This is a genomic window from Tenacibaculum tangerinum (assembly GCF_029853675.1).
Taxonomy (GTDB): domain Bacteria; phylum Bacteroidota; class Bacteroidia; order Flavobacteriales; family Flavobacteriaceae; genus Polaribacter; species Polaribacter tangerinum_A.
Genome location: NZ_CP122539.1, coordinates 893358 through 951028, shown reverse-complemented (window position 1 = coordinate 951028; position 57671 = coordinate 893358). Strand labels below are relative to the sequence as shown.

Sequence of the window (57671 nt, the reverse complement as noted above, 5' to 3'; positions counted from 1 at the left end):
CTATGATTTCGTTGTGGAATCATCCGCAGGATTATTCCGCCGAAATCCAGCCGTTTGATTTATACTTTTACTTTGGTGTGGCACAAAACCACAATGAATTATAGCCATTGTTAGGCACTGGCTTTTATTCCACAATGTCATATCCAACTTCCTTAATCCCAAGAAAATCTTGTTTCGACTTTCTCTCATTCAACAATCCATTTTCTTTAAGTTCAATCAATAACTTTTTCAGCTTTTTAATTCTCGGTTTTTGATTCAATAACCAAGTTTGGTCAGAAACAGGTGCTCCATTTAATTTCATTAGGTTTATTGGCGTAATGACTATTTTTTTGTCCGAATTTTTAAGTTCAAATATCAGTTTTTCCAATAATTCGGTTGTCAATTGTTTTGGGTCTATTCTACTGACATTCGAAAATATTTTCCAATCATGAACGATTTTCGGTTTTTCATTGTCCAATTCGGCTCTTTTGTCAAATTTCAAAAGTCCGTCCAACAAATCTTCATCTTCTATGTAAAATACTTCAGGACAAGGTTCTTTAGGTTTTGCTCCAGCGACAATTAATTGTCCCAATCTAAAGTCAGGATTAGATTTCCAAATCCGTTCGAGTTCATTCAGTATTTTCGGAATTCTATTTTTATCTCTCACTTTTCTTATGGTGCTTTTTTCAGCTTGTGCCTAACGTCTCGTGTAACAAGCGTAGCATCCCGCAGGGTGCTATGATTTGTTACACATTGTTAGGCACTTTTTATTTGTTTATATATATCGTGTAAATGGCTTTCATTTTTTAGATTGTCTCCTTTTTTCTCAATCAAATCAAGATTCCAATCTAGAAATTCATCCCAAGAGTCAGCCAAAACAATCATATCTTCCTCATCTCTTCCGAAGATAATAACTTGCTCCTTTGTCCCATTTTTATCAGGGTCTAAATCAATTCCAATGTAATTCCCGCCATAATCCGATATCAACGGAATCCATTTGATGTGGAAATACTTCTTTTTTATTGCTCCTTCTGGAGTTGATGTTAATGGTAAAGTATTATCAAAATCGTAGAATGTTCTATCAATTTTATGTTCCCCATCACCGTATGCTATAATTTCAAGATTATCCCAATTATAATCCTGAATTTCAAGTTCGTGAAGTTCTTTTGTGAATTGTGAAATTCGCTTTCGTGTTTCGGTGCTCAGTTTTACTATCTCACGTTCTTTATCAGAAGTGTTCTTGTCTGAATAAAAATATGGACCTCCCATTGAACCAGGTCCAGTTTCAAATTCCACCTTGTGCCATTTGGGTTTGATAAATCCTAGTTTTTTCTTTAAAGGAAGTTCATTAACTACAAGTTGTATAATCCGCTTAATTAAGTTATTTGACTTATTGGGGTCAGTTATTTTTGGTTTTTCAGGTTTTACTTGTGTTTTAGCAAAATCAAGACTGTTTTTCATTTCGCTAAGACTAACAAATGAATGTCCAAAAAAAGAGCCGTATCCATTTCCAGATTCTCCATCATATTTTTTGAAGAAGTCTCTAATATCTTTCGGAATAGCTTCTCCTATTAACTTCTCAATTTCATGAACTTGAAGAAAGTTCTCCTGTGTAGCAAGATATTTGGTTTCCTCTTCATTCACTTCAGAGTACCAGCTAAGTATTTTGTTTAGTTTTTCTTCTTTTGTCATTTTTGAAAATTGTGCCTAACGGTCTCGGCTATGAGTAGTTGCGTGGTTTAGCACTTAACTTTGCAAGTACGCACCAAACTGAAAATCCGCGAGGATTTTTAGAAGTATACCTGAACATGCAATTACTTATAGCCATTGTTGTGCCTCGTTATTTTTTAATTTCTCTTAATAATTTCGGAATTTCATCATAAGTTGTATACCATATAATTGAAACACCAAGTTCTCTCATAATCTCTTCGTTCAAATTATGATGTCTATCTAAAAATTTCTTTGCCCCATCTATATTATCTATTACAGTGCCTTCTTTTGATTCTATGAAATTATCAATAGTCAACCTTTTCATAAAAGCGAAATGTCTCGTTTTGTCACTATTTCTTGAAGCAATATCCAAAAGTCTTCTCAAATTAGGGTCTGTCATTGATAAACCTACCATTAAGCAATGATTTTCTCTCAAATTTGAAAGTTGTACAAGGTTAGACCAATGATATGAGTCAGAATAAATTAAGTGATATCCTTCTTCTGAAAATACTAATGTGCTTTTTTCTAATCCTTCATAAGCATCAGTGTTTTCTGGTAAAAATCCGTGAACGTGATAAACAGGTAGTTCATCAGGATCTATGAAGTCATTATCTGAATAAATGCTGTGATGTTGAATAGATTGTGATTCAAGTTGTCTTTCTATTAGGTCATCGAAATTGTATGTTATAACAGATTTTACTTTTGCACCTGTTCTTAAAGGCATACACATTTCGACAATAGCTTTTATTAATTCTGAATCAATAGCTTTTCCTGTGTCACGTAACTTATATAGATTTTCAGTTATTGTTTTTGTAAACTGTTCGGACTCTGTGTTCCTATTATCTAATCCTTTTCTTAAATACCGAGCCGCCATTAATGCAGAAGGTTCATCAATTTGATTTAATCTATTAACAATTTGCTCGATATCGGTATCTAATATTTTTGATTCATTATCAAATTCGTTCGTTAAATATGTTACGAATAAAGAATTTAAAAGTGTATTCCAATCAGGCATTCCTGCACTACTTGAAACGCCTGCACCAAGGAAGAAAGAAAATTGTCCTTTTTTATACAATCTATTTAATAATTCAATTTTTTCTTGTCTTTCTTTTTCCCAATCCTTTGAGGATTGAACAACTGCAGATTCAATTCTTAAAGAGAAAAGGTTGTTGGCAATAGTATTGGCTTCTTTTCGGTTTTTCGCTACTATACTATTAACTTCCTCAGGTCCCCAAACTATAATTTTGAAAGGTAATTTTTCGTCTTCAATCCGATGAAGTATATAGCTTTTAAATCTATTTGATATAGGATTAGGCGAAATTATTAGTAGATTATCAAACGGTTCAGGTTCTTTAATTTTAGCTTGAATATGTATAACCTGGTCTATTAGACGTTTAATAGGAAACCTTTCGAGATTAAACTTAATCTCTATTTGAGTAGCTCCTTCAATATCCTCAATACCTTCAGGTGCATAAGCATCGAAACCAATTCTCCGAGGTTGAGAGATAAATGGTTTTTTTACTTTTTCAAGATGAATTTTAAGTAAATTAAGAATAAAGGTTTCGAACATATAGTAGCCTCTATGTCCGTCTTGAATATTTATTTTTTTGAATATATCGTCTATTAGCATTTTTCAGTTTTAATGAGGCACAACTTGTTTATATAAATACCTTTAGCACTCTTATACAACCTATTTGGAGGTATAAAGATACTTTTTGTTAATTTTTAGTGCTGTTATTTTTTAATAAATATACTGTTCTTTCTAAACTATTACAAGGGTTTTTAATTTCTGAGTTTTAATAGTTTTTAACTCGTTATAGTTAAACGTTCATGCTTTTATTTCAACAAAAGCATGCGACATTATAAAGTTCTTAAAATAAGTTACTATTAATTATACTGTTCCTACAAACTTAATACAATCGGTGCATACATTCTTACGGAATCCCATAAGCACAGCTATAGAAGTAATAAAAGTAGTTTTTTTGTCATAAACGATTTGTATACCGCTATTTAGGTCGCTGCTATTTGGGCATGTTTAGTGGTTGTCACTTTCGCATCAACTACTTCTTAAGTAGGAGAAGCCCACGGTTTTACGACCGTATATCCTTCCAAATATAAAAAATAAAGATAAAAAGCGACACATTTTTTATCGGGACGACGACCCGAGCCTAATCATGATGACACTCCAATGCTAAGGGGAGTGATACTCCATGCCTAATTGGAGTGACACTCCAACGGTAAGGGGAGCGACACTCCGACGGTAAGGGGAGTGGTATTCACTACCTAAAGGGAGTAATAGCAAACCATAATAAAGATAAAAGTACGTATCTGTATAGAAAAATGTTTGTTAAGTATTGTAGCAACAGCGAAATTACGATGCAACCTTAGGAAGGTTTTTTAACCTAGACCCGTTGGAGGAAAGCCCAATACAGTTAGATAAGTCACCGTTTGCATATAACTTGGATTGCGGGGCGTTAAAAAAAAGATATGGTATACCTTTTTAGCGAACGAGCCAGCTGGCGCAAGGGAGGCGTAACCGACCCCGATGGAATGCCTACTTCTTTAAGAAGTCAATATTTTAGAAACGAACTCTTTGGTAAGTGGTTTGCCGTTGGCAATTTTTTTAATATCATTGAAAGTAAACACAAAATCGCAACCACTTTTATATTCAGAACAACCATAGGCAGCTTTTCCTTTTAAAATAGTTCCTTTACTACACTTAGGACAGGTTAGGGACTCGGAGTGAGATTTCTCGTTATCGTTTGAAATGATATTTGAGTTCGTTTTTTTTGGTTCAAACTTTAAATTAAAGTTATCATCAAAACGAACCAAACCCGCTACTTTTTTACCTGCCATGTTAAAGCCTTTTAAGTTGGTAGTACATCCTTTATCAAGTAAACGAATAAGTTGATTTTCAGATATTTTTTTATCCATAAACTCAAAAGATAGGGTAAAATCACAACCATTTTTATATGCAGAACATCCGTAAGCAGCAGTTCCTTTTAATAATTGTCCTCCGTTGCATTTTGGACATTCTTTGCCAACCACTGTTTTCTTTTTTGAAGTGTTTTTTTTAACCTCTTGCTTCTTTTGTTGGGCTTCGTAAGAAATGCGTTTGGTTTTAGAACTCGAACGTACTTCATAGACCAAATCATCGACCATTTTTTTCATTTGATTGATAAATGTAGCCGCATGGTATTCACCACGTTCAATTTCTTTTAAACGTTTTTCCCACAACCCTGTTAATTGAGCCGATTTTAACAATTCATTATCAATTAAATCGATCAAATCAATGCCTGTTTGCGTTGGGATAATCAATTTTTTTTGACGTTCGATATATTTTCTTCTAAATAAAGTTTCAATAATACTGGCACGTGTAGAAGGACGCCCAATGCCGTTTTCTTTCATTAATTCACGCATTTCGTCATCATCTACTTGTTTTCCAGCGGTTTCCATAGCACGTAACAAACTCGCTTCGGTATAATTTCGAGGAGGCTTGGTTTCCTTTTCTAAAAACGAGGGTTCGTGCGGACCTTTTTCTCCTTTTTTAAAAGTAGGAAGCACATCTTTTTCTTCTGTCTTTTTAGCCTCATTGCCAAACTCAAAAACCACACGCCAACCTTTGGTAAGTATTTCTTTTCCTGAAGTTCTAAAAGGTACTTTATCCGCTTCTCCTTTCACTTCCGTTTTTGAGATATCACTATCGGGGTAAAATACTGCGATAAATCGTTTTACAATAATATCATATACTTGTTGCTGGTTGTATTGTAGTTTGATTTCAACTCCTGTAGGAATAATAGCATGGTGATCGGTTACTTTTTTATCGTTAAAAACTTTACTCGATTTGCGTATTTTTTTTCCTAATAGGGGCTGTGTTAACGAAGCGTACTTTTGTAATCCTTTTAAAATATTTGGGACTTTAGGGTATATATCGTTTGGTAAAAAAGTAGTATCCACTCTTGGGTAGGTAACCACTTTCATTTCATATAGTTTCTGCACAATTTTTAAGGTTTCATCTGCAGAAAAACTAAATTTATTGTTACAGTATACTTGTAATCCTGTTAAATCGAACAATTTAGGAGCGTATTCTTTTCCTTTTTTCTTAGAAACCGAAGTTATTTCAAAGTCACTTTCTTTTACTTTATCGGCAAAAGCTTGTCCGTCTTCTTTTTTTAAAAAACGTCCTTCTTCACAACTAAATAAGGTCTCACGATATTGGGTTTGTAACTCCCAATACGTTTCGGGTTTAAAGGTTTGAATTTCTTTATAACGGTCGACCAACATGGCAAGGGTAGGGGTTTGTACTCTACCAATAGATAACACTTGTTTGTAACCACCGAACTTTACGGTATACAAACGAGTGGCGTTTAACCCTAACAACCAATCGCCAATGGCACGAGAATACCCTGCGTAATATAAATTATTGTAATCGTCGTTGTTTTTTAGGTTTTCAAAACCTTCTTTAATCGCCTCTTCAGTTAAGGAAGAAATCCATAATCGCTGAATTTTACCTTTGTAATTAGCTTGATTAATTACCCATCGTTGAATGAGTTCTCCTTCTTGTCCAGCATCCCCGCAGTTGATAACTACCTCCGCTTTTTCAAATAAAGACTTTACAATTTTGAACTGTTTCTGAATACCGCTATCACCCGTAACTTTGGTGCCAAAACGTTCAGGAAGCATGGGTAAATTGTTTAAATCCCAACTTTTCCAGTGCGGTTTGTAATCTTTGGGCTCTAAAAGCGTGCATAAATGACCAAAAGTATAGGTAACCGCATAGCCATTCCCCTCGAAATATCCATCTCGTTTGGTCTTGGCTCCTAAGATATTAGCAATCTCAAGGGCTACACTCGGTTTCTCGGCTATACAAACTTTCATGAAAGTAATTTATAAAGTCGAAATTACTAAATTATTTGTGAATGTAACACCCTGTTTTTAGAAGATGTTTTAACGAGTTAATAGCTGTATGGTTGTAGCTTAGATTCTTAATTTTCGGTTTTAGTAGTATCGGTCTATTAGGTGTCGAGGCAACTTTATAGAGTTTATCATTGCATAAAATTGAGAGTTACTTTTTTATAAAGGGTGTTGTTGTACGTTTATTTTTTATAAAATTCAACAGTTTCCCCCTTATGTAGATAAGGCTCTTAAACCAGCAGTTAACTGCTGGTTTAAGAGGTGTACCTAGGATGGCACACTAAATTGTTATTCCTTACCGATTATGTTGATGCTATATGATAACGCTGTAATTTGAGTTATATATATGCTCAACTAGTGCTACTATGCATTACACTTCTGTTAACTGTTCCGATTTGCATTCTTTTACAATTATTTCTTGTGTATTGGCAGGCACGGTTTGATAAGATGAAAATTTTGAGCTAAACGTAGCTTTTCCTTGTGTAAGAGATCGTAAGTCAGTTGAATAACCATACATTTCCGCAGCGGGTATCGTACATTTTAAAATCTGATAATGATCTAAACTAGTTACTCCTTGTATAAGTGCTCTTCTCGATTGTAAATCGGTCATGACACTACCTACCATTTCTTCAGGTACTTTTACCTCTAATTCTAATATAGGTTCTAATAATTTCGGATTAGCATTTAAAAATGCTTCTTTAAATGCATTTGCACCAGCAATTTTAAACGAAATATCATTAGAGTCTACAGAGTGCATCTTACCGTCGTATACCATAACACGTACATCTCTAATAAAAGACCCCGTAAGCGGTCCGTTTTCCATTACTTCTAAAACACCTTTTAGAATGGCAGTTAAATAACGTTGGTCGATAACACCTCCAACAATACAATTATACATTACCAGTTTACCACCCCAGTTAAGGTCTATTTCTTCTTTACCTCGTATGTTAAACCCTTCGGGTTCAGGCATACCTTCGTACCAAGGCTCAATTTTTAAATGCACTTCTCCGAACTGACCCGCACCGCCCGATTGTTTCTTATGCTTATAAAAACCTCTACTGGGCTTTACAATGGTTTCACGGTATAAAATTTTAGGTTTTTTATAACTAGCCTGCACTCCATAAATATTTTCCAAGGCCCAATTAATAGTCGCTAAGTGCAATTCTCCTTGGCAGCCAATGAGCATTTCTTTAGATTCGTTTGAATACGATATCTCTACTGTAGGATCTTGACTGTGTATTTTTTTGAGTGCCTCTGTTAGTTTTTCTTCATCATTTTGGTTTGTAGGATTAACAGTTTTTGTAATTCTTGGGGCAGGATATTGAATTTCTTTAATAGTAATACTTTCTTGACCACCATACAAGGTATCATTGGTTTCAGTATGTTTTAACTTTAAGGTAGCGCCGATATCACCTACAGTGAGTTTTTGAACCGATTTACGTTCTTTACCATCCATAATAAAGAGCTGGTTAATGGTTTCCACTTCACCATTTTGTGCATTGGTTAACTTATCATTCGTATTTATTTCACCAGACATTACTTTAAAGAACGTTACCTGACCCAAATTGGGCTGATGTAAAGTTTTAAAGATAAATAAACTTGTTGGGGCATCGGGAGTGCGGTCAATTTCCTTACCTTCTTTGCTATATTCAGGTTTTAGCTCTGAAGCCGCTGGAGCTACATTGTCTATAAATCCCATTAATCTACCAGTACCCATATCGAGTAAGGCAGAAACACAGAATACCGGAAATAGCTGATGCTGCAACATTCCTATTTTAATTCCTTGTCGCATTTCATCTTCATTCAAGGTGCCTTTATCAAAGTACAATTCCATTAAGTTTTCATCGTTTTCTGCAGCCTTTTCAACAAGTTCATTATGAAGTGCATTGGCAGTTTCTTGTTCACTCTCAGGAATCGGCAATTTTTCTGGCTTACCACCCTCGGGTTTGAATTTATATAGTTTCATTTTAAGCACATCAATTATGCACTGGGCTCCTTCTATCTTAACAGGATACTGAATTTTTACCGCATTGTTTCCTACTAATTTTTTGATACTGTTAAAAGACTCGTTAAAATCACAATTCACATGATCTATTTGGTTTACCACAAATAAAGTGGGTCGGTTATAAGTATCTATATAATTCCAAATTATTTCAGTACCTATTTCTACACCTTGTTTTCCATCTATTACATTAACAACAGTATCTCCCACGCGAATAGAAGAGATAATTTCTCCTATAAAATCGTCGAGACCAGGAGTATCAATAATATTTATTTTGTAATTACGCCATTCAGTATGTAGTGGTGTGGCGAACACAGAAATACCTCTTTCGTGTTCTATCTCGTGGTGGTCTGAAACGGTATTTTTATCTTCTACAGTACCTCTTCTGTTGATTAATCCTGCCTCAAAAAGCATTGTTTCAGCTAAGGTAGTTTTGCCAGAGCCATGTGCACCCACAAAAACTACATTTTTTATGTGTTTGTCGTCGTATACTTGCATATGTTGATTATTTTAGGTGTTAAAGTTACAAATCATAGTTTATTCTTTAACTGACGAATATCATGCTTTAATAAATGTTTTATAGTTATACTTTTCTGTTTTTAGACTGAAAAAAGTAGATTCATAAAATTAGTTGTAGTTACTATTTCAACTTCTATCATTCTCAATTCTACAATAAAAATTGGATAACTAAAAATAATACTATAACTTTGCGCCGTTCATTAACGTATTGATGTTATCAAGAAAGGTGGAGGGAATAGACCCTTTGAAACCTTAGCAACCCTTTGTGAAAACAAAGAAGGTGCTACATTCTACTGCATTTGCAGAGAGATAACGAAAAGAAGTTTACTTCCTCTTTTCCTGATAACAACACACTAACTATCAGGAATGTCAAACATTTATCAAGAAATACAAAAACGAATCCTCGTGCTCGATGGCGCTATGGGAACCATGCTTCAGGAATATAAATTTTCCGAAGAAGATTTTCGTGGAAAACGTTTTAAAGACCACCCAACTCCATTGCAAGGAAACAACGACTTGTTATCCATTACGCAACCCGAAGCGGTAAAGGAAGTACACAGAAAGTACTTTGCGGCAGGAGCCGATATCGTAGAGACCAACACTTTTTCAGCAACTACCATTGCCATGGCAGATTACCAACTAGAAGAGTTGGTATATGAGTTAAATTACGAGTCTGCTAAAATAGCGAAAGAAGTAGCCGAAGAATTTACTGCAAAAGAACCACGCAAACCTCGTTTTGTAGCAGGTTCTATAGGCCCAACCAATCGTACCGCAAGCATGTCGCCTGATGTAAACGATCCAGGGTACAGAGCGGTAACCTTTGACGAATTGCGAACTGCCTACAAACAACAAGTAGAAGCCTTGTTAGATGGCGGCGTAGATATATTATTGGTAGAAACAGTATTTGATACCCTAAACGCTAAAGCTGCTTTATTTGCTATTGAAGAAGTGAAAACGGAACGACATATCGAAATTCCTATCATGGTTTCTGGTACCATTACCGATGCTTCGGGACGAACGTTATCAGGACAAACAGCCGAGGCTTTTTTAATTTCAATTTCTCATATTCCGTTGTTATCAGTAGGATTTAACTGTGCCTTAGGAGCCAATTTATTGCAGCCACACTTGGAAGCGATTGCGTCTAAAACAGACTTTGCTATTTCGGCACATCCCAACGCAGGATTGCCCAATGCTTTTGGTGAATATGACGAAACACCTGAAGAAACCGCCCAGCAAATAGAAGAATATTTAAAGAAAAATATAATCAATATTATAGGAGGATGTTGCGGTACCACCCCCGCCCACATCAAAGCCATAGCAGCGATAGCAGCGAAGTATAAACCACGAAATTACAGTAGTTGATTGGTGTTGGTTTTTAGTTGGTTGGAATTTTAGAGAAATAACAATAAGAGTATGAATTACACAGAATTGGATGTTTGGAAATACACGAGAGAATTGGTCAAACTTGTTTATTTATTGACACAATCATTTCCAAAAGAAGAAATGTATGGATTAACAAATCAAATTCGCAGAAGTGTTGTATCCATACCTTCAAATATCGCAGAAGGGATAGGAAGACAATCTACAAAAGAAACCATCCATTTTCTGTACATAGCTAAGGGCTCGTTACAAGAAGTAGAAACTCAATTATATGTGTCTTTTGATTTAGGATATCTTAAAAGTAGTGATCTTGAAAGTATCCTCGGTAAAGTAACTTCTTGCAAAAAAATATTAAATGGTTTTATTAACTACTATAAAAAGTTATGATAGAAAAAATAGACCAGCAACCAACAACCAATAACCATATACCTAAAAGGTATATGAAATTATCAGGGTTAGAACCGTTAATTATTACACCTGAAAGTAATTTTATCAATGTTGGTGAGCGAACCAATGTAGCAGGGTCGCGTAAATTTTTACGATTGATAAAAGAAGAAAAGTTCGATGAAGCGTTGGCAATTGCCCGTCATCAGGTTGATGGTGGTGCGCAAATTATCGACATTAATATGGATGATGGTTTGATTGATGGAAAAGAAGCCATGATACGTTTCTTAAATCTTATTGCTTCTGAACCCGATATTGCCAGAGTTCCTATAATGATTGATAGCTCTAAATGGGAAATTATAGAAGCAGGATTGCAGGTAGTACAAGGTAAATCGGTCGTAAACTCTATTTCCTTAAAAGAAGGAGAAGAAAAATTTATTTGGGAAGCAACGCAAATTAAACGATACGGAGCCGCAGTAATTATTATGGCTTTCGATGAAGTAGGGCAGGCAGATACGTATGAGCGAAGAATTGAAATCGCCGAGCGTTCTTACAGATTGTTAGTGGACACCGTCCACTTTCCGCCAGAAGATATCATTTTCGATTTAAACATTTTTCCAGTCGCTACTGGAATGGAAGAACACAGAAAAAATGCCATAGATTTCATTGAAGCTACCCGATGGGTACGTGAAAATTTACCGCATGTTAGTGTGAGTGGTGGCGTAAGTAACGTATCGTTTTCTTTTAGAGGAAATAATGTCGTACGTGAAGCTATGCACTCGGTGTTTTTATACCATGCCATCAAAGCAGGAATGAATATGGGAATTGTAAATCCGACAATGTTAGAGGTGTATGACGATATTCCGAAGGATTTATTAGAACATATTGAAGATGTTATTTTAGACAGAAGAGACGATGCTACCGAACGCCTGTTAGAGTTTGCAGAAACCGTAAAAGGAAACAAAAAAGAAAACAGCGAACAGGTTTTAGAATGGAGAAGTTTACCATTACAAGACCGTATAACACACTCTTTGGTGAAAGGAATAGATACTTTTATTGAAGAAGATGCTGAAGAAGCACGTTTAAGTGTTGCTAAACCGCTGCATGTAATTGAAGGGCATTTAATGACAGGAATGAATGTGGTGGGAGATTTGTTCGGTGCAGGAAAAATGTTTTTACCACAAGTTGTAAAATCTGCCCGAGTGATGAAGAAAGCCGTCGCTTACTTAAATCCGTTCATTGAAGCAGAGAAAAGTGAGAAGCAAAAAGCTATTGGAAAAATATTGATGGCAACCGTCAAAGGAGATGTGCATGATATTGGTAAAAACATCGTATCGGTGGTATTAGGTTGTAACAATTATGAGATTATCGATTTAGGAGTGATGGTACCACCAGAGAAGATTATTGAAACCGCCAAAAAAGAAAACGTAGATGCCATCGGCTTAAGCGGACTCATAACGCCCTCGTTAGATGAAATGGTGTACATAGCCAAAGAAATGGAACGTCAAAACTTAGAAGTTCCTTTGTTAATTGGTGGTGCAACTACTTCAAAAGCACATACTGCTGTAAAGATTGATACACAGTATAAAAATGCAGTAGTACACGTAAACGATGCTTCTAGAGCCGTAACGGTAGTAGGAGATTTGCTGAATAGAGAAACTTCTAATGAATATGTTACCAAATTGAAGAAAGATTACTCAGCCTTTCGTGATAAGTTCTTACAACGAGGTAAGCAGAAGCACTATATAGCTATTGAGGAAGCAAGAGCACGTAAATTTAGAATAGATTGGGATACTACTGACATTGCGAAACCTAAAGAGCTAGGAGTACAAAAACTAGTACAAGTAAGTTTAAAAGACTTGGTACCCTATTTTGACTGGAGTCCGTTTTTTCGCTCATGGGACTTACACGGAAAGTTTCCTGATATCCTAGAAGATGAAGTAGTAGGAGAGGAGGCATCTAGTTTATACGAAGATGCACAAAAAATGCTACAGCAAATCATTGAAAAACAAGCATTAAAATCCAAAGCTGTTTTTGGGTTGTTTGAAGCAAACACGACTAACGACGATGATATTTCAGTTCAAAAGAAAGGAAAAGAAGTGGCCGTATTTAGAACCCTGCGTCAGCAATTAAAAAAGCGTGAAGGAAAACCAAGTTTTGCTTTGGCAGATTTTATTGCTCCTAAACAAACCACAAGAACAGATTATATAGGCGCTTTTTGTACCGCTATTTTCGGAGCCGATGCATTGGCATTACATTACAAAGAAAATCACGATGATTACAATGCAATTATGGTACAAGCTATTGCCGATCGTTTTGCTGAAGCATTTGCTGAATACTTACATCACCGAGTGAGAACCAAACATTGGGGCTATGCTTCCGAAGAAAATTTAACCAATGAAGAATTGATACAAGAAGCATACAAAGGAATTCGTCCTGCACCCGGTTATCCTGCCTGTCCCGATCATTTAGAAAAAGAGACTATTTGGGAATTGTTACAGGTAGAAGAGCATATAGGAGTACGTTTAACAGAAAGTTTAGCCATGTGGCCAGCAGCAGCAGTTTCAGGATACTATTTTGCCAATAGCGAAGCAAAATATTTCGGTTTGGGGAAAATAACAGACGATCAAGTAAGAGATTATGCAGAACGAAAAAATATCCCCTTAGAAAAAGCTAGAAAATGGTTACATCCCAATATATCAGATAATTAAAAGGAACATTAAAACTAATACATAATAGCGCGTATTTAATTAACAATAAATTAAAATTAGATAAACTATAATCTAAAGAAAAGTAGTAATATTGCAGCCCGAAAAAATGAATAAAATTAAACAGATGAAAAAGTATAGTTTAGAGATTCGATTCGCAATACAACTACTTGCAATGGCAGCAATATCACTATTGTTGGCTTCATTGGTATAATTAAATACGCCTTTATAAGATTGAACTTATGAAGGTAACAGAACACTTACAAAAAGCAAATGGCAATTCATTATTCTCGTTTGAAATTCTCCCTCCGTTAAAAGGAGACACGATTGAGTCAATATTTAAAAATATTGACCCGTTAATGGAGTTCAATCCGCCTTTTATAGACGTAACCTATCATCGCGAAGAGTACGTGTATAAAGAATTAGGAGATGGATTGTTAAAAAAACAAGTGGTAAAAAAGCGCCCAGGTACGGTAGGTATTTGTGCGGCAATTCAAAATAAATATCAGGTAGATGCCATTCCGCATATTTTATGTGGAGGGTTTACGAAAGAAGACACCGAAAACTTTTTAATAGACCTCGATTTTTTAGGCATTGATAATGTGGTTGCCTTACGTGGCGATGCCGTAAAAAGTGAAACCTATTTTAAACCTGAAAAAGAGGGGCATACCTATGCTACTGAATTGGTAACGCAAATCGATAACCTGAATAAAGGAAAGTACTTAGATGATGACTTACAAAATTCCTCAAAAACTGATTTTTGTATTGGAGTAGCAGGCTATCCTGAGAAACACATGGAAGCACCAAGTTTAGATTCTGATATTCACTTTTTAAAGAAGAAAATTAAAAACGGAGCAAACTATGTGGTGACACAGATGTTTTTTGACAACCAAAAGTATTTTGAATTTGTAGAAAAATGTAGAGAAGAAGGAATTACGGTTCCTATTATTCCAGGATTAAAACCTATTTCAACTAAAAAACAGTTGAATTTAATTCCGCACCGTTTTAAGGTAGATTTACCCGATACGTTGGTAAAAGAAGTACTAAAATGCAAAGACAATAACGAAGTACGCCAAGTAGGAATAGCGTGGTGCATTGCACAAAGTAAAGAACTGTTACAAAAAGGAGTACCCATTTTACATTATTACTCAATGGGAAGATCAACCAATATTCAAAAAATTGCAGCAGCGGTTTTTTAATGAAATATTCTCATTATCAACGGTACTTAGGGATTTTGTTTAGAGATAAAATAGAAAATAGAGAATAGAGAATAGATCAGAGAAACAAAACACCTTTTTTTATAAGTATAGTGGGTCTTTACTGTTTTTTCCTAATGGTAGTATCTAGATAAACTAAGAGCCTTCACAGTATCTTTGTTGTGAAGGCTCTTATTATACATCATAAAAGGTACATGCTATTTTAAACTTCCAGTCATGTCTTCTGGTTTTACCCATTCATCGTATTGTTCTGGTGTTACATATCCTAAACGGACTGCTTCTTCTTTTAAGGTAGTTCCGTTTGCATGCGCGGTATTGGCAATTTCAGCAGCTTTATAATAGCCAATTCTCGTATTCAACGCCGTAACGAGCATTAATGAGTTATTTAATAACTCGGTAATTCTAGCTTGGTTGGGTTCAATACCCGCAGCACAGTTCACATCAAACGACACACAAGCATCTCCTAATAATTGGGCCGATTGCAATACGTTAGCCGCCATCATAGGCTTGAATACATTTAACTCATAATGACCTTGAGTTCCTCCTACGGTTACCGCGACGTCGTTCCCCATTACTTGTGCACAAACCATTGTTAAAGCTTCTGCTTGTGTTGGATTTACTTTTCCTGGCATGATAGAAGAACCTGGTTCGTTGGCTGGAATAATAATTTCACCAATTCCCGAACGTGGTCCTGATGCCATTAAACGAATATCGTTGGCAATTTTATTTAAAGAAACCGCTAATTGTTTTAAAGCTCCGTGAGTTTCTACTAGGGCATCGTGTGCTGCCAAGGCCTCAAACTTATTTTCAGCAGTTACAAAAGGCAGTCCAGTAAACTTCGCAATGTATTTAGCCACTAAAACATCGTAACCTTCAGGGGTGTTTAATCCTGTTCCTACCGCAGTTCCTCCTAAAGCTAATTGCGCTAAGTGTGTTAAGGAGTTTTTTAAGGCTTTTAATCCAAAATTTAATTGGGCTACATATCCAGAAAACTCTTGTCCTAAGGTAAGAGGAGTAGCATCCATTAAGTGTGTGCGTCCAATTTTTACCACATCTTTAAATGCTTCAGACTTTGCTTGTAACGTATCACGTAATTGCTCTACACCAGGAATGGTTACTTCTACAATCTTTTTGTACGCCGCTATGTGCATTCCTGTAGGAAACGTATCGTTAGAAGATTGCGATTTGTTTACATCGTCGTTCGGTTGAATCGTTTTTTCTCCTTTACCAATTACATTGCCAGCAATTTCGTGGGCGCGATTAGCAATTACCTCGTTTACATTCATATTCGATTGTGTGCCAGAACCCGTTTGCCAAATTACCAACGGAAACTGATCGTCGAGCTTTCCAGCTAAGATTTCATCACACACCTGTGCGATTAAATCACGCTTTTCAATAGCTAATACACCCAATTCAGCATTGGTATAAGCAGCAGCTTTTTTTAAGTAGGCAAACCCGTATACAATCTCTAAAGGCATAGAGGCAGCTGGGCCAATTTTAAAGTTGTTACGAGAACGCTCGGTTTGAGCTCCCCAATATTTATCGGCAGGAACTTCTACCTGACCCATGGTATCTTTCTCGATTCTATATTTTGTCATTTGAAATGATTTAAAATGCTTACAATTAATGAGGTTCAAAATTACAAATTCTTATAGTTTTTAAGAGTGATTTTTATCAGATTTTATTGGAGGAAAAGAAAAATAGTTATAATTTTGTGCCATAACTATTATTAATAAGAAACAAATGTTAGATTTTTCAGAATTTTCAGGATTGGTATTATTCATGTTTATTTTTACGGCTGGATTTTGGCTGTTAATTTTCTTATTAACATTTGTAGTTCCTTACTGGATTGGTGGAACTATCTGGGAAAACATGAAATTAAAACGAGAAGCAAAAAAAGCTGCTGAAGAAGGTAAGTAAGCTTTTTGTACATTATATACGCTAAAACCACACAAAAAAGTGTGGTTTTTTTATGAACTTTTTAAACGTTTGTTTAGTTTTTGAATCTTGATTTTTATACTCTTCCATCATCAAAAAAAGAATTGCACCATTTTATAAGAAAGCACAATCAAGTAGTTTAATTTCAACTTCTTTTAATGAAATAATCAATATTTGATAAAATAAATTCGGTTAAAAAACTGAAATTCAGCATTTAAAATAACTGATTAATCTACTTTTTTTTAAAAAATACTTTTTTTAATTATTTGATTTTTAGTGTTTTGTATTTTTTATATTGAAAGCCTATCCACTTTTTTAAAAAGAAAAACAATTCGGCTATTTTCTTTTGTTAATTTTATTGAATACCCACTGATATAAAACATTTTAAAAAAGTTTAGTACACTTTTGTTATGACTAAACCCGAATGTTACTAGTCTGTAATTCATGACTTTGCTATCGGTTATAGGTTTGATAATAGTTTTAACACTTCAATAAGTTATAAAAATGAAAAACGTAATAAAAATTTACTTCTGTATCTGTTTTCTTGTAGTATATTCTAGCATTTTAAGTGCACAAATAATACCCAATGGAACATATCAAATTTATTCAGATGTGCATCAGGAAGCGATGGTTACAGCTACTACTGGAGACTATGATGTGTCGATGACAACCCCTAATTTTTTAGATAATAAACAATTGTGGGTTTTCGAACACCAAGGAGCAAATGTGTATAAAATTAAAAATGTACAAACAGGAAGCTACATTGGAATAAAAGATGGATGGTGCGGTATTTTTGGAGATGTGCAAGCTAGATACTTAGCCACAGATGCCAATGTAGAATTTTTAATCTCTGAAGGTACAAATACGGGCTCGTATGTGTTTCAAATAGCCTTTACTACCTGTAATTTTGGTTCTGTCAATGTTCCTGTAAAAGCCTTTGATATTCAAGATGGATTACCGGGTGCGCAAATCCAGACCTTTGATGTAAACGCTAGCAACGCTAATCAACAATTCAGATTGATTTCTAGCGAATGGAATGGTAGTGCGAGTACCGATTGGGGAACTGCTTCTAACTGGACTCCCAACTCAGTGCCAACTACATCTTCTTATATAAGAGTCCCTAACGTTACCAACCAACCTACAATAACGACGAGTGTGGAGGTACAAGATATTTTTATCAATACTTCCTCTTCTTTAAACGTTAATAATGCTTTAACCGTTGCTGGAGATTTTACGAACTTAGGAAGCGTTACTGTTAACGCTGGAAGTTCTTTACTAATTAGTGGAGCAAACTATGGGGATATTACTTATAATGTGAATGTACCCGATGTCAACTGGCATTTAGTTGCTAGTCCTGTTGTAGGTGAGCAATACGACGACGCATGGGTAACCAACAACGGAATAGCTATTTCGGGTACCAATAGAGGTGTTTCTACATATAACAATGTTACTTCTGATGTTGTTACCGGACACTGGAGATATTTTCAAGGAGGCACTACAGAAGATTTTGCTACAGGAACAGGCTATGCGTTAAAAAAACAAACTACAGGTGGCGACTTTTCTTTTACAGGAACAATACCAACACTTGCAACTCCTTTAATATCACAAGGAGCTAATAATTGGAATCTCATCGGTAATTCTTTTCCCTCTTACATGGATATCGGTGCCTTTATAGCGAGCAACGGTATTGTTGGAAGCGATTTACTATCTGATGCCTATCAAGCAGTATATGTATGGAATGCCAGTACAGCGTCTTACGATCCCTTAACCACAGGATATGTGCATCCTGGGCAAGCGTTTTTTGTTAATTCAAAAGTACCTGAAGATAATGCATCAATTACTTCTGCGATGCAAAGCCATCAGACTGGTGTGCCCTTTTATAAAAGTGATGTTCCATCATTAACACTTAATCTATCTGATGGTGTTGCTACTAGAAAAACAACAATAAATTATACAGATTCAGGAACCAAAGGATTAGATGCTGGTTTGGATATTGGTATGTTTAATGGAGTGAATTCAGGTTTAAATGTATACACTCATTTAGTTGATACTAAAGAAACCATACCATTTGCAAAGCAAACCTTACCCATTACCGAATTAGAAACAATGGTCATACCTATTGGCGTACATGCAAATGCGGGTAAAAACTTAAATTTTTCAGTCGAAACACAAAACCTACCTAGCGACGTAAACGTATATTTGGAAGATAGAGATGCTGGTACCTTTACAGAAATAGGGAACGCCAGTTATGAAATGGGTTCAGATGAAATAGTAGTTGGTGTAGGACGTTTTTATATACACATTTCCTCTAAATCACCAACTGCGCAAGTGCATACGTTAGATGATGTTTTAATTTTTCAAAAGGATAAAAATTTACACATTATGGGCCTAACTGATACAGCAGCCAACGTGACACTATTTGATGTGTTAGGCAAAAAAGTGCTACAAACAACATTTAATGCAAGCAATTCTTCGGCGGTAGCCTTACCGGAGCTCTCTTCGAGTATTTATATTTTAAAAGTAGATACTAAAAATGGAACCTTACGCAAAAAGTTACTATTAGAATGATTGGATTATTAACATACATCCATAATCAATGAACGAGTTCATGTAAGCGTAGAGTTGAGTATAAAATAACTGAAAAGAAACCCTTATAAAACTAATATGTCTTATGAAATTACACAAAGAAGATAAACACCATATAACACGCAAAGAAGCCCTTGAAAAGATAGGAAAATATGGTAAGTATACAGCATTAACAGCTTTGGGTTTTTATATGATTTTAGACCCTAAAAAAGCACAAGCACAAAGTCCTGGATCTCCTGGAGAAGGATTTGACTAATTCTATATAACTCATTTAATATTAGGCTTGTAAGAATAATCAACCCCTCAATTATCTATCAGTTAATCAACAAATTGCAAGGTGATTGGTCATTTTTAACCAAGCAAAAGTGAATTGTGATACATAAAAAGTTGAGTAGTGCTAATCAAAACTCTATAATGGAGTTTATGATTTCTCTCTTCAGGGGAAATGAATTTTGATACAGATTTTAATGGTTCATTTATACTTATTTTTAAAAAGTGATAGAAAGTATTTATCTATCCTCCAAAGTCTTCACCACCACCATCAAATTCTCCACGTTGAGGTCGCTCACGTTTTTTATTTTGGTTGAAACGATAGGTGAAGTTCAATGATATTTGGCGTTCTCTCCATTGAAAAGCACCATCTAAAATAGATATTAAATTACCATCAGAGTCGTATAAATTGGTAATACTCTCTCTTTTTCTAGAATTGAACAAGTCCCTAACGTTTAAAACTAGTGTGGCTTTATCTTTAAATAAATCTTTACTAAAAGAGAGGTCAGCCATAAATAATTTATCTCTTGTTCCTTGTGCATTCTCTTGAGGACCACGATACATTAAGCGTGTTTGCCATTGAACCTTCCATGGTAAAGTTACCCGTGAATTTAATCTAGCAAACCAACTACTTTCGTTAACTTCTGCTAAAGGAAATATTGTTCCGTCTCCTTGAAAAGCATCAGTATTAAATTTAAAGTAATTGAATGAAGCTGTTAAACGTATTTTTTTAGATGGATTATAATTAGAAGTGAACTCAAATCCGTACCTGCTTTCTCCATTAAGATTTAAAGGAGTTCTAACTGTAATAGGAATAAGATTACCATCGTTATTTATATCTCTGTTTTCAATGCTACTGGTTATTTGAATAATATCAGTAGAGTGTTGGTAATACAACGAAGCTCCCAAGTCAAATTTACGAATTCGAGTGTTATATCCTAAGTCAAAAGAACTGGTATAGGCTGGGTTTAAATCTGGATTTCCTCTAAACACATTGGTAGCAGAACTGCGGCTTTCAAAAGGGTTAATAAACCAGCTTCTTGGTCTTCTTATTCTACGAGCGTATCCTAATGTGATGTTTTCGTTGTCTTTTAGTTCGTAACCTAAGTTTACAGTAGGAAACCATTCTGTATAGTTTTTATCTGAAAACTCATTGGTATTTAACAATGTTAGGTCTACGTCGGTAATTTCTGCTCTTAAACCAAGTAGATAAGAAAACTTATTTATTTTATTACCGTATTGTGAATAAAAAGCATAAATATATTGTTTAAAGTTTATAGCATTAGAAATATCAGTTTGTAATACGCCGTTTTCATCTCTCTGCTGAAAATCTGAAAAAACATCTTGTAAATCTGCCTTATGCCCTGCTTCAAATTGGCTGCTCTCTCCAATGGGTAAAACATAATCTATCTGTAGTAATCGTGTTTTAGATTTTGTTACTTGTGAATTTAATTCTCTTAAGTTCCCATTTTCAGTAATAGGGGAGTCCTCTTTTTCATTACTATTACCATACTGTAAATCAACTGTTAATTTTTGACCTTTTCCATCAAAGTTATTTGTGTAATTTAAGGAGTATTGTTTGTCTACACCATCTTCATTTTCATTCTCGATTCTAGTAATTGAATTTTGTAGGTTTTTATTGGCGTCAAAAATATCAGTTATATTTGTAGCAATATCATTTCCCTTATTTTTTCTGTAGAAGAAAGAACCAGTTACAGAACTATTTTCATTCAAATAATATTCTAAACCAATTAGTCCGTTAAAGTTATTATTTTCCCTATCAAACACTCTATCTTCATTTCTAAAACCAGAAATACTACCATTAGAATCGAAGTTTGTAAAATAGCTTTGAGAGTTTCCTGGACCTTTTCTAAAATTATATCCTAAATTACTAAAAAGATTAATTTTTTTAGTTCTGTAATTTATGTTACCACCCAAACCTAATTGTTCTGGATATCCAATTGTAGTATTTAAAGAACCGTTTAATCCAGTGATTTTTCCTTTGCGTAAAATAATATTTAAAATTCCTGCGCTACCCTCGGCATCATAACGAGCAGAAGGAGAAGTAATTACTTCTACTTTTTCAATGGCATCGGCAGGTAAGTTACGTAAGGCGTCTGTACCATTTAGTCCTACTAAAGCAGAGGGTTTACCATCAATTAAAATACGTACATTCTCATTACCACGTAGGCTTACGGCTCCCTCAGCATCAACATTAACAGAAGGTACATTATCCAACACATCAGAAGCATTTCCTCCTTTTACAGTCATGTCTTTACCAACATTGTATATCTTTTTATCTAGGCGGATTTCAACGGTAGACTTTTCTGCGATGATTTCTACTTCGTCTAATGTTTCAGCGTCTTCTGACAATAGAATAGTCCCTAAGTTTTTATCATTTGTCAAATCATGATTACCTAAACTTTTAGTCTTAAAGCCTATAAACTCAATTTTTATAGCGTAGGTACCAGAAGATGCATCGATAGAAAATTTTCCTTTGGTATTGGTTACACCTCCAATAACTTGTTGCGTCTTGGTGTTTGTTAATACCAATGTCGCATACTCTAAGGGTTGTTTACTGTTTTTTTCTAAAACGATACCCGTTAGTGTGATTTTAGGAGATGTACTTTTAGTTGTACGCTGTGCAAAAGTTGTACAGCTAATAAGTAAAATAAGTAGTGTAATGTTCTTCATTAGGTTGATTTGTAAAAGCCTATTTGACTGCAAATTTCCCTAATGGTTTAATGGAGTTTAGTTAAAAGAATGTTAAATAAAATTTATAAAAAATCATTCAATGTTTTTAGGTGCAAATCATGTAATGCATGGGCTTTTGTTTTAAAGGTAATGCGTATTGTTTCGCCTGGTAGTATATCAAAAAAATTATCGCTAAAATGCCCTTTTTCAGAAGTAAATAAAAACACATCTTTAAGAAGTTTTTCAGATTGTATGTTAATAGAAAAACCTTCGTTAATTTTGGTTATAGTAGTCGTAGCATTGCTTTTAGGAAGTAGTAAATCTTTGGGTTTCTCCAAATAAATAATAGCAGATTCGTCACCAAGTTTTGCACAGAGTACCGATGATTTTCTTTCGCTATTTTTTAAAGAAATGGTTTCAATAATAGTACTGCTGTTGGGTTGGATATGCACTTCTTTAGAATGCTTCCAATTTACTTTTCCTTCAAAATCGAGAAGTGTTAATTCGAGTTGCCCTTTAACATCTGTATAGGTGTCATTAACAACGAAAAGGTGTAGGCTGTCTTTTTTGATTTCTGAAGAAATAAGCAGATTTTTAAAAGCCTTTTTGGCTTTGTATTGAAGTGCCTTCCAATTTCCGAAATAATCAATACTCGACCAAGAAATGGCAGGCCAGCAATCGTTTAATTGCCAATAGAGAGTTCCCATATTGTAGGGCTTAGCTCTTCGATGCGCTTCAATTCCCATTACGATGCCCCGTGCTTGTACTAATTGACTCATATACACATAATCTTCATCATTTTTTGGCAGCGTGTAATCTCGTTGCATGTACTCTTCCATTAACTGAAATCCTCTGGGATGTTTTTGGTGCGATTGGATGCTTTTGGAGCGAATATCAATACTATCTTTTTGATTGAGATACCTAATAACCTCATAACCAGGAAATGATTGAAATCCGAATTCGCTCATAAAACGAGGGACTTTTTCTTTAAAATGTTCAAAAGGCGCTCCGTCGTGCCATACCCACCAGTCGTGTGCATCGCCTTCAAATTGGTATTTCGGATTGCCACGACCGTATTTAGGGGAACTTTCCCAATACGAAGTATGGTCGCTAAATTGTCGAACTGTTTTTGGAAGTATGCTATCAAAAACAGCGAGATAATCATTCCAAATAGCTGTTTTTTCTTTTTCAGTTCTGTTGGTTTGCCAACCCCATCGATGCCATCCTTCCGAATTTTCGTTGTTTCCACACCACAAAGCTACAGATGCATGATTTCTTAGTCTTTTTACTTGTTGTTCAGCTTCTAGTTGCACATTGGCTAAAAATTCAGCGTTGCCAGGGTACATGGCACAGGCAAACATAAAATCTTGCCAAACTAAAATTCCTTTTTCATCACATAAATCGTAAAAAATGTCATGTTCATAAATGCCGCCACCCCAAACTCTAAGCATGTTCATGTTTGTTTCTACCACATCGTTTAGTAACTTTTCGTAATGCTTATGGTTTACTTTGTTCTGAAAACTGTGTTGAGGAATGTAATTAGCTCCTTTAGCATACACAGGTTTTCCATTCAATTCAAAATAAAAAGTTTCTCCTATACTGTCTTTTTGGGTTATTAGTTTGATGGTTCTAATTCCTTTTTTGACTGTTTTATTGTCGGCTATGCTACCATGCACTTTTAATTTAAAATTGAAGTTGTATAGGTGAGGAGTTCCCAAATTGTGTGTCCACCATAATGTAGGATTTTTAAGAGTGAAAGGGATTGTATATTGATGTGTTCCTTTTTTGAGATGAATTGGTGTCTGTTTTTTCACAGAAGCTACTTCTGAAACAATTTCACAGGAAGTATCTTTACTACTATGAATAGTGAGTAGGGCAGTTAGGCTTGCTTCTGTACTAGATAAAGAATCTTGTCGCATAAAAATATCTTCAAAAATAGGGCTATCCCATGCTTTTAAAGTAATGGGTTTCCATATACCAGAAGTATTCAACTTTGGACCCCAATCCCATCCATATTGAAACTGTGCTTTTCTGGTAAAAATCCGATTTCCTTCGGGTAAGGAGTATGCTTGTTGTTGTTTCAAAAGTTTCTCTTCTTCGGAAGTGGGAGTGAAGTAAATTCGCAACTGATTTTCCTTCCGAAGTAAATTTTTAACATTCAAGGTATAACTTCTAAAAGCATTATCTGTTTTTAGAAGCAAGGAGTCATTCAAATAAATAGCAGCATAGGTATCTAACCCTTCAAATTGAAGCTGAATGTTTTTCTTTTGTAAAACGGTTTTTTGCAATGAAAACGTAGTTTTATATTCCCACGGAATTTGCGAAACCCATTGCACTTTTTCTTCATTATTTTTAACGAAGGGGTCGTCTATTAACGTATGCTGTAACAGGTCGGTATAAATGTTCCCCGGAACTTCAGCAGTACGCCAAATACTATCGGTGGCTTTTTTAAATTGCCAATTGGTTGATAACGTAACTATTTCTGGTAAACTATCAGGGGGTTGACATCCTACGAAAGAAATAAAAATGTAGGCTGTAAGAAGTGAAAGAAATAGGTTATTTGTCATAAGTTATGTAAGCAGATACCATCCAGTAATTAATATCGTTATCTTCGATAGCTTTGGCTTTTGGAATTGCAAATTCAAATGTATGAGTACCCACTGCTAGATCGCCTAATGCGATAATTTCTGGTTTTACATCGCTCCCTGGACACCAGTTGGAGCGAGAATAGTCTGAAGATGCAATACGTTCTTCAATTTTTTTTCCTTTATAGGTGGTAGGTATCATCGCAACACCCGAACTAGGATTAAAACGTCTGAAACTAGCACAATCATCACGCCAAGGAGTAAACTTTTTAATCACTTTTTGGTTAAGTTTAATAATATTTTCTTTTTGGTTAAACTCATCACCAGCAGCATACCCACCATGTCCTGTAGCGATATAGTACAACTTTGCGTTTTTAAGGGTGCTTTGCACAGGAATAGCGATACTTAAATTACCTTTTGAAAAAGCATCATAAAATTTTTGATTTGCAGCATATTTTGTGGTGTTTAGAACAGGAAGTACTCCTCGTTCTTTTTTAAGATGATGAGGAATGGTAGTTTCTGTAAAATCAAGTTCAACAGAAACAGTATAACCTTGTTTGTTCCAAGTGTCAACATAAACACCAATATATACCTCGTTTTCTAATAGGGGTAAAAGATGGGTAATGTCTTGTTTCCAAACTACATTATCTTCCCATTTTGGAATGTAAACGGGTTTAGCATCTTTAAGTTTTTCATGATTGTTGAAGAATCCAACACCAAAAGGAGTCATAAAGCGAAGCAATTCAATATTGGGTTTATAAACGAGGTTACTATCTATTTTTTCTTGTTGAATGCCTATATATTCATTTTGAAACTGTTCTTTCTTGACAGTTTTATTCTCTAAATCTAAAAAACTAGCTGAAGCAGAAGCTGGAATAACAAAAACAGAACCAGATTTGTCCCATGGATCACCATTTGAAGTTAAGGTGGTAGTAATAGTAACCGAAGGTTGCATTTGATATGATGGAAGATTAACTTTTTTTACTAAAACACGCCCAGCATCTAGCCTTAGAATGCTATCTTTATGATTGTTAGGATTCTTTTTTAATTCCATATCAAAATAAAGATTGGTATTGTCAAAAACAACCATCTTTTGATTCCCAAGCTGGGTGGGTTTTGTTTGACAAGAATATGAGACAATGATGGCTAAAAATAGTAAGTGTATATGCTTCATAGTATGAGGTATTATACTAACAGTTAGTAAAAAATCAAAGGTAAAAAACTTCTCCTACATTCTTTTAATAAGTAGTTAATTTTTAATTTATTACGTTCACAATGTTTTTGATGCAATCTATGTCTGAAACGGTTTGTATGGTATCGAACATTGAGGGCAGTTGTACCTCATTGGGCAGTATCTTCACAGAAGCCGAGGTGTGTATTTCTAAAAATCTACTGTTTTTAAAAACCGCAGCATTGGTAGCGTTGATACCACTCCCAGGAAGAATAATGATTCGATCGGCTGCTTGTTTGTTCAATTTTTGAAGTGCATCAAGCCCTTCTATTGCCAAAGTTTTTTGTCCAGAGGTTAACACTCTGTCAGCACCAAGGCTTATGAGTTGTTCTAGTGATTTTGTAGGATTTGCAACACAGTCAAAGGCTCTGTGAAAAGTAAAGGCTAGAGGCTTCGAAAGTTCAATTAATGCTTGAGTTCTTTCCAAATCAATTTCATTAGTAGGAGTTAAGACACCCGAAACAATTCCTGAGCATCCTATTTCTTTGCAATATTGAATGTCAGATTTCATGATTTCAAACTCTTCATCAGAATAGCAGAAATCACCACTTCTAGGTCTAATTAGCACAAAAACAGGAATGCGTGTGTTTTGAATAACTTCTTTAATGAGTCCAAATGAAGGAGTAATACCACCAACAGATAGTTCGCTGCACAGTTCAATTCTATGTGCACCAGCACTTTGTGCGTTTAAAGCTGATTGATATGAATTGGCACAAATTTCTAAAATCATAGAATAGTATAGGTTTTAACAATTAACAATTAACAATTCGTAATTCATAATTCATCAAAAGTATTAGTCAACGATAATTTCATCGATAAACAACCAAGCAAGATGACCAGCACCTTGTTCTCCTTCGGGAATTTTTCCAAAGCAAGAAATGGTAATATTTAATTGTTTTACTGTTTGCTTCGGAATGCTAATACGACTCTTTACCGTAGTTTCTGAAGTAGTATTCAGTACCACTTCCTTTGTAAAACCATTATTTAGCGAAACAGTATATTTTTTAGGCGGATAAATCCATGAACCTACCGAATTGTAAAATCGTGTGATAATAGAAGAAATAGCGGTAGGTTTTTCAAAATCAATCGTTATGCTAACCGAATCGGTATCAAACCCCAGCCATTCTTTATCTCCATAACGACTTTTATTTCCCTGTATTCCATTAATCAATATTTCTTTGCCTCCTTTTCCGTAAGTAGGGTTGGGAGGAACACTTAATGAAATCGTTTGATTGATAGCTTTATGTTTTAGAATATCCTTAGAAAAAACAGCACCAATTTGTTCTTTTTTATCAAAACTAGCCGCTTTAATAGTCACAGATTTTGTGATGGGTATAGGAGCGGTATACAATGTTGATTTTTCTGTTGGAATAGTACCATCGAGCGTAAATCGAATGTCTTTTCCAGATATTTGGGCTTCCAATATATAAAAAGTACTGTCTTTAGCGTACAAGGGTTTTCCTCTTAATTCATACAAATGATTGGCATGGTTGATAGAAAGATGGTCTAGCCTTTTGAAAAAAGAAAGCAATCTCTTTTTAAAATCATCATAATTTTTCTGTTTCGATGAAGACCATACTACCTCACTCAAAGCCGCCACTCTAGGAAAAATCATATACTCTACTTTTTCAGGAGTTTTCATGTACTCTGTCCATACATTTCCTTGAGCACCTAAGACGTATTGGGCTTCTTCTTTTGTGAGTTCTTTTGGGATTGGGTTGAAATGGTAGACCTTTTCCAGAGGAAGAAAACCACCAATAGCCAATGGTTCATTTTCATGGGTAGATTGGTAATGATCAAAGTAACAGTGTGAGTTCGGGGTCAACACCACATTATGATGTGCTTTCGCAGCTTCTACAGCCCCTTTAGTACCACGCCAAGACATTACGGTAGCATTAGGTGCTAGGCCTCCTTCTAGAATTTCATCCCAACCAATAAGTTGTTTTCCTTTAGAATTGATGTACTGCTCCATACGAGTAATAAAATAGCTTTGGAGCTCATGCTCATCTTTTAATCCTTTTTCTTTGATAAGTTGTTGGCAATGCGCACAATTTCTCCATCGTTTTTTAGGAGCTTCGTCACCTCCGATATGAATATATTTTCCTGGGAATAAGGAAACGACTTCATCAATCACATCTTCCAAAAATTGAAAAGTGGTTTCTTTGGGGCAATAAATATCTTCAAAAACACCCCATTTCGTGGCTACTTCAATAGTATCTCCAGTACACCCTAGCTCAGGATACGCGGCAATGGCTGCCTGAGAGTGTCCTGGCATTTCAATTTCAGGAATAATAGTAACCTGCCTTTCTGCTGCGTAGGTTACAACCTCTCTTATTTCTTCCTGAGTGTAATAGCCACCATATCTTTTTCCATCAAATTGATGTGGCTGGTCGCTGTAATGCCCAATAAGTGTTTCTTTTCTGTAGGCAGCAACTTCTTGTAGTTTTGGGTATTTTTTGATTTCAATTCGCCATCCTTGATCTTCTGTCAAATGCCAATGAAACGTATTCATCTTAAGCATAGCCAACATATCAATGTATTTTTTGATAAAATCTACCGAGAAAAAATGACGAGCTACATCTAAATGCATACCTCTGTACACAAATCGAGGGCTGTCTTTTATTTCTAAGCATTGAATAGCCATGCTTTTTGAGTTGGTAGCAACAGGCATTAATTGTAGCAAACTCTGCACCCCATAAAAAGCGCCTTTTGCAGAAGAAGCGCTGATGATAATCTCTTTGGGAGTAATAGTTAAAATATAAGCTTCTTCATTTTTAAGTGTATCATCTTTTAAGAATTGAATTTTAGCACCCGTTTTGGCTGTGGTTAAAGTAATATCATATTGTTTTTCAATATATTCAGAAAAATAATTCGCTACTGATTTGAATTCATCTTGATAGTTTACAGAAACAGCATTGTTAAGAATAAAAGTTCCTTCGGTAATGGTTTGTGAAACAGGAATCGGAATGATTTCTGGAGTGATGGGTTTGGGAATATTTTTATGACAGTTGATAAGTAATAGTACAAAAAAGACAAGGTAATGATAACTGATTTTCATTTTCTGTTATATTTGATGCTAAATTAACAATCTACTATCATGAAAATCAAATTTTTATTCTTTTTTATTCTTGTTGTTTTGTTAGTAGGATGTCATCAACAACCAACAATTTCAAAAGCTCAAAAAGAGAAAAGTTTGACTTCTTATGTAAATCCTTTTATTGGAACAGGAGGACACGGACATACGTATCCGGGAGCGACCCTGCCTTTTGGAATGATGCAATTATCTCCAGATACCCGTTTAGACGGATGGGATGGATGTTCTGGCTATCACTATTCTGACTCTGAAATATATGGATTCTCTCATACACATTTAAGCGGAACAGGAGTGTCTGATTACGGCGATATTTTACTTATGCCTACCAATAAGGTTATTTTTAATAACGGAGCTGATGGAAAAGAAGGCTACAAGTCTAAATTTTCACACGAACAAGAAGTGGCAGCACCAGGGTATTATAAGGTGTTTTTAGAAGATACAAACATCAATATTGAGTTGACAGTTGCTGAAAGAAGTGGCATTCATAAATATACCTTTCCGGAAAAAGAAAAACAAGTACTTATTGTAGATTTAGAACATAGAGATGAAGTGTTGGATGCGAAGCTAACTGTCGACTCCAATACCGAGATTTCGGGATATCGTCATTCAAAAGCATGGGCAACCAACCAACAATTATTTTTTACTATTCAATTTTCAAAACCGTTTACCAAAGTCACTTTTTTAAAAGATAAAAAAGAAGGAAAACAGGTAAAAGCAGCGTTTGAATTTGATGAAAATACAGGAAATACAATCGAATTGGCTGTAGCAATTTCTCCTGTAGATGTAAATGGAGCCAAGAAAAATTTACAACAAGAAATTGCTGGGAAAACATTTGAGCAAGTAAAAAAGAACGCACAGCAAGTTTGGGAGCAGCAATTAGAAAAGATTGTGGTAGAAGATGCTAGCAATGATAATAAAGTAAACTTTTACACTGCCATGTACCATACCATGATTGCCCCTAATCTGTACCAAGATGTAGACGGTAGGTATCGAGGAATGGATTTAAAAGTTCATGAAACTAACGATTTTCAGTACTACACGGTGTTTTCGCTTTGGGATACCTACAGAGCAACACACCCGCTGTATACACTCATAGAACAAGAAAGAACCAACGATTTTATCAATACATTTTTAGCAAAATACGACGAAGGAGGCATCATGCCTATTTGGGATTTAGCAGGCTGTTATACGGGGTGTATGATAGGCTATCATGCCGTTCCCGTAATTGCCGATGCCTATATGAAAGGAATTCGAAACTACGATACGAGCAAGGCTTTTGAAGCAATGAAACATTCGGCAGTACAAGACAAACTAGGATTGGAATCGTATAAAAAATACGGATTTATTCCTGTGGAAAAAGAGTCGGAGTCTGTCTCTAAAACCCTTGAATATGCCTATGATGATTGGACGATAGCACGAATGGCAAAAGCTTTAGAAAATGAAGAAGACTACAAGACCTACATAAAAAGAGCCCAAAATTATAAGAATGTTTTCGACCCCCAAAGTCAGTTTATGCGAGGACGTTTTAGAAACACATGGTTTACTCCGTTCGACCCCTATGAAGTCAACTTTAATTATACAGAAGCCAACTCTTGGCAGTACAGTTTTTACGTGCCTCAAGATATTTCAGGTTTTATAAAATTACTAGGAGGAAAAAAGCAATTAGAAACCAATTTAGACAAATTATTTACCGCGAACGACAGTACTTCTGGTCGCCATCAGGTAGATATTACAGGATTGATAGGGCAATACGCACACGGAAACGAACCCAGTCACCACATGGCGTATTTATACAATTTTGTGAACAAACCCCATAAAACACAAGAAAGAATTCGTCAAATCTTAACCGAACAATACACCAATACACCTGATGGAATTTCGGGGAATGAAGATTGCGGGCAAATGAGTGCCTGGTATATTTTTAGCAGCCTAGGATTTTATCCAGTAACACCAGCATCTAATCAGTATATAATCGGAAATCCGTTGTTTAAAAAGACCACCATATACCTAGAAAATGGAAAAGATTTTACCGTAGTAGCACATCATTTATCAACAGAAAACACATACATTGAAAAGGTACTTTTAAACGGAAAATTGTTAGATAGAACCTTTATACACCACCAAGAAATTATTGAGGGAGGAGTATTAGAATTTTTTATGACGAATACCCCTTCTGAATGGGGTACTAAAGAAGGACAAGAACCCGTTACAAGTATTGACGAATATGAAATTGTACCCGCGCCTTTTATCGCCAAAGGAGACATCGCTTTCAAAGGAAGTACCAAATTAACCTTGGAAAATGTAGATAAGGAAGCTACGATTTATTACGCATTGAATGAAGGAAATTTTCTAAAATACACGACACCTATTCAAGTTTCTGAAAAAGGTACTTTACAGGTGTATGCTGAAAAAAATGGAAACAAAAGTGCTACAATTACTACCGATTTATATAAAATAGACCCGAATGTTACCATAGATTTACAAACAACATATGCCAATCAATACAATGCAGGAGGAAAAAATGCGCTGATTGACGGTGTCTTGGGAGCCAATGATTTTAGAACGGGAACTTGGCAAGGATATTTCGATACAGATTTGGTGGCTGTTGTAGATTTAGGAAAAGAAAAGTGGCTAGAGTACATTCAAGTAAATTTTTTAGAAGACCAACGCTCGTGGATTTTCTTACCTACTGAAATCGAATACTTGATATCTTCTGATGGAAAGACCTATACAACCCTTACAAAAACAAAACTACATACAACTGAGCCTCGTGAAAATGTATCTATAGAAAAAGTAGGCTATGCTTTTAAAGGAAAAACAGCTCGTTACGTAAAGGTCATCGCTAAAAAATTAGGAAACTTACCAGAATGGCATCTAGGCTACAAACACGATGGAAAATCGTGGTTGTTTGTAGATGAAATTCAAATACGATAACACGATTTTACAAAAAAAGAAATTAAAAACATAAAACTTACTATATTTCCCCAATGAAACAAATCAATTTTATACAAAAAAAAGCAACAATAGTAGTAGGACTATTGGCACTTGTCTTATTAATAGCTTGTAAATTAGAAGAGAAGTCACCAGAAAAAAAAGAAACAGTAAAAACGAGTACTTCTGCTGTAAGACCACTAGTCATAGCTACGTGGAATACCCCATTGGCTGTAGAAACTGCCGCCAAAGTGTTAGAAAAAGGTGGTTCAGCATTAGATGCTGTAGAAGCAGGGTGTAGAATTGAAGAAGCCAATGAAAAAGGACAATCGGTTGGAAAAGGCGGATTGCCCGATAGAGATGGAAATGTAACCTTAGACGCTTGTATTATGGATGACAAAGGGAATTACGGAGCTGTTTTATGCGTAAAAAATATAAAACATGTAATTTCGGTAGCCAGAAAAGTAATGGAAGAAACGCCACACGTAATGTTAGCAGGTGAAGGAGCTGAACAATTTGCCATATCTCAAGGATTTGAACGTGAAAATTTACTGACAGAACCTTCTAAAAAAGCATGGGAAAAATGGAAAGAGAAATCAGAATACAAACCCATTATCAATATTGAAAATCACGACACCATTGGTATGCTGGCTATAGACAAAGAAGGGAATATTTCTGGGGCTTGCACCACTAGCGGTTTGGCATACAAAATGGCGGGTAGAGTAGGAGATTCACCCATTATTGGAGGAGGCTTGTTTGTAGATAACGAGGTAGGAGCAGCAGTTGCTACTGGATTAGGAGAAGAAGTATTAAAAACAGTAGGAAGCTTTTTAATTGTAGAGTTAATGCGCCAAGGAAAAAGTCCGCAAGAAGCCTGTGAAGAAGCGATTGCTCGAATTGTAAACAAACCGAATAGCGATTTTAAAAATTTTCAGGTAGGCTATATTGCAGTTAACAAACAAGGTGAAACAGGAGCCTATTCAATTCATGAATGGTTTAGCTATAACCTTTATAAAAATGGAGAGAATAAGAATATTAAATCCGATTTTATCTTAAACCGTAAAGAATAACACCCTATAATTTATGACAACAGCGACAAACACATCGTATAAGAAGGCATTTTATTTTTTGACCTCTCTATTTTTTTTATGGGGATTTATTACTGTATTGGTAGATTCTTTAATCCCCAGAATACGTGAACTATTTACCTTATCGTATTTTCAGGCAGGATTGGTACAGTTTGCCTTCTTTGGGGCTTATTTTTTATTATCGATTCCCGCAGGTTATATTTTAGCGAGAATTGGCTATAAAAAAGGAATTATTTTAGGATTGTTAACCATGGCGATAGGTTGTTTGTTATTTTATCCAGCAGCTTCTTATCGAGTTTTTGGAATTTTTATGCTAGCCTATTTTGTGCTGGCAGGAGGAATGACCATTTTACAAGTAGCAGCGAATCCGTATGTAGCAGTCTTAGGTACTGAAGAAGGAGCGAGCAGCCGTTTAAATTTATCACAAGCATTTAACTCTTTAGGGACAGCGATAGCTCCTGCAGTGGGAGCCATGTTGATTTTAAGCGATAAAGTAAAAACTTCTGAAGAGATTGCAGTACTTTCAGTATCGGCAAAACAAGAGTATTTAGCAGCCGAAGCAGAGGCAGTACAAACCCCTTTCTTGGGCATTGCAGGATTCATCATTGCACTGGCAGTGGTCTTTGCTTTTGTAAAACTTCCGAAGTTATTAGAAAAAATTCCTAAGGGAGGCTATGGTACTTTACTGAAGAATAAATCTTTACTAATGGGGGCTTTGGGTATTTTTGTATATGTAGGTGCTGAGGTGGCGATAGGAAGCTATTTGGTGAATTATTTTTTAGACATGAACTTGTTTGAACTAATTAAAAGCAATTCTTTGATGAGCACTATTTCAGAAACCTTACTTAGAAAAAATTTATTAGAAGTAGATAATAAAGCCATTGTAGGAGCATTTGTTACATTTTATTGGTCTGGTGCCATGATAGGTCGATTCATAGGCTCGTATTTAACAAACATAATAGCACCTGCCAAAGTGCTGACAAGCTTTGCGATAGGAGCTTTACTGTTAGTGGTCATATCAATGAGTACTTCAGGGTTTATAGCCATGTGGTCTATCTTGGCAGTTGGATTGTTTAACTCGATTATGTTTCCTACTATTTTCACCCTTGCTATTGATGGATTAGAGGAGTTGAAACCACAAGCTTCGGGACTACTTTGTACGATGATTGTAGGAGGCGCGATTATTCCACCTTTGTACGGATTGGTTACCGACCATATAGGATTCAAATTCGCTTTTGTGTTAGTGTTGTTATGTTATGCGTATATTATGTATTATGGAAGAAGTAAACAGAAACAATATCAGCAAAATAAAAGTTAGTAAAAAGCTCTGAGAATTAACAGAACCTTTTTTGTTTTTCAAAATATTCAAAATGGATGTCACTACTTCCTATCTCTTTGACTTCGTGAATTATAGTGCATAGATATTTGTATAGTTAAATACCAAATTTATAAATAAAAATAAGAAGAATGCTTGAAAACCAGCCAAAGGAACTGTTTTTTGAGTTAGTTTAGGCCTCAAGATTATAAACAAAATCAGTGAAAAAATTAATGATGTAGAAAATAATATTAAAAAGGGAATTTTAGGAAAACTCATCGCTAGCATGATGAAAAAAAGAATATCTCCTAAACCGATACCGTAAAAAAAAGCCTTCTTTAACTTTAATTTTGTATATGCATAAATTATCAGAATGATCATCGCTAGTAAGATTAAATTGACCAAGATGTTAAAAACGTAAATTTCGTAGAAGCTGTTTTTAAAATACATAAAACTCCCAAGAATTATCTCTGTGAGCAGTACAAGTAAGCTTACTTGTCTTTCTTTTAAATCCTGATAAAAAATTATTAATAGTAAAATTAAGAAGATATAAATCAATTTTTTATTTCAAAGATATGATAATTTGATGAGTTGTTAAAACTCTATGTAATTGCAAATAACGCCTTAATCTTTAAAATATAATATCACTTGTTTACTGGCGTGCATAGAAATGATAATCTTTAATGACTGTATCCACGAAATCCATAGGCTTTTGTTCCGTAGAAATTCCTGTTAATTCAATAATTTTAGCATGTAGTTTTAAAATTACTTTATGCTTACTTTTTTTCTTAGCATCTCGATATACATTGGTGATGGTATGAATATCGCTATCTGTTAACAAGGTTACCTGTGAGTAGGTAGGCGTATAATTATCAGCAATGTCACTCGCAATCGTGTCTTTTAAAGTAATTCTTTTTTTCTGAAATAACGGTAGTTCCAGCAGCAATATCTCCTAAACGTTGTCCTTTTCCATTCAATAAAATAGTAAGAACAGCTACCGAGCCACTGGCTAAGGTAAAATCGACAAAACGCAATAACCAACGAATTAAATAGCTTCCAAAAGTGGGTTTAGAACCATCTAATTTAACCACTCTTATGTCGTTAAAATATTTGCCTGGTGTTTGTCCGTTCATTAATACTTCAAACAGCAAACTATAAAAAAATACAGGAAGTCCGAGTAATGCATACAAACTCATATATTCCATGCTAATTGGTATGTCTAACATTTCCATAATGAGGATAATAATGATATAATACCCAATAATAAATAGTAAATCGATTACATAAGAACCGATTCGAGTGGTAACATGTGCTACATTCTGCTTAATAGCAATATTTTGAGCTGTTTCTATTTGAAAATGATCCATTAACTAGTTTTTCAATTTTTTTATGGTTATTTCTTTAACTTTTTTTAGTTTAGCGAAGATAAAAATATTCTATGATTAAAGAAATTTCTCAACCAATAAGCTTAAATTCTTCAAATATATGAGAGAGGCTGCCTTTGTGAATAAGAATAAAGAAAAGTGGCAGCTTTTTGAAGATGCGTTGTATCGTAAAACAATCATTTCACCCGATAAATTATCAGATTTGTACGTAGAGGTAACCGATGATTTAAGTTACGCTAAAACTTTTTACCCGAGTGGAAACACATTGGTGTATTTAAACTCATTGGCATCTGCAGCACACCAAAAAATATATAAAACTAAAAAAGAAAGCAAAAATAGACTGGTCAGTTTTTTTAAGACCGAATTTCCGTTACTATTTTACCACTATCAAAAACAATTACTCATTGCGTTTGCAGTATTTGCTTTTTTTGCTATTTGTGGTGCTTTTTCTGCTGCAAACGATAGTGATTTTGTCCGTTTAATTTTGGGTGATGGATATGTAAACATGACTTTAGAGAATATTGAAAACGGCGACCCGATGGCGGTATATAAAAAGGCGAATGAAGTAGATATGTTTATTGGAATCACCATTAATAACATACGAGTAGCCATGTATGCTTTTGTGTTGGGGATATTGTTTTCTGTAGGAACACTGTATATTATGATGCAAAACGGAATCATGCTAGGCTCGTTTTTGTATTTTTTTTACGACAAAGGATTGTTTTGGGAATCGTCAAGAACTATTTGGATTCACGGAACGATAGAAATATCAGTAATCATCATAGCCGGATGTGCAGGATTGGTGTTAGGCAACGGATTGCTATTTCCAAAAACCTACTCACGACTAGAATCGTTTAAACGAAGTATGAAAGACGGATTGAAAATTATGGTAAGCACCATTCCGTTTTTTATCGTGGCAGGATTTTTAGAAGGCTTTGTAACCCGTCATACCGAAATGCCCGATTGGTTGGCCATTTTAATTATAGCTACCTCATTCATACTTATCATATTTTATTACGTTATATATCCAAAACAAGTTTATAAAAATCAACAACACCATGCATAAAGAATATATCGAATTTAAAAAAGAGCGAGACTTAGGAAGTATTATTTCAGATGCGTTTAAATTTATTAGACTAGAAGGAAAACAATTCTTTTTAACTATTTTAAAAATAGCAGCCATACCCATTGTAATAGCGGTAGCTTCTATGATTTTTTATATGATGTCTATGGCATCAATGATGAGTGAAGATGCAAGTGCAATTGCAGGAATGATGGGAGCTGCATTTTTGATGATAATCGCCTATACTGTAGCGTATGTATTTATCAATTTAGCAGGGATGTATTATATAAAATCGTATATAGACAATAAAGGACATGTTAATAAAGAAGAAATTAAGGAAAATACAAAAGCCAAGTTTTGGTCTTTTACAGGATTTGGTTTTTTAGCAGCATTGATAATTTTTGCCAGTGCAATGTTGTGTTTTTTTCCAGTTTTTTACACAGCAACAGCATTATCTTTAGGGGCTTCTATTTTAGTTTTTGAAAATGAAACAGCTACTGAGGCAATTGGTAAAAGTTTCGACTTTATAAAAGGGGTTTTTTGGGAAACTTTCGGGGTAATATTTGTAGTAGGACTTTTAGTAGGAGTTCTTGGTTATGTTTTTCAAATACCAGCTATTATTTATCAATTTGCAAAAATGGGTATAAGCATTGGAAGTGACGACCCTTCTGAAATTATGAATATTTACGGCGACCCCATATACCTATTGTTAAATTTAGTAGCGATAGTAGGTAACTTTTTGTTTTATTCAATCACTCTAATAACCAACGTGTTTTTATATTTCGATATCAATGAACAAAAAAACCTAACAGGAACCATCGAAAAAATTGATAGTTTAGGACAATAATCTTTTGAAACAGTTTCTTTTTTACATAGCATTTTTTATTTGTTCAATCACTGTTTTTTCCCAGACGGAAAAAGCAGAAGTCCAGTACGATGATGCCATCATCGAACAAAAAAAGTTCGATGCACAGAAAATAGAAGCGTACAAGCAACAAGACGAATTTATATACATCGTAGAAAAAAGAGACCCTACTATTTTAGAAAAAATATGGAACTGGTTTAAACGAACTGTTATTAAAATACTCTCCTATATTTTCGACGATATTACTCCTGCAGTCGGTTTTTTACGAGTGGTTTTAAAAATATTGCCCTATGCAATTGCTGCTTTGGTGCTGTATTTTATTATTAAATTCTTTTTAAAAGTCAATGCCCGTACGATTATAGATGGCAAAAAGAACAAACCCATCGTTCGTCTTTCTGAAGAAGAAGAGTTGATAAAAGACAAAGATTTACCAAAACTTATTCAGCAAGCAATTGCAGCAAGAAATTATCAGTTAGCGGTACGTTATTACTATTTGTTATTGCTGAAAAAATTAGCGGATAAAGATTTTATTTCTTGGCAGCAAGAAAAAACAAACGAAGATTACATCAAAGAGCTATCATCGAAAAAACAATTACATGGCGACTTTAAAAAGTTAACCTATTTATACGATTATGTATGGTACGGAGAGTTTTCAATCGATGAAGAAAAATTTTTACAGGCAGAAAATAACTTTAAAAATACGCTAGCTAAAATTTATTAATTTGGATAAAAAACTAAAAATATATAGTGGTTTGTTAGTGTTTATGGTACTCGGCATCTTTTATGTAGAGTCAGTAAAACCTAAAGAAATCAATTGGTATCCAAGTTATGCCGCAAAACATAAAATTCCGTATGGCACCTATGTATTGCATAAAGAACTGCCGAGCTTATTTCCAGAAAACGAAGTAAAAGACATCTACCAAAATCCGTATGTCTATTTAAAAGACGCTAAACATAACGGAACCTATTTTTTTGTTGACAATAAAGTAAATTTCGACAAAGACGAATTTAACCAACTCTTAAACTTTGTGAACAGAGGAAACAATGTATTTATAGCGACCAATGGAATACATATTGATACACTTAAAACACAAACAAGGGTATTGACGACTTCGGTATTCGAAGAAAAAGCCTATCAAAAAATGAGTAATCCTATTTTTGGAGAGAAAGAATACCATTTCGACAGAGATTTTTCAAAGTTTTATTTTTCCGAAGTAGACACTTTACATACCACTGTTTTAGGAGAGTTGGTCATACGAAATGAAAACGATTCCATCATCAGTAAAAAGCCGAATTTCATTAAAGTAACACACGGAGCAGGAAGTTTGTACTTGCACACCTTTCCGCAAGCATTTACGAACTATAACATGCTGTTAGATAAGAATTATGAATATGTTGCCAACGTATTATCGTATCTGAATAGCCAAAATCAAAAAGAAGCAGGAGTGGCATCGAACAGAAGTAACACCATTTTATGGGATACCTATTACAAAACAGGAAAAAGCAGAATTACTTCTCCGATGTATTATATTTTATCAACGCCATCATTAAAATGGGCATATTACATCGCATTGATAGGTGTACTCTTTTTTATTATTTTTAAAGGAAAGCGCAATCAGCGTTTGATTCCCGTAATTACACCTTTGAAAAACCAAACCTTGGCTTTTACACGTACCATAGCCAATATGTATTACGAAAAATCAGCACATAAAAACATAGCGGAACATAAAATCAATTATTTTTTAGAATATATCCGAAACCAATACCGATTGTCTACTTTAGAAATAAATGAACGATTTTATAAAAACCTAACCAGTAGAAGTGGTAATTCAGAAGAAAAGGTAGTCGCTTTATTCAAACGAATACAACACATACAAACAGCATCAAGTATAACCGAAGAGGATTTAATAGCCTTAAACACCGCTATTGAAGATTTTAAAGCATATAAAAAATAAAATAGAATGGATACAGAAAACAATCCAACAGAAAATACCAACGAGCTATTTTCAAACAGAGTAGACCTGTCGCAATTAAAAGAAGCTGTTAACAATATAAAAGAACAGTTAGGAAAGGTAATTGTAGGGCAAGAAGCATTTATAGAGTTGCTGTTGGTTTCGTTGCTAGCAGACGGTCATGTACTAATTGAAGGAGTGCCGGGAGTAGCGAAGACAGTAACCGCAAAACTATTGGCAAAAACCATTGCGACCGATTTTAGCCGAATTCAATTCACGCCCGATTTAATGCCTTCGGATGTTTTAGGAACTTCGGTGTTGAACATGAAAACCTCTGATTTTGAGTTTAAAAAAGGACCGATTTTCTCCAACATTGTGTTGATTGATGAAATTAACAGAGCGCCTGCCAAAACACAGGCAGCCTTATTTGAAGTGATGGAAGAAAAACAAATCACCATGGATGGTGAACGTTACGTGATGCATCCGCCTTTTATGGTATTGGCAACACAAAACCCGATAGAACAGGAGGGAACCTATGCCTTACCAGAAGCCCAGCTAGACCGTTTCTTATTCAAAATAAATGTAGGATATCCGAATTTAGACGAAGAAATACAAATCATCACAGCTCATAATGAACGCAAAGGAGCCTTACCACAAACCCAAGTAACAGCAGTATTAACCGAAGCAGCATTATTAGAGTACCGAAGCAAGGTTTTTGAAGTGTTGGTAGAAGAAAAAATTATCAAATACATAGCGCAACTCATTTCAAATACCCGTAACAATGCACATTTGTATTTAGGAGCATCGCCAAGAGCCAGTATTGCAGTGTTAATGGCTGCTAAAGCCTTTGCAGCGATTAACGGACGTGATTTTGTAATTCCTGAAGACGTAAAAAAGAGTATTTATCCAGTACTACGTCATCGAATTATGTTAACCCCTGAGCGTGAAATGGAAGGAATGACAGCCGACAAGGTAATAGAAATGATTGTACAATCTGTAGAAGTTCCGAGATAGTGATTAAATTCTTTAAATCGTTATACATACACAACCGCTTTTTTATATATATAAGCGTTATTTCAGCATTGTTTTTAGTGTCGTTTTGGATTCCTGCGCTGTATAAAGTAACCTGGATGCTCGTGTGGTTATTTGCGACAGCAATGTGTATAGATGTGCTTATTTTGTATCGATTTAAAAACGGATTTTCAGCGAAAAGAATGGCACCCGAAAAATTATCGAATTCAGACGATAATGAAATTGCCATTACACTCGAAAACAACTATCCGTTTCAAGTTTTTATTTCGTTGATTGACGAATTACCAGTACAATTTCAAAAAAGAGATTTTGAATATACAAAATCTATGAAGTCTGGTGAGAAATCAACTTATACATACACGGTTCGACCTGTTGAAAGAGGAGCTTATACCTTTGGAAGAGTAAACGTATTTGTATCTTCTTTTTTACAGCTATTCTCAAAGCGTTATGCATTTTCTGCTGAAGAAAACGTAAAAGTATATCCGTCATACCTACAAATGAAAAAATACGAGTTTTTGGCAATGCATAATAACTTGACGGAATTTGGCATGAAGAAAATCCGACGTATTGGTCATACGATGGAGTTTGAGCAGATAAAAAACTACATTCCTGGCGATGACGTACGTACCATAAACTGGAAAGCAACGGCTAAAAGAGGCGAGTTGATGGTCAACCAATACCAAGATGAAAAATCGCAACCTATCTATTCTATCATCGATTTGGGGCGTGTAATGAAAATGCCTTTTGACGGATTGAAGTTACTGGATTATGCCATTAACGCAACCTTAGCTTTCTCAAACATAGCCTTATTAAAAAACGACAAAGCAGGCATGCTGACGTTTTCTAAAAAGGTAGAAAAAATAGTTGCAGCAAGCAATAAGAAAACAAATTTATCGGTTATCAACGAAGAGTTGTACAATATTACAACCGATTTTTCAGACGCTAGTTTTGCCTTACTGTATGCCAACATTAAAAGAAAAATAAATCAACGAAGCTTACTAATTTTATACACCAATTTTGAGCATATTTCAGGGTTAAAACGACAATTACCCTACTTAAAAGCAATCGCAAAAAAACACTTGTTAGTAACCGTTTTCTTTGAAAACACTGAATTAGATACGTTAATTACCGAGCATGCTGAAGACTTACAAAGTGTGTATCATAAAACCATTGCTGAAAAATATGCTTATGAAAAGCGCTTGATGATTAAAGAACTAGAGAAAAATGCGATACATGCTATTTTAACGAAGCCACAGCATTTATCGGTAAATGTAATTAATAAATACCTAGAGTTTAAAGCAAAAGGAATGGTATAATACCATTTTTAAATTACAAATTACAAATTTTAGATTGTTAGCCCTTGCAAATAAATCGTGTTTTGTAGGGAACTTCTGGTGGTAAGTGGTATAATGAGATTAACGAATAATTTTGGGTCAACGACAATTTATGGGGATTGACTATTTTAGGAGTTCAAATAAGTTCAATACATATAGAATTATTTGGATCTGTCCTACCCCAAGATTTGCTAGTTTAGTTTGATATTATTACCGCTATTGAAAGAATCCCTTTAGAACAACGCAAACAAGTCAAAGAAATCACCTTAGACATGGCAAACAATATGAATTTGGTAGCAAAGATTTGTTTTCCAAATGCCAGAATTGTTACCGATAGATTTCATGTAGTAAAACTAGCAACAGAAGCTTTACAACATGTAAGGGTACAGCATCGATGGAAAGCAATAGAAGATGAAAATGAAGCTATTGAAGCTGCTAAAAAAGAAGGCAAAAAATACAAACCCATACTACTATCTAATGGAGATACAAAAAAGCAACTTTTAGCTAGAAATAGAGATATCTTAGCTAAAAAGAAAAATGATTGGACTCAAAATCAGAAACAAAGAGCAGAATTATTATTTAACCTTTATCCAAACATTGAACGAGCCTATAAACACACTTTAGAGTTTAGAGATATCTATGAAGAAAAGGAGAAAGTAAAAGCTAAACAACAATTTGAACTTTAATTTTTCTGTATCCTCAAACCATTGTTCAAAACGTTGTTTTGCTGCTATTTCATGGTATTTAAATCATGTCAAAACGAAGAAGCTGTACCACAAGAAGAAACCCAAACTGAAGTTTTAGATACTGAAGCAGCAAAACCTACAGATGATTTACGATTAGATTACCACGAAGACTATGGTGTAGTTAGAGCGGATGAATATCCAATGAATCCAGAAGGAGTTAAAGAACCTACCTTAGACCTATTTTTAGAAAAAGGAAATCTTAAAAAAGAAGATTTAAAAAGCTACCGTATTGTCAAAGATGAATTTTCTGGTATTGGTTTAGCAGAGCATAGAATGAAAGATGGTAATGTAATACAAGTACCACATGAGTATCAAAGGTAGCCAATTTATAGGTTTGAAGCTGAACTCAACGATGGAACTAAAGTTAGAATTATCATCATTATAATATGCTCAAATAGTTTAATTATAATCATTTGGTGGTAGATAAAAACGGCATGGAGTAAGAGACCTTATACGTAGTATATGGTCTTTTTTGTATAAAAAGTATTATAAAAATATGTATCTTGCGAGTTATTATGCATGCATAATATTTTAATACAGCGAAAATGAAATACACACATATTTTTGAGCCACTAGATTTAGGTTTTACAACGTTAAAAAACCGGATTTTGATGGGATCTATGCATACGGGTTTAGAGGAAGAAAAAAACGGTATTGAACGAATAGCAACCTACTATGCAGAGCGAGCGAGAGGGGGAGTAGGCTTAATAGTTACAGGAGGAATTGCACCCAATATTCAAGGATGGACAGCTCCTTTTTCGGCGCGAATGAGTACCAAGAAGCATGCTCGTGAGCACAAAGTAATTACAGAAGCAGTTCATAAAGAAGGAGGTAAAATATGTATGCAAATTTTACATTCAGGACGCTATGGATACCATCCATTTAATGTGGCACCCTCACAAATAAAATCTCCAATAACCCCTTTCAAGCCCTATGCATTAAAGCAATCAGGAATACGAAGAACAGTAAAAGACTTTGTTAATTGCGCTAAATTATCACAAGAAGCAGGATATGACGGAGTAGAAATTATGGGATCTGAAGGGTATTTAATCAACCAGTTCATCGTTACAAGAACGAATCAACGAACAGATGATTATGGAGGAACATACGAAAACAGAATCCGTTTGGCAGTAGAATTAGTACGTAAAATTAGAGAAGCTGTTGGAGAGAACTTTATTATTATTTACAGGTTATCAATGTTAGATTTGGTAGAACAAGGAAGTTCTTGGGAAGAAGTAGTACAGTTAGGAAAAGAAATAGAAAAAGCCGGAGCCACTATAATTAACACAGGTATTGGTTGGCACGAAGCACGAATTCCTACCATTGCAACTTCAGTTCCTAGAGCAGCATTTACTTGGGTAACCAAAAAAATGAAAGAAGAACTATCGATACCCTTGGTTACTTCTAATCGAATTAACATGCCTGAAACAGCAGAGAAAGTATTAGCAGAAGGGCATGCTGATATGATTTCGATGGCACGTCCGTTTTTAGCAGATCCAGAATGGGTAAAGAAAGCACAAGAAGAGCGAGAAGATGAGATTAACACCTGTATTGCTTGTAACCAAGCCTGTTTAGATCATGCTTTTCAAAAGAAAGTAGCGAGTTGTTTGGTAAACCCTAGAGCATGTCATGAAACAGAACTCAACTATCATCCAACGTCAAAAAAGAAGAAAATAGCAGTAGTAGGCGCAGGACCCGCTGGTTTGGGAGCTTCTACAATAGCAGCCCAAAGAGGTCATCAAGTAACTTTATTCGATGCAGATAAGGAAATTGGAGGACAGTTTAATATTGCAAAACAAATTCCAGGGAAAGAAGAATTTTACGAAACCATACGCTATTTTAACAAGCAACTAGAGTTACACAAGGTAGAAGTTAAACTAAACACAAGAGTTTCTGCAGAAGATGTATACAATGGTAATTTTGATGAGGTTATTTTGGCGACTGGAATTACACCAAGAACTCCAAGAATTGAAGGAATAGAACATGAAAAAGTATTAAGTTACATTGATGTTGTAAAGTTAAAGAAACCTGTAGGTAAACGTGTTGCAGTTATAGGAGCAGGAGGAATCGGTTTTGACGTTTCAGAATACTTAGCTCATGAAGGAGAAAGTACATCTCAAAATATCGATGCTTGGTTAGAAGAATGGGGAATTGATAAAACCTTAGAAGCACGTGCAGGAATAGAAGGGATACAACCAAAGATGCATCCTTCACCAAGAGAAATCTTTATGTTTAAACGTAGTAAAGGAAAGTTTGGAGGGAAACTAGGAAAAACCACTGGGTGGATCCATCGCTCAGTATTAAAGATGAAGAAAGTACAATTTATTAACGAAGTGCAGTATACAAAAATAGATGATGAAGGTTTGCACTATGTTCAAAATGAAGAACAAAAAGTACTACCAGTAGATAATGTAATTATTTGTGCAGGGCAAGTACCATTTAAAGAATTATTAGCTCCCTTAGAAGCCAAAGGAATGAAAGTTCATGTAATTGGAGGAGCAGATGTTGCAGCAGAGTTAGATGCAAAGAGAGCTATAGACCAAGGAAGTAGGCTAGCTGCCGAACTCTAGTTTTTACGTAAATTTAAAATCACTATAAAAGTCTTGCATTATGTCAAGACTTTTTTATGTGTATAACTAGCGTGAATAAGTCTAAATAATTACCGATATTTGTAGCTCACATTTTATTGAAAAAAGTAAATTATGGCAATGAATAAAAACACTGTCTTAGGATGGGCAACGCTTATTATGATTTTAATGGGAATTTTACTTATATGTTTGGCAGTATTCAAGTACGATGAAATAGCTGGTTATGGCTTTGGAGCCGTTGGTTTAGGTTTTTTTGCAAATGCATGGGTGTTTAATGCCTTAAAAGGAAGAGTTTAATTAAAGAAAATATAGAAAATGAGCGACGATAAAAAAGTCATTTTTTCAATGAATAAGGTCTCAAAGACCTATCAGAGTACAGGAAAACAAGTACTGAAAGATATTTATTTAAGTTTCTTTTACGGAGCTAAAATCGGTATTTTAGGTTTAAATGGGTCGGGTAAATCGACCTTGTTAAAGATTATAGCAGGAGTAGAAAAAAACTATCAAGGAGAAGTTACTTTTTCACCAGGATATAAAGTTGGTTACCTAGAACAAGAACCACAATTAGACGAAGAGAAAACCGTTTTAGAAGTCGTAAAAGAAGGGGTAGCAGAAACTGTAGCCATCTTAGATGAATACAACAAAATAAACGATATGTTTGGTTTAGAAGAAGTGTATTCTGATGCAGATAAAATGGATAAGTTGATGGCACGTCAAGCAGAACTACAAGACAAAATTGATGCTTCAAACGCATGGGAATTAGATACGAAGTTAGAAATAGCAATGGATGCCTTGCGTACCCCAGAAGGAGATAAGAAAATAGGAGTCTTATCAGGAGGAGAGCGTCGTCGTGTAGCCTTGTGTCGTTTATTATTACAAGAACCAGAAATTTTATTACTCGACGAGCCTACCAACCACTTAGATGCCGAATCTGTACACTGGTTAGAGCATCATTTAGCACAATATAAAGGAACCGTTATTGCGGTAACGCACGACCGTTATTTCTTAGATAATGTTGCAGGTTGGATTTTAGAGTTAGACAGAGGAGAAGGGATTCCATGGAAAGGGAATTATTCTTCTTGGTTAGACCAAAAATCGAAGCGTTTAGCACAAGAAAGCAAAACAGCCTCTAAACGTCAAAAAACCTTAGAACGAGAGTTAGAATGGGTGCGTCAGGGAGCAAAAGGTCGTCAAACAAAGCAAAAAGCACGTTTGAATAACTATGAAAAGTTGATGAGCCAAGACCAAAAGCAAACCGAGGAAAAATTAGAAATATACATCCCGAATGGTCCACGCTTAGGAACGAATGTGATTGAAGCTACTGGAGTTTCGAAAGCTTACGGGGATAAATTATTATACGAAAATTTAGAGTTCAATCTTCCGCAAGCAGGCATTGTAGGAATCATTGGTCCGAATGGTGCAGGTAAAACGACTATTTTTAGAATGATTATGGGAGAAGAAACACCAGATACAGGAAGTTTCAAGGTAGGAGAAACCGCTAAAATAGCTTATGTAGATCAATCACACTCTAATATAGACCCAGAGAAATCTATTTGGGAAAACTTTTCAGAAGGTCAAGATTTAGTAATGATGGGCGGAAAACAAGTAAACTCTAGAGCGTATTTAAGTCGCTTCAACTTTTCAGGAAGTGAGCAAAATAAAAAAGTAGCCACTTTATCAGGTGGAGAGCGCAACCGTTTGCATTTAGCCATGACACTAAAAGAGGAAGGCAATGTATTGTTATTAGATGAGCCTACGAATGATTTAGATGTAAACACCTTACGAGCCTTAGAAGAAGGTTTAGAGAATTTTGCTGGATGTGCTGTGGTAATATCGCACGATAGATGGTTTCTAGATCGTATTTGTACACATATTTTAGCTTTTGAAGGAGATAGTCAAGTATATTTCTTCGAGGGATCTTTTTCTGACTATGAAGAGAATAAAAAGAAACGTTTGGGTGGTGATTTAATGCCAAAACGAATTAAGTATAAAAAACTCATAAGATAATACGTACTTAGCTAGAAGTCCTATTTCGATTAAAAGAAATAGGACTTTTTCTTTTATTGAAGCTTCCATTTTCTAAAAGAGGTTCAAAAAATTGTAACATAAGTTACACAACTCACCATATTTAAGGTACTGTAATTCAGATTTATGAAAAAATGATTTTTATCATGTCCTTTACCTTGAATTCCACATAACTTTATCATGTAAAACGAAAAGAATCGGTTTAATTAATGTCAGTTTTGATGTAAATATCGAGCTTACGTTACTTACATAACAGATAAAACTAGTAAAAATGAAAAATTTAGTAATTCTTGGTGCTGGAACCTCAGGCACAATGATGGCAAATCATTTGGTGAAGAAACTTAAAAAAGAAGACTGGAAAATAACTATTGTAGATCAATATAAGACCCATTATTATCAACCAGGATTTTTATTCTTGCCTTTTGATACTTATACAGAAGCACAAGTTAAAAAGAATGGAAAAGATTTCATTCCTAAAGGTGTTGAATATGTTCAAGAAAAGATAGCAAAAATTCATCCAGATAAAAATTTTGTCCAATTAGAAAATCAAATTCTTAGCTATGATTTGCTCATCGTAGCCACAGGTTCTAAAATAGCTCCTGAAGAAATTGAAGGTATGAAAGGAGATTTGTGGAGAAAAGATGTTTTTGACTTCTATACCTATGAAGGAGCCGTAGCGTTACGAAATAAACTGAGAGATTGGGAAGGAGGTAAGCTGGTGGTTCATGTTACAGAAATGCCAATCAAGTGTCCTGTAGCTCCTTTAGAGTTTGCTTTCTTAGCAGATTCATACTTTAGAAAAAAGGGAATAAGAGATCGAGTAGATATTACATACGTAACACCGTTATCTGGAGCATTTACCAAACCTATATCAACTAAAAAACTTAGCTATTTGTTAGAGCAAAAAGGAATAACAATTGAAACCGATTTTGCTATAGAAAGAGTTGATAATGAAAAGAAAGAAATAGTAGATTATGCTGATAGAGCACTATCGTTCGATTTATTAGTAACCGTTCCTACCAATATGGGAGATGAAGTAATAGAGCGTTCGGGTTTAGGAGATGACTTAAATTTTATACCTACACACAAACATACACTACAATCGGTAGCACACGAGAATATTTTTGTAATAGGCGATGCTACGAACTTACCCGCTTCTAAAGCTGGTTCGGTAGCGCATTTTCAGGCAGAAATACTTACTGAAAATATTCTAAAATATGTTCAAGGAAAGCCTTTAGAAGAAGAATTTGATGGCCATGCGAATTGTTTCATTGAAACAGGAGATAATAAGGCACTATTAATAGATTTTAATTACGAGCAAGAACCTGTACCAGGAACCTTTCCGTTTGCAGGTGTAGGACCGTTGCAACTTTTAAAAGAAAGCGTTTTAAACCACTGGGGTAAGCTGGCTTTTAGATGGATTTATTGGAATATGTTATTGAAAGGAATTTCTATTCCATTTGTATCAGCAAGAATGAGTAAAAAAGGAAAAAAAATACAAACCATAAATTAATAAAAAAATGAAAAAAATAATCGCAAATACAGAAATAGACGTTAACGAAGAAGGATATCTTTTAGATTTTTCTCAGTGGACTAAGGAAATTGGAGAGGCAATAGCAAAAACTGAAGATATAGAAATGACAGAAGATCATTGGAAAGTTATAGACTATATTCAGGAAAAAGTTAAAAATGAAGAAGCTTTATCAATTAGAGGAATTAAAAAAAGCGGAGTTATTAATATTAAAGAATTTTACAACTTGTTTCCAGGAGGTCCATTAAAAAAGTCAACCCTAATAGCTGGGGTTCCTAAACCTAAAAGTTGTATTTAAACTATAAACTGTAAATTATGAGTACTAAAGTAAAAAAAATGCTTTTCATTCTGTCAAAAGCAACTATAGAGAACGTTTATGCCGCATTTATCATGGCAAATGGTGCAAGAATGGAGGGCATAGAATCAGAGATATTCTTTACGTTCTTTGGGTTAGAAGCAATTCAAAAGAAGAAACTAGAACATTTACATGTAGCTACAGTTGGTAATCCAGCAATGCATATTCCTACTTTAATAGGAGGTTTGCCAGGTATGGAAGCACTAGCTACAAAAATGATGAAAAAAGAAATGGAAAAGTTAGATATGCCTCCTGTAGGCGAGTTTTTAGAAATTCTTTCAGACTCTGGCTGCAAATTGTGGGCATGCAAGTTAGCAATAGATATGTTTCACCTCGAAAAGAAAGATTTAATTGATGATATTGACGGTATTTTAACTATTGGTGATTTTTATAATAGAGCGAATGAAGCTGATTGCCAAATGTTGTTCATTTAAATAGTAGAATTTTTTAGTAAAAAAAAGCTTGCGTGAGCAAGCTTTTTCTTTTTCAGATTCTATTAACAATCTTCCCCTCCATCAAAACTTTTCAGTTGATAGTTTTCCATAGTATAGTAGATTAAATTAATGTTAATTAAATATCAATTATTATACCGAAAGCATAAATAAATATTTTTTTTATTATAAAAAAATCAATTTAAAATCATTTTAATTAAATATTGTTGATTTTAAATGTTTGTATTTTGAAGAAATAAGTGCTGTTTGAGTTTAAGAAAGGAGATTGATGAATGCATAATTTATATACTCTCTAGAAGAGTTTTATTTTAAACTTCTAAAGTTTCAATACTCTATTTATAGTCCTGAAATATGGCTACAGGTTAATTAAAAACCTACTTCACTTCTTTATAAAAAGTCAATTCATACTCAGGTAACAAACCTGGCTGTGTGATTTTTATCAAATCTTTAAGTACCAAATCGGGTCGTACGGGCGACAGTTCATAATACACCAAACCTCCTGTTTCGCCTTTATCGTGCCCAATAGAAAATATCTTGTTATGGGTAAATGCGTCAAATTCTTGGTAGTGGATATTCGCCGCAGTCAACTGTTCTTTGCTGGTGTACACACCACAGTTCAACCAAAAATCAGCATGTTGTCCTTTTTCCAACACACTCTCAAAACTTAGGGGTAAACTACCTGTTCCTTTGGTGTCTTTCCATAAATAGTTGAGGTTCGCATCGTTGAAAAGGGTCGCAGTAAAACTCTCGCCAGCAGGCACATTCCACACATCTTTAAACATACTTCCCGATATAATGGTAGGCTGAGTATCACTACTTTTAGCGATTTTTTTTGCTCTTAGATATTCGTTTTCTATGTTAGTAAAAATACTATCCGCTTCTTTCTCTTTTCCGTATAAAGCCCCAAAAAACTTAATCCATTCTGCTCTTCCTAACGGAGTTTCCTCCAGCCAATCGCCATTAAAAATGACAGGAATTCCTGTTTTTTTAATGTTTTGGTATAGTTTTGTGTTCGGGTGTAAGGCAAAACCAACAACCAACTCAGGTCGAATATCTAGTAAAGTTTCCATATTAATGTCTTGCTCCATACCTAATTCAACAATTTGACCTTCTTTGATTCTATTTCTTGTTCTTTGTGAAGAAATGTATTGGGTATGCGGAAAACCAACAATGGTATTTTCAGCATTCAAAAGTTCTAACATCGGAATATGCGTGGTACTGGTTACCACTATTTTTTCTACAGGAACTTTAATTTCTTGCTTAGAAAGGTTGGTTGTATGAGAAAGGATATACGAAAAATGCTCGTTCGTACCTTGATATGCCCTCTTAATAATCAATTTTTTTAAACCATTTTCAGCAATAATATCAAAACCTTTAGCGTACTTTATAGTGCTTGATACAGTTTTATTTTCAGTCGTTTTTTTAGGTGCTTGTTTGCATTGCAAGAATAGAAACAATACCAAAAGAATAGATAAATAGCGTTTCATAGAAATGAATTTTACCCGTCAAAAGTACGTGTATTTCTGCAATTACGATTTGCATTGATTGTTTTTCAACTCAATATTAGGTGTAACAAATGGTAAAAACTATAAAAAAGAGGTATGTCGTTGATTATAAATGTTCACTAAGACAACTTTAAAAATAGGATTCTTCCAGAATTTTACATGCTACAGGAGCGTTTAAAAACAAAATTCGCAAATTATTATGATGAGATGGTTGTTTATTTATAAGAATGCGATACATTTGTCGTGATTTTTGGTTTTTCTTTAATGATCGCATGAAAGAAAATTAAAAGGGAATTCGGTGCAAAACCGAAGCTGTTCCCGCAACTGTAAGCTAGTAAGCTTGTAACAATCACTTAAACCACTGTTTTTTTAAATGGGAAGGTAGATTACAAGACGCAAGCCAGGAGACCTGCCAAAACTCAATAAATAATTCGAACTTTCGGGATAAAAGTTTGGGTGTGGTACAGCTACGCTTATATTTTTCCTGATTTTAAACTTAACTAATTAGGTAACAATGAAAAAAGTACTTTACGTAAGTGTTTTAACATCAATTTTTGCGTTTCAAATGCATTCGCAAGAAAAAGAAAAAACAATACAACTCGATGAAGTTGTCATTTCAGACTCTAAATTCAACTTAAAAAAAGAAAATTCTGGAAAAGTTATTCATAAAATAACAGCCAAAACCATTGAAAGAAATAGTGGTAAAAATGTGGTTGATTTAATTAATACTATTTCAGGAATTGAAATCAACGGAAATACAAGTGTTCCTGGGCAAAATTTGGGTGTTTTTGTGAGAGGAGGAAGTACCAAAGAAGTGGTGGTTTTAATTGATGGAATTCAAGTATCCAATCCGTCAAGTCCCTCTGGAAGTTTCGATTTACGATTGTTAGATATAAACGATGTTGAATCTATTGAAGTAATCAAAGGGGCAGCGAGTACGTTATACGGTACTGGTGCTGCAACAGCGGTCATAAACATCAAATTAAAGGAAGCAACATCAAACAAAGCCAACGTAGCATTATCGCTATTCGGCGGGACGAATAATGACCAAAACACAAAAAATGGTACAAGTATTCAAAGTTCAGCAAATGTGAATGGAAAAATAAAAGACTTTAACTATTTAGTAAGTTTTTCTTCTCTTGATACTAGGGGAATGTCGGCAGCAAGACCAGAAAATGGAGGAACTTTTAAAGACGACCCTTTTCAACGTATTGCTACCAACGTAAAGTTAGGTTACCAATTTAATGAAGCATTTTCTATCAATACTTTGGGTAGCTATAGCGAATTTACCAGTAGCTATGACGGAGGTTCTTTTACCGATGCAGATAACGTTTCCTTTGATAAAAGTTACCGAGTAAGCCTCGCTCCTAAATATGAATATGAAAAAGGAAGTGTACAAATAAATATGGCGTATAGTAAGTATGATTCAAACAGAGTTAACACACAATATCCAGGAATTAGCAAAGGTGAAAACTATATAACAGATGCATTTGTAAAGCACGAATTTGATAACCTTTATCTTTTAGGGGGAGTGAATTTACAACACAACACTATTGAAACTTATGCAATTCCCTATGGAGAAACTGAGCTGACAAAAACTGAATATTCTGAAGAACCTATTACGACATTAATCGATCCGTATGTAAATGCAGTGTATGTATCAGATTTTGGATTCAACGTAAACGCAGGAGTTCGATTGAACAACCACAATAAGTACGGTACTCATTTTGTGTATAACCTAAATCCGTCGTATCGAATAAAACAAGAAAGCGGATATGTTAGATTCTTAGCATCTTACAGTACAGCATTTATCGCTCCGTCTATTCAAGAATTGTATGCTTCTTGGGGAAATGTTGACTTAGAACCACAAGAGAGTACAACGTATGAAGGTGGAGTAGAGTATAAGGTAAACTCATTGGTATTGAATGCAGTTTACTTTAATAGAGAGCTAGAAAGTATAATAGCCTACAACCCTGCTACCTATACCATGGATAATATTGGTGATGCTGTTATAAACGGAGTGGAATTCAATGCAAATTATAAGCCCTTAGAAAGTGTAGCATTAAACACGAATTATACCTATACAAACAATGAAGAAACAGCGATTAGAATACCAAAGCATAAAGTAAATGCAGGGGTAACTTATGAAATGAAAGCTACCAATATGTCTTTAAATTATCAGTATGTTAGTGATAGAGACGATACAGACTTTAGAAATTTTCCTTATGAAAATGTTTCTTTAGCGTCTTATTCATTGTTAGACTTTTCGGCAAACCATTCGCTAAATGATAATGTAAGGTTATTTTTAGCAGTTACGAATATATTAAATGAAGATTACCAAGAAATATTAGGATATTCAACCTTAGGAAGAAATTATAAGTTAGGAGTCCGTTTTACTTTTTAATCGCAGGTAGATAGATAGTCAAAGGTATAATTTCCCTGGGCTTGCCACGAAATTCTTAAATAATTTTACCCAGTATGCATGTATGGGGTAGTTTATCTTATAGAGAGTTCCCCGACTATTTTTTCTATATTCTATATCATAGAAAAAACCACTAACAGAAAGGAAGTTTTCCTATTTGTGCAAACTCACCAATGTGGTGAGTTTGTTTTTTATAAAAACTTATCCTGTATTTCTTCAGAGGGAATCATGCAAGTTTCCTTTTTACCAAACCATTTGTAACGATTTTTAGCAATAAAGTCATACACGATATTTCTAAAACCTTCAGGAAAAATAAAAAACACTTGTGTTAATTTCCAAAGTCCACCAAAATCATTCATAATTTTTAAAGCTGCTGTAGATTTAATATCGTACGCAACACCAGGTTCATATAAAATGATAGAATCAATTTCAGCAGTATCGACCCCTAAGTAGTGTGTAATTTCTTTTCCTGTATCAGATTGAAGAGACGTAAATACAAATGTATTGTTAGTGTCGTGTTTTATAATTGTTAACACACTATCATTACAAAAATTACAAATACCATCAAATAAAATTACTTTTTTATGCTTTGGTAAGTTCTTCATGTATAGTTTTTTAAGAAAAATAAAAAATTAATTTGTAACATAAATCAAAAGTAAGCGTCTTGTAAGAAAGTAAATAATGATTTAACGATAATTTACGTAAATTATAGGTGTCAGTATTTATTTTATAAAAAATCAACTAATACTATGATTCGTATAGAAAATCTTCACAAGTCTTATCCTATAGGTAAAGATTCATTACATGTTTTAAAAGGATTAGATTTACACATAAAAGAAGGAGAATTTGTGTCTATTATGGGGTCTTCAGGATCAGGAAAATCTACCTTATTAAATATTGTAGGTTTGTTAGATACACATGATGAAGGAAAATATTACTTGAACGAGCAGCTCATTGAAAACCTAAATGAAAAGAAAGCCGCAGTATTGCGCAATAAATTTTTAGGATTCGTTTTTCAATCATTCAACCTCATAGCATACAAAACAGCTTTAGAAAATGTAGCCTTACCTTTATACTACAAAGGAGTTTCTAGAAAAGAGCGATTAGAAACGGCTTTAGAATACCTTGAAAAAGTAGGTTTAAAAGAATGGGCAAACCATTTACCAAACGAACTGTCTGGAGGTCAAAAACAACGTGTTGCTATTGCCAGAGCATTGGTAACTAAACCAAAAGTAGTATTAGCAGATGAACCAACAGGAGCACTAGATTCTACTACAACCGATTCGGTTATGGATTTATTAAAAGAAATTAATGATGAAGGCATGACGGTTTTTGTCATTACACACGAAGAAGAAGTAGCCGCACAAACCAATAGAATTGTTCGCCTAAAAGACGGAATTATTATTAGTGATGAGCTTACAGCAGTAGCGATGAATAAAGCAAAAGCAATTTAAGTATGTTTGATTTAGACAGTTGGAGAGAAATATTTCAGAGTATTGGTAAAAACAAATTGCGTTCGATTTTATCAGGATTCACGGTAGCTTTCGCTATTTTACTGTTCACCTTGTTATTTGGAATAGGAAATGGGCTTCAAAATACGTTTAAAAATGAGTTTGCAAAAGATGCAATTAACTCAATATATATATGGACTAATACTACAACAAAAGCTTATAAAGGACACCAGATAGGTCGAAGAATTCAATTTAAAAATGATGATTTTGAGTTTTTAAAAGAGAAGTATTCAGATAAAATTCAAATGATTAGTCCTCGACTACAAAGAAGCGCAAAAGTAGTTTATAAAACAGAAGAAGATAATTATACTCTAAGAGGGGTATATCCAAAGTATGATTTATTAGAATCAGCCGAAATTACAGAAGGACGTTTTTTAAATATTCGAGATATCAACGAAAAAGCAAAAGTAGTGGTTATTGGTCGTTTGGTTGAAAAAGACTTATTTGGTCAAATAAGTGCCTACGGTAAACAATTGAACATTGGAGGAATTATTTATAAAGTTATAGGAGTATTTTCTGATCCTGGAGGTGATAACGACGAACGTTTTATTTACACCCCATTTACCACCATGCAGCAAATTTACGGTAACAATGATTATGTAGATGAGTTTGGGATGACTTACAATCCTGAAATGAGTATTGATGAAGCGTTAGCATTTAGTAACAAAATGCACAGAGAGTTAAAGAAAAAACACGAAGTTTCACCTAATGATCAAAGAGGAATAGGAATTAATAATTACGCATCGGGTAATAAAGAAGTATCGGCGATGATGGTAGGATTGAGCATTTTAATACTAATTATAGGACTTGGAACCCTAATAGCCGGCGTGGTAGGTATTAGCAATATTATGGTTTACATAGTTAAAGAGCGTACCAAAGAACTAGGAATAAGAAAAGCAATTGGAGCTACTCCAAAATCTATCGTATCAATGATTATGCTTGAGGCTATTTTAATTACTGCTATATCAGGATATTTTGGTCTGATGTTAGGTGTTGGAATACTAGAATTAGCAGGACCTAGTTTGGAAAAATATTTTATTCTTAACCCAGGAGTATCTACTCCGATAGTGGTGGGAGCTACCATTACTTTGATTTTGGCAGGAATGATAGCAGGGTATCTACCAGCAAAGAAAGCAGCGAAGATTAAACCTATTGTAGCCTTAAGAGCAGATTAACTATGAAATTTCTATTCGATAAAGATACTTGGCAAGAAATTTACGGAAGCATTCGTAAAAACAAAACAAGAACAGCCATTACCATATTTGGAGCCTTTTGGGGAATACTATTGTTAGTAGGACTTTTAGGCGCGGCTAAAGGAATTGAGAACGGATTTAATAACTTATTCGGTGATTTTGCTACCAATAGTGTTTTTATGTCTGGTAGCAAAACTACAAAACCATTTAAAGGATTTCAGGAAGGAAGACAAATTGACCTAACGACAGGTGATGTAGAAAAAATAAGAAGTGAAATAGAGGGCGTAGAATTTGTTGTTCCAAGAAATGTAACTGTAAGTCAAGTGGTATACGGACTTAAAACAGCTAGCTTGACAGTTTTCGGAGACTACCCTTTGTTAGATAAAGTGCAAAAGAAAAAGTTAATAGAAGGTAGGTTTATCAACCAACAAGATATTAATGAAAATAAAAAAGTTTGTGTAATAAGTGATGAAGTTTACAAGCAATTATTTGATAAAGATGAAGAAGCTTTAGGGGCTTACATTAAAATCAATAATATTGGTTATATGGTAATAGGAGTATACAAACCCAGTAGGTTTGAAGGTACCAACAATATTCATATACCATTTAGTACATTTCGACTCGTTTATAATCAAGGAGATAAATTTCGTTGGATGGTTGTAACAGGAAAACCTGAGTATGATATAGAACAAGTAGAAGCAGATGTAAAGGTATTGTTACAAAGATTGCATAAAATACACCCAGATGATAATAGAGCTTTTAGAGGGTTTAATTTAGGAAAAGAGATAGCCAAAGTAACAGGTTTTTTAACAGGAATGCAGTTTTTAACCTGGTTTGTAGGAATTGCCACTTTAATTGCAGGAGTTTTTGCCATCGGTAATATCTTATTAATTACCGTAAAAGAACGTACGAAAGAAATCGGAATTAGAAGAGCATTAGGAGCTACACCAGGAAAAATAAGACAACAAATTATTTTAGAATCAGTTTTCCTTACCCTGTTAGCAGGATCTCTAGGAATTATTGCAGGAGGATTGATTCTAATGGTAATAGATGCATTAGATTTATTAACAAACCCAACTGTAGATATTCCTATAGTGCTAATAGCGTATACAGTATTAATCGTTTTAGGAACTCTCATAGGATTTATTCCTGCCTACATGGCAACAA

The 57671-nt window shown here is 34.6% G+C and carries 43 protein-coding genes and 2 riboswitches (1 of these 45 only partly in view); of the genes, 28 read left to right on the top strand and 15 right to left on the bottom strand.

The window, feature by feature from the left end; translation table 11 throughout:
• Positions 1 to 124: 124 nt before the first annotated feature.
• The 5 genes from P8625_RS04010 to P8625_RS03990 all read right to left on the bottom strand — a co-directional run bounded on the left by P8625_RS04010 (position 125) and on the right by P8625_RS03990 (position 9103).
• Positions 125 to 646 (bottom strand): hypothetical protein, encoded by a 522-nt coding sequence (locus tag P8625_RS04010; RefSeq protein WP_279652206.1) that lies wholly within the window; start codon positions 644 to 646, stop codon positions 125 to 127.
• A gap of 89 nt (positions 647 to 735) precedes the next feature.
• A complete protein-coding gene (locus P8625_RS04005; protein ID WP_279652205.1) occupies positions 736 to 1671 on the bottom strand; it encodes an SMI1/KNR4 family protein in 936 nt (311 codons plus the stop codon).
• A gap of 148 nt (positions 1672 to 1819) precedes the next feature.
• Positions 1820 to 3319 (bottom strand): SIR2 family protein, encoded by a 1500-nt coding sequence (locus P8625_RS04000; protein WP_279652204.1) that lies wholly within the window; start codon positions 3317 to 3319, stop codon positions 1820 to 1822.
• Positions 3320 to 4251: 932 nt separating this feature from the next.
• Entirely contained in the window at positions 4252 to 6567 is a 2316-nt protein-coding gene (locus P8625_RS03995; RefSeq protein WP_279652203.1) for a type IA DNA topoisomerase, read from the bottom strand.
• Positions 6568 to 6973: 406 nt separating this feature from the next.
• On the bottom strand, positions 6974 to 9103 hold the full coding sequence (locus P8625_RS03990) for an elongation factor G (protein WP_279652202.1): 2130 nt from the start codon (positions 9101 to 9103) through the stop codon (positions 6974 to 6976).
• Positions 9104 to 9335: 232 nt separating this feature from the next.
• A riboswitch (SAM riboswitch) is annotated at positions 9336 to 9440 on the top strand.
• A 50-nt stretch (positions 9441 to 9490) separates the two neighbouring features.
• On the opposite strand from P8625_RS03990, the gene P8625_RS03985 reads away from it, so the two are divergent.
• The 4 genes from P8625_RS03985 to metF all read left to right on the top strand — a co-directional run bounded on the left by P8625_RS03985 (position 9491) and on the right by metF (position 14795).
• Positions 9491 to 10486: a homocysteine S-methyltransferase family protein gene (locus tag P8625_RS03985; RefSeq protein WP_279652201.1), complete on the top strand. Its 996-nt coding sequence runs from the start codon at positions 9491 to 9493 to the stop codon at positions 10484 to 10486.
• Between the two features lie 51 nt (positions 10487 to 10537).
• Positions 10538 to 10891: a four helix bundle protein gene (locus P8625_RS03980; RefSeq protein ID WP_279652200.1), complete on the top strand. Its 354-nt coding sequence runs from the start codon at positions 10538 to 10540 to the stop codon at positions 10889 to 10891.
• The gene (gene metH / locus P8625_RS03975) at positions 10888 to 13599 is read left to right on the top strand and encodes a methionine synthase (protein ID WP_279652199.1); all 2712 of its coding nucleotides are present in this window, start codon (positions 10888 to 10890) and stop codon (positions 13597 to 13599) included. The genes P8625_RS03980 and metH overlap by 4 nt, the downstream gene beginning before the upstream one ends.
• Before the next feature lie 239 nt (positions 13600 to 13838).
• Positions 13839 to 14795 carry a methylenetetrahydrofolate reductase [NAD(P)H] gene (gene metF, locus P8625_RS03970; protein WP_279652198.1) on the top strand — a complete coding sequence of 319 codons (957 nt, stop codon included), beginning with the start codon at positions 13839 to 13841 and terminating at the stop codon, positions 14793 to 14795.
• Positions 14796 to 15010: 215 nt separating this feature from the next.
• On the opposite strand, the gene fumC is transcribed toward metF, so the two are convergent.
• Entirely contained in the window at positions 15011 to 16411 is a 1401-nt protein-coding gene (gene fumC / locus P8625_RS03965) for a class II fumarate hydratase (RefSeq protein ID WP_279652197.1), read from the bottom strand.
• Positions 16412 to 16556: 145 nt separating this feature from the next.
• Here fumC and P8625_RS03960 point away from each other — a divergent pair, with 145 nt between their 5' ends.
• The 3 genes from P8625_RS03960 to P8625_RS03950 all read left to right on the top strand — a co-directional run bounded on the left by P8625_RS03960 (position 16557) and on the right by P8625_RS03950 (position 19593).
• Positions 16557 to 16733, top strand: a complete 177-nt coding sequence (locus P8625_RS03960) for a hypothetical protein (RefSeq protein ID WP_164505156.1) — start codon at positions 16557 to 16559, stop codon at positions 16731 to 16733.
• A gap of 522 nt (positions 16734 to 17255) precedes the next feature.
• Complete coding sequence (locus tag P8625_RS03955; protein ID WP_279652196.1) at positions 17256 to 19319, top strand: T9SS type A sorting domain-containing protein; 2064 nt, start codon at positions 17256 to 17258, stop codon at positions 19317 to 19319.
• Positions 19320 to 19422: 103 nt separating this feature from the next.
• Positions 19423 to 19593 carry a hypothetical protein gene (locus tag P8625_RS03950; protein WP_279652195.1) on the top strand — a complete coding sequence of 57 codons (171 nt, stop codon included), beginning with the start codon at positions 19423 to 19425 and terminating at the stop codon, positions 19591 to 19593.
• A 257-nt stretch (positions 19594 to 19850) separates the two neighbouring features.
• Here P8625_RS03950 and P8625_RS03945 read toward each other — a convergent pair whose 3' ends face one another.
• The 5 genes from P8625_RS03945 to P8625_RS03925 form a co-directional block, all read right to left on the bottom strand.
• Positions 19851 to 22301: an outer membrane beta-barrel family protein gene (locus P8625_RS03945; RefSeq protein WP_279652194.1), complete on the bottom strand. Its 2451-nt coding sequence runs from the start codon at positions 22299 to 22301 to the stop codon at positions 19851 to 19853.
• Between the two features lie 83 nt (positions 22302 to 22384).
• Positions 22385 to 24868 (bottom strand): beta-mannosidase, encoded by a 2484-nt coding sequence (locus P8625_RS03940; RefSeq protein WP_279652193.1) that lies wholly within the window; start codon positions 24866 to 24868, stop codon positions 22385 to 22387.
• Positions 24858 to 26060 carry a PNGase F N-terminal domain-containing protein gene (locus tag P8625_RS03935; protein WP_279652192.1) on the bottom strand — a complete coding sequence of 401 codons (1203 nt, stop codon included), beginning with the start codon at positions 26058 to 26060 and terminating at the stop codon, positions 24858 to 24860. The genes P8625_RS03940 and P8625_RS03935 overlap by 11 nt, the downstream gene beginning before the upstream one ends.
• An 82-nt stretch (positions 26061 to 26142) precedes the next feature.
• Positions 26143 to 26847, bottom strand: coding sequence for a copper homeostasis protein CutC (locus tag P8625_RS03930; RefSeq protein ID WP_279652191.1), 705 nt, complete (start codon positions 26845 to 26847; stop codon positions 26143 to 26145).
• Positions 26848 to 26910: 63 nt separating this feature from the next.
• Positions 26911 to 29175, bottom strand: coding sequence for a beta-N-acetylhexosaminidase (locus P8625_RS03925; protein ID WP_279652190.1), 2265 nt, complete (start codon positions 29173 to 29175; stop codon positions 26911 to 26913).
• A gap of 39 nt (positions 29176 to 29214) precedes the next feature.
• On the opposite strand from P8625_RS03925, the gene P8625_RS03920 reads away from it, so the two are divergent.
• Genes P8625_RS03920 through P8625_RS03910 form a run of 3 tightly spaced genes read left to right on the top strand, consistent with a single transcriptional unit; the run spans position 29215 to position 34548 of the window.
• Positions 29215 to 32145: a GH92 family glycosyl hydrolase gene (locus P8625_RS03920; protein ID WP_279652189.1), complete on the top strand. Its 2931-nt coding sequence runs from the start codon at positions 29215 to 29217 to the stop codon at positions 32143 to 32145.
• Positions 32146 to 32198: 53 nt separating this feature from the next.
• Positions 32199 to 33212: a N(4)-(beta-N-acetylglucosaminyl)-L-asparaginase gene (locus P8625_RS03915; protein WP_279652188.1), complete on the top strand. Its 1014-nt coding sequence runs from the start codon at positions 32199 to 32201 to the stop codon at positions 33210 to 33212.
• Positions 33213 to 33225: 13 nt separating this feature from the next.
• The gene (locus tag P8625_RS03910; RefSeq protein WP_279652187.1) at positions 33226 to 34548 is read left to right on the top strand and encodes a sugar MFS transporter; all 1323 of its coding nucleotides are present in this window, start codon (positions 33226 to 33228) and stop codon (positions 34546 to 34548) included.
• A 649-nt stretch (positions 34549 to 35197) separates the two neighbouring features.
• Here P8625_RS03910 and P8625_RS16235 read toward each other — a convergent pair.
• Together P8625_RS16235 and P8625_RS03905 are read right to left on the bottom strand one after the other, a co-directional pair.
• Positions 35198 to 35386 carry a hypothetical protein gene (locus tag P8625_RS16235; protein ID WP_322790509.1) on the bottom strand — a complete coding sequence of 63 codons (189 nt, stop codon included), beginning with the start codon at positions 35384 to 35386 and terminating at the stop codon, positions 35198 to 35200.
• A gap of 40 nt (positions 35387 to 35426) precedes the next feature.
• Positions 35427 to 35912 carry an RDD family protein gene (locus P8625_RS03905; protein WP_322790508.1) on the bottom strand — a complete coding sequence of 162 codons (486 nt, stop codon included), beginning with the start codon at positions 35910 to 35912 and terminating at the stop codon, positions 35427 to 35429.
• Between the two features lie 118 nt (positions 35913 to 36030).
• Here P8625_RS03905 and P8625_RS03900 point away from each other — a divergent pair, with 118 nt between their 5' ends.
• The 14 genes from P8625_RS03900 (at position 36031) to P8625_RS03835 (ending at position 49855) form a co-directional block, all read left to right on the top strand.
• Positions 36031 to 36996: a stage II sporulation protein M gene (locus P8625_RS03900; protein WP_279652186.1), complete on the top strand. Its 966-nt coding sequence runs from the start codon at positions 36031 to 36033 to the stop codon at positions 36994 to 36996.
• Positions 36989 to 37840: a hypothetical protein gene (locus tag P8625_RS03895; protein ID WP_279652185.1), complete on the top strand. Its 852-nt coding sequence runs from the start codon at positions 36989 to 36991 to the stop codon at positions 37838 to 37840. The genes P8625_RS03900 and P8625_RS03895 overlap by 8 nt, the downstream gene beginning before the upstream one ends.
• Positions 37841 to 37844: 4 nt before the next feature.
• Entirely contained in the window at positions 37845 to 38579 is a 735-nt protein-coding gene (locus P8625_RS03890) for a DUF4129 domain-containing protein (protein WP_279652184.1), read from the top strand.
• 1 nt (position 38580) lies between these two features.
• Positions 38581 to 39813 carry a DUF4350 domain-containing protein gene (locus P8625_RS03885; RefSeq protein WP_279652183.1) on the top strand — a complete coding sequence of 411 codons (1233 nt, stop codon included), beginning with the start codon at positions 38581 to 38583 and terminating at the stop codon, positions 39811 to 39813.
• Between the two features lie 6 nt (positions 39814 to 39819).
• On the top strand, positions 39820 to 40824 hold the full coding sequence (locus P8625_RS03880; protein ID WP_279652182.1) for an AAA family ATPase: 1005 nt from the start codon (positions 39820 to 39822) through the stop codon (positions 40822 to 40824).
• Between the two features lie 2 nt (positions 40825 to 40826).
• Positions 40827 to 42158: a DUF58 domain-containing protein gene (locus P8625_RS03875; protein ID WP_279652908.1), complete on the top strand. Its 1332-nt coding sequence runs from the start codon at positions 40827 to 40829 to the stop codon at positions 42156 to 42158.
• A 224-nt stretch (positions 42159 to 42382) separates the two neighbouring features.
• Positions 42383 to 42862, top strand: a complete 480-nt coding sequence (locus tag P8625_RS03870; RefSeq protein ID WP_322790513.1) for a transposase — start codon at positions 42383 to 42385, stop codon at positions 42860 to 42862.
• A 51-nt stretch (positions 42863 to 42913) separates the two neighbouring features.
• Positions 42914 to 43243 carry a hypothetical protein gene (locus tag P8625_RS03865; protein ID WP_279652181.1) on the top strand — a complete coding sequence of 110 codons (330 nt, stop codon included), beginning with the start codon at positions 42914 to 42916 and terminating at the stop codon, positions 43241 to 43243.
• A gap of 224 nt (positions 43244 to 43467) precedes the next feature.
• Positions 43468 to 45492, top strand: coding sequence for an NADPH-dependent 2,4-dienoyl-CoA reductase (locus P8625_RS03860; RefSeq protein WP_279652180.1), 2025 nt, complete (start codon positions 43468 to 43470; stop codon positions 45490 to 45492).
• A gap of 138 nt (positions 45493 to 45630) precedes the next feature.
• Positions 45631 to 45807, top strand: a complete 177-nt coding sequence (locus P8625_RS03855) for a CAL67264 family membrane protein (protein WP_279652179.1) — start codon at positions 45631 to 45633, stop codon at positions 45805 to 45807.
• Positions 45808 to 45825: 18 nt separating this feature from the next.
• Positions 45826 to 47517 carry an energy-dependent translational throttle protein EttA gene (ettA, locus tag P8625_RS03850; RefSeq protein WP_279652178.1) on the top strand — a complete coding sequence of 564 codons (1692 nt, stop codon included), beginning with the start codon at positions 45826 to 45828 and terminating at the stop codon, positions 47515 to 47517.
• Positions 47518 to 47806: 289 nt separating this feature from the next.
• Positions 47807 to 49048: a type III sulfide quinone reductase, selenoprotein subtype gene (gene sqr / locus P8625_RS03845; RefSeq protein WP_279652177.1), complete on the top strand. Its 1242-nt coding sequence runs from the start codon at positions 47807 to 47809 to the stop codon at positions 49046 to 49048.
• A gap of 7 nt (positions 49049 to 49055) precedes the next feature.
• The gene (locus P8625_RS03840; protein ID WP_279652176.1) at positions 49056 to 49364 is read left to right on the top strand and encodes a TusE/DsrC/DsvC family sulfur relay protein; all 309 of its coding nucleotides are present in this window, start codon (positions 49056 to 49058) and stop codon (positions 49362 to 49364) included.
• 17 nt (positions 49365 to 49381) lie between these two features.
• Positions 49382 to 49855 (top strand): DsrE/DsrF/DrsH-like family protein, encoded by a 474-nt coding sequence (locus P8625_RS03835; RefSeq protein WP_279652175.1) that lies wholly within the window; start codon positions 49382 to 49384, stop codon positions 49853 to 49855.
• Between the two features lie 392 nt (positions 49856 to 50247).
• Here P8625_RS03835 and P8625_RS03830 read toward each other — a convergent pair whose 3' ends face one another.
• Positions 50248 to 51360: an ABC transporter substrate-binding protein gene (locus tag P8625_RS03830; protein WP_279652174.1), complete on the bottom strand. Its 1113-nt coding sequence runs from the start codon at positions 51358 to 51360 to the stop codon at positions 50248 to 50250.
• 252 nt (positions 51361 to 51612) lie between these two features.
• A riboswitch (cobalamin riboswitch) is annotated at positions 51613 to 51809 on the top strand.
• 83 nt (positions 51810 to 51892) lie between these two features.
• On the opposite strand from P8625_RS03830, the gene P8625_RS03825 reads away from it, so the two are divergent.
• Positions 51893 to 53782: a TonB-dependent receptor plug domain-containing protein gene (locus P8625_RS03825; RefSeq protein ID WP_279652173.1), complete on the top strand. Its 1890-nt coding sequence runs from the start codon at positions 51893 to 51895 to the stop codon at positions 53780 to 53782.
• Positions 53783 to 53991: 209 nt separating this feature from the next.
• On the opposite strand, the gene P8625_RS03820 is transcribed toward P8625_RS03825, so the two are convergent.
• On the bottom strand, positions 53992 to 54405 hold the full coding sequence (locus tag P8625_RS03820; RefSeq protein WP_279652172.1) for a thiol-disulfide oxidoreductase DCC family protein: 414 nt from the start codon (positions 54403 to 54405) through the stop codon (positions 53992 to 53994).
• A gap of 144 nt (positions 54406 to 54549) precedes the next feature.
• On the opposite strand from P8625_RS03820, the gene P8625_RS03815 reads away from it, so the two are divergent.
• The 3 genes in view from P8625_RS03815 to P8625_RS03805 are tightly spaced (at most 2 nt apart) and all read left to right on the top strand, a layout consistent with a single transcriptional unit that may run on beyond the window.
• Entirely contained in the window at positions 54550 to 55254 is a 705-nt protein-coding gene (locus P8625_RS03815; protein WP_279652171.1) for an ABC transporter ATP-binding protein, read from the top strand.
• A gap of 2 nt (positions 55255 to 55256) precedes the next feature.
• Positions 55257 to 56486, top strand: a complete 1230-nt coding sequence (locus P8625_RS03810) for an ABC transporter permease (RefSeq protein ID WP_279652170.1) — start codon at positions 55257 to 55259, stop codon at positions 56484 to 56486.
• A 2-nt stretch (positions 56487 to 56488) separates the two neighbouring features.
• Positions 56489 to 57671, top strand: partial view of an ABC transporter permease gene (locus P8625_RS03805; RefSeq protein WP_279652169.1) — the 5' portion only. The gene runs 35 nt beyond the window's last position; the window shows 1183 of its 1218 coding nt (coding positions 1-1183); the start codon lies at positions 56489 to 56491; its stop codon lies off the right edge, out of view.

Coding starts and splice junctions, on each gene's coding strand:
- P8625_RS03830 (WP_279652174.1), bottom strand. CDS start 51,360: ATGAAACGCTATTTATCTATTCTTTTGGTATTGTTTCTATTCTTGCAA.
- P8625_RS03935 (WP_279652192.1), bottom strand. CDS start 26,060: ATGAAGCATATACACTTACTATTTTTAGCCATCATTGTCTCATATTCT.
- P8625_RS03865 (WP_279652181.1), top strand. CDS start 42,914: ATGGTATTTAAATCATGTCAAAACGAAGAAGCTGTACCACAAGAAGAA.
- P8625_RS03860 (WP_279652180.1), top strand. CDS start 43,468: ATGAAATACACACATATTTTTGAGCCACTAGATTTAGGTTTTACAACG.
- P8625_RS03985 (WP_279652201.1), top strand. CDS start 9,491: ATGTCAAACATTTATCAAGAAATACAAAAACGAATCCTCGTGCTCGAT.
- P8625_RS03980 (WP_279652200.1), top strand. CDS start 10,538: ATGAATTACACAGAATTGGATGTTTGGAAATACACGAGAGAATTGGTC.
- P8625_RS03910 (WP_279652187.1), top strand. CDS start 33,226: ATGACAACAGCGACAAACACATCGTATAAGAAGGCATTTTATTTTTTG.
- P8625_RS03990 (WP_279652202.1), bottom strand. CDS start 9,103: ATGCAAGTATACGACGACAAACACATAAAAAATGTAGTTTTTGTGGGT.
- P8625_RS03940 (WP_279652193.1), bottom strand. CDS start 24,868: ATGACAAATAACCTATTTCTTTCACTTCTTACAGCCTACATTTTTATT.
- P8625_RS03955 (WP_279652196.1), top strand. CDS start 17,256: ATGAAAAACGTAATAAAAATTTACTTCTGTATCTGTTTTCTTGTAGTA.
- P8625_RS04005 (WP_279652205.1), bottom strand. CDS start 1,671: ATGACAAAAGAAGAAAAACTAAACAAAATACTTAGCTGGTACTCTGAA.
- P8625_RS03925 (WP_279652190.1), bottom strand. CDS start 29,175: ATGAAAATCAGTTATCATTACCTTGTCTTTTTTGTACTATTACTTATC.
- metH (WP_279652199.1), top strand. CDS start 10,888: ATGATAGAAAAAATAGACCAGCAACCAACAACCAATAACCATATACCT.
- P8625_RS03960 (WP_164505156.1), top strand. CDS start 16,557: ATGTTAGATTTTTCAGAATTTTCAGGATTGGTATTATTCATGTTTATT.
- P8625_RS03810 (WP_279652170.1), top strand. CDS start 55,257: ATGTTTGATTTAGACAGTTGGAGAGAAATATTTCAGAGTATTGGTAAA.
- P8625_RS03995 (WP_279652203.1), bottom strand. CDS start 6,567: ATGAAAGTTTGTATAGCCGAGAAACCGAGTGTAGCCCTTGAGATTGCT.
- P8625_RS03835 (WP_279652175.1), top strand. CDS start 49,382: ATGAGTACTAAAGTAAAAAAAATGCTTTTCATTCTGTCAAAAGCAACT.
- P8625_RS03900 (WP_279652186.1), top strand. CDS start 36,031: ATGAGAGAGGCTGCCTTTGTGAATAAGAATAAAGAAAAGTGGCAGCTT.
- P8625_RS03880 (WP_279652182.1), top strand. CDS start 39,820: ATGGATACAGAAAACAATCCAACAGAAAATACCAACGAGCTATTTTCA.
- fumC (WP_279652197.1), bottom strand. CDS start 16,411: ATGACAAAATATAGAATCGAGAAAGATACCATGGGTCAGGTAGAAGTT.
- P8625_RS03825 (WP_279652173.1), top strand. CDS start 51,893: ATGAAAAAAGTACTTTACGTAAGTGTTTTAACATCAATTTTTGCGTTT.
- P8625_RS03930 (WP_279652191.1), bottom strand. CDS start 26,847: ATGATTTTAGAAATTTGTGCCAATTCATATCAATCAGCTTTAAACGCA.
- P8625_RS03915 (WP_279652188.1), top strand. CDS start 32,199: ATGAAACAAATCAATTTTATACAAAAAAAAGCAACAATAGTAGTAGGA.
- metF (WP_279652198.1), top strand. CDS start 13,839: ATGAAGGTAACAGAACACTTACAAAAAGCAAATGGCAATTCATTATTC.
- P8625_RS03950 (WP_279652195.1), top strand. CDS start 19,423: ATGAAATTACACAAAGAAGATAAACACCATATAACACGCAAAGAAGCC.
- P8625_RS03945 (WP_279652194.1), bottom strand. CDS start 22,301: ATGAAGAACATTACACTACTTATTTTACTTATTAGCTGTACAACTTTT.
- P8625_RS03905 (WP_322790508.1), bottom strand. CDS start 35,912: ATGGATCATTTTCAAATAGAAACAGCTCAAAATATTGCTATTAAGCAG.
- P8625_RS03895 (WP_279652185.1), top strand. CDS start 36,989: ATGCATAAAGAATATATCGAATTTAAAAAAGAGCGAGACTTAGGAAGT.
- P8625_RS03840 (WP_279652176.1), top strand. CDS start 49,056: ATGAAAAAAATAATCGCAAATACAGAAATAGACGTTAACGAAGAAGGA.
- sqr (WP_279652177.1), top strand. CDS start 47,807: ATGAAAAATTTAGTAATTCTTGGTGCTGGAACCTCAGGCACAATGATG.
- P8625_RS03815 (WP_279652171.1), top strand. CDS start 54,550: ATGATTCGTATAGAAAATCTTCACAAGTCTTATCCTATAGGTAAAGAT.
- P8625_RS03855 (WP_279652179.1), top strand. CDS start 45,631: ATGAATAAAAACACTGTCTTAGGATGGGCAACGCTTATTATGATTTTA.
- P8625_RS03820 (WP_279652172.1), bottom strand. CDS start 54,405: ATGAAGAACTTACCAAAGCATAAAAAAGTAATTTTATTTGATGGTATT.
- ettA (WP_279652178.1), top strand. CDS start 45,826: ATGAGCGACGATAAAAAAGTCATTTTTTCAATGAATAAGGTCTCAAAG.
- P8625_RS03920 (WP_279652189.1), top strand. CDS start 29,215: ATGAAAATCAAATTTTTATTCTTTTTTATTCTTGTTGTTTTGTTAGTA.
- P8625_RS04000 (WP_279652204.1), bottom strand. CDS start 3,319: ATGCTAATAGACGATATATTCAAAAAAATAAATATTCAAGACGGACAT.